The organism is Actinoplanes sp. NPDC051513 (genome assembly GCF_044454685.1).
GTDB lineage: Bacteria > Actinomycetota > Actinomycetes > Mycobacteriales > Micromonosporaceae > Actinoplanes.
On sequence record NZ_JBITDW010000007.1, the window covers coordinates 415,449 to 472,670 of the forward strand.

The 57,222-nt window shown below is 71.0% G+C and carries 50 protein-coding genes and 1 pseudogene (1 of these 51 cut by a window edge); 30 read left to right on the forward strand and 21 right to left on the reverse strand.

Annotation, left to right across the window (positions count from 1 at the left end; translation table 11 throughout):
- Nucleotides 1-333: 333 nt before the first annotated feature.
- A complete protein-coding gene (locus tag ACIA5D_RS24955) occupies nt 334-1,353 on the forward strand; it encodes a hypothetical protein (RefSeq protein WP_396032556.1) in 1,020 nt (339 codons plus the stop codon).
- 53 nt (nt 1,354-1,406) lie between these two features.
- Here the strand turns inward: ACIA5D_RS24955 and ACIA5D_RS24960 are convergent, their stop codons facing one another.
- The 3 genes from ACIA5D_RS24960 to ACIA5D_RS24970 are packed head-to-tail and all read right to left on the reverse strand — an operon-like array spanning nt 1,407 to nt 6,221.
- Nucleotides 1,407-2,615 (reverse strand): hypothetical protein, encoded by a 1,209-nt coding sequence (locus ACIA5D_RS24960; RefSeq protein ID WP_396032557.1) that lies wholly within the window; start codon nt 2,613-2,615, stop codon nt 1,407-1,409.
- A gap of 34 nt (nt 2,616-2,649) precedes the next feature.
- A complete protein-coding gene (locus ACIA5D_RS24965) occupies nt 2,650-4,332 on the reverse strand; it encodes a GTPase family protein (protein WP_396032558.1) in 1,683 nt (560 codons plus the stop codon).
- The gene (locus ACIA5D_RS24970) at nt 4,329-6,221 is read right to left on the reverse strand and encodes an ABC transporter (protein ID WP_396032559.1); all 1,893 of its coding nucleotides are present in this window, start codon (nt 6,219-6,221) and stop codon (nt 4,329-4,331) included. Before ACIA5D_RS24970 ends, ACIA5D_RS24965 begins: the two co-directional genes overlap by 4 nt.
- A 354-nt stretch (nt 6,222-6,575) precedes the next feature.
- Between ACIA5D_RS24970 and dnaK the strand changes: the two genes are divergently transcribed.
- The 5 genes from dnaK (at nt 6,576) to ACIA5D_RS24995 (ending at nt 12,075) form a co-directional block, all read left to right on the forward strand.
- Complete coding sequence (gene dnaK / locus ACIA5D_RS24975; RefSeq protein WP_396032560.1) at nt 6,576-8,465, forward strand: molecular chaperone DnaK; 1,890 nt, start codon at nt 6,576-6,578, stop codon at nt 8,463-8,465.
- Complete coding sequence (gene grpE / locus ACIA5D_RS24980; RefSeq protein WP_396032561.1) at nt 8,462-9,106, forward strand: nucleotide exchange factor GrpE; 645 nt, start codon at nt 8,462-8,464, stop codon at nt 9,104-9,106. The genes dnaK and grpE overlap by 4 nt, the downstream gene beginning before the upstream one ends.
- Nucleotides 9,107-9,173: 67 nt before the next feature.
- Nucleotides 9,174-10,370, forward strand: a complete 1,197-nt coding sequence (dnaJ, locus tag ACIA5D_RS24985; protein ID WP_396032562.1) for a molecular chaperone DnaJ — start codon at nt 9,174-9,176, stop codon at nt 10,368-10,370.
- Nucleotides 10,371-10,391: 21 nt separating this feature from the next.
- Nucleotides 10,392-10,826 carry a heat shock protein transcriptional repressor HspR gene (locus ACIA5D_RS24990; RefSeq protein WP_396032563.1) on the forward strand — a complete coding sequence of 145 codons (435 nt, stop codon included), beginning with the start codon at nt 10,392-10,394 and terminating at the stop codon, nt 10,824-10,826.
- A gap of 163 nt (nt 10,827-10,989) precedes the next feature.
- Nucleotides 10,990-12,075: an FAD-dependent oxidoreductase gene (locus ACIA5D_RS24995; RefSeq protein WP_396032564.1), complete on the forward strand. Its 1,086-nt coding sequence runs from the start codon at nt 10,990-10,992 to the stop codon at nt 12,073-12,075.
- Here the strand turns inward: ACIA5D_RS24995 and ACIA5D_RS25000 are convergent, their stop codons facing one another.
- The 4 genes from ACIA5D_RS25000 to ACIA5D_RS25015 all read right to left on the reverse strand — a co-directional run bounded on the left by ACIA5D_RS25000 (nt 12,076) and on the right by ACIA5D_RS25015 (nt 15,692).
- A complete protein-coding gene (locus tag ACIA5D_RS25000) occupies nt 12,076-12,546 on the reverse strand; it encodes a hypothetical protein (RefSeq protein ID WP_396032565.1) in 471 nt (156 codons plus the stop codon).
- Nucleotides 12,547-12,686: 140 nt separating this feature from the next.
- Entirely contained in the window at nt 12,687-13,895 is a 1,209-nt protein-coding gene (locus ACIA5D_RS25005; RefSeq protein ID WP_396032566.1) for a cation:proton antiporter, read from the reverse strand.
- A gap of 11 nt (nt 13,896-13,906) precedes the next feature.
- Complete coding sequence (locus ACIA5D_RS25010) at nt 13,907-14,404, reverse strand: cation:proton antiporter regulatory subunit (RefSeq protein WP_396032567.1); 498 nt, start codon at nt 14,402-14,404, stop codon at nt 13,907-13,909.
- Between the two features lie 70 nt (nt 14,405-14,474).
- Nucleotides 14,475-15,692 carry a sugar efflux transporter gene (locus ACIA5D_RS25015; RefSeq protein ID WP_396032568.1) on the reverse strand — a complete coding sequence of 406 codons (1,218 nt, stop codon included), beginning with the start codon at nt 15,690-15,692 and terminating at the stop codon, nt 14,475-14,477.
- 148 nt (nt 15,693-15,840) lie between these two features.
- On the opposite strand from ACIA5D_RS25015, the gene clpB reads away from it, so the two are divergent.
- Nucleotides 15,841-18,429, forward strand: coding sequence for an ATP-dependent chaperone ClpB (gene clpB / locus ACIA5D_RS25020; RefSeq protein WP_396032569.1), 2,589 nt, complete (start codon nt 15,841-15,843; stop codon nt 18,427-18,429).
- Between the two features lie 41 nt (nt 18,430-18,470).
- Here the strand turns inward: clpB and ACIA5D_RS25025 are convergent, their stop codons facing one another.
- Nucleotides 18,471-18,644, reverse strand: a complete 174-nt coding sequence (locus ACIA5D_RS25025; RefSeq protein WP_396032570.1) for a hypothetical protein — start codon at nt 18,642-18,644, stop codon at nt 18,471-18,473.
- 425 nt (nt 18,645-19,069) lie between these two features.
- Here ACIA5D_RS25025 and ACIA5D_RS25030 point away from each other — a divergent pair, with 425 nt between their 5' ends.
- The 5 genes from ACIA5D_RS25030 (at nt 19,070) to ACIA5D_RS25050 (ending at nt 24,178) form a co-directional block, all read left to right on the forward strand.
- Nucleotides 19,070-19,885 (forward strand): hypothetical protein, encoded by an 816-nt coding sequence (locus tag ACIA5D_RS25030; RefSeq protein WP_396032571.1) that lies wholly within the window; start codon nt 19,070-19,072, stop codon nt 19,883-19,885.
- 131 nt (nt 19,886-20,016) lie between these two features.
- Nucleotides 20,017-22,200, forward strand: a complete 2,184-nt coding sequence (locus ACIA5D_RS25035) for a hypothetical protein (protein WP_396032572.1) — start codon at nt 20,017-20,019, stop codon at nt 22,198-22,200.
- A 381-nt stretch (nt 22,201-22,581) separates the two neighbouring features.
- Entirely contained in the window at nt 22,582-22,899 is a 318-nt protein-coding gene (locus ACIA5D_RS25040; protein ID WP_396032573.1) for a hypothetical protein, read from the forward strand.
- 121 nt (nt 22,900-23,020) lie between these two features.
- Complete coding sequence (locus ACIA5D_RS25045) at nt 23,021-23,398, forward strand: helix-turn-helix transcriptional regulator (RefSeq protein ID WP_014440216.1); 378 nt, start codon at nt 23,021-23,023, stop codon at nt 23,396-23,398.
- A gap of 105 nt (nt 23,399-23,503) precedes the next feature.
- Nucleotides 23,504-24,178 carry a class II aldolase/adducin family protein gene (locus tag ACIA5D_RS25050; RefSeq protein WP_396032574.1) on the forward strand — a complete coding sequence of 225 codons (675 nt, stop codon included), beginning with the start codon at nt 23,504-23,506 and terminating at the stop codon, nt 24,176-24,178.
- Between the two features lie 56 nt (nt 24,179-24,234).
- On the opposite strand, the gene ACIA5D_RS25055 is transcribed toward ACIA5D_RS25050, so the two are convergent.
- From ACIA5D_RS25055 to ACIA5D_RS25070, 4 genes are all read right to left on the reverse strand, one after another.
- The gene (locus tag ACIA5D_RS25055) at nt 24,235-25,056 is read right to left on the reverse strand and encodes a DedA family protein (protein ID WP_396032575.1); all 822 of its coding nucleotides are present in this window, start codon (nt 25,054-25,056) and stop codon (nt 24,235-24,237) included.
- 61 nt (nt 25,057-25,117) lie between these two features.
- Complete coding sequence (locus ACIA5D_RS25060; RefSeq protein ID WP_396032576.1) at nt 25,118-27,649, reverse strand: polynucleotide kinase-phosphatase; 2,532 nt, start codon at nt 27,647-27,649, stop codon at nt 25,118-25,120.
- Nucleotides 27,646-29,001, reverse strand: coding sequence for a 3' terminal RNA ribose 2'-O-methyltransferase Hen1 (locus tag ACIA5D_RS25065; protein ID WP_396032577.1), 1,356 nt, complete (start codon nt 28,999-29,001; stop codon nt 27,646-27,648). The genes ACIA5D_RS25060 and ACIA5D_RS25065 overlap by 4 nt, the downstream gene beginning before the upstream one ends.
- 45 nt (nt 29,002-29,046) lie before the next feature.
- On the reverse strand, nt 29,047-29,226 hold the full coding sequence (locus ACIA5D_RS25070) for a hypothetical protein (RefSeq protein WP_396032578.1): 180 nt from the start codon (nt 29,224-29,226) through the stop codon (nt 29,047-29,049).
- A 171-nt stretch (nt 29,227-29,397) separates the two neighbouring features.
- Here ACIA5D_RS25070 and fbaA point away from each other — a divergent pair, with 171 nt between their 5' ends.
- Together fbaA and ACIA5D_RS25080 are read left to right on the forward strand one after the other, a co-directional pair.
- Nucleotides 29,398-30,423 (forward strand): class II fructose-bisphosphate aldolase, encoded by a 1,026-nt coding sequence (gene fbaA / locus ACIA5D_RS25075; RefSeq protein WP_396032579.1) that lies wholly within the window; start codon nt 29,398-29,400, stop codon nt 30,421-30,423.
- Nucleotides 30,424-30,536: 113 nt separating this feature from the next.
- Entirely contained in the window at nt 30,537-31,058 is a 522-nt protein-coding gene (locus tag ACIA5D_RS25080; protein WP_396032580.1) for a hypothetical protein, read from the forward strand.
- Here ACIA5D_RS25080 and ACIA5D_RS25085 read toward each other — a convergent pair.
- Complete coding sequence (locus ACIA5D_RS25085) at nt 31,055-32,254, reverse strand: LOG family protein (protein ID WP_396032581.1); 1,200 nt, start codon at nt 32,252-32,254, stop codon at nt 31,055-31,057. The genes ACIA5D_RS25080 and ACIA5D_RS25085 overlap by 4 nt on opposite strands.
- Nucleotides 32,255-32,328: 74 nt before the next feature.
- Here ACIA5D_RS25085 and ACIA5D_RS25090 point away from each other — a divergent pair, with 74 nt between their 5' ends.
- Complete coding sequence (locus tag ACIA5D_RS25090; protein WP_396032582.1) at nt 32,329-32,751, forward strand: DUF3151 domain-containing protein; 423 nt, start codon at nt 32,329-32,331, stop codon at nt 32,749-32,751.
- A gap of 29 nt (nt 32,752-32,780) precedes the next feature.
- Here the strand turns inward: ACIA5D_RS25090 and ACIA5D_RS25095 are convergent, their stop codons facing one another.
- On the reverse strand, nt 32,781-34,190 hold the full coding sequence (locus ACIA5D_RS25095; protein ID WP_396032583.1) for a MinD/ParA family protein: 1,410 nt from the start codon (nt 34,188-34,190) through the stop codon (nt 32,781-32,783).
- Nucleotides 34,191-34,410: 220 nt separating this feature from the next.
- Here ACIA5D_RS25095 and ACIA5D_RS25100 point away from each other — a divergent pair, with 220 nt between their 5' ends.
- Complete coding sequence (locus ACIA5D_RS25100) at nt 34,411-34,755, forward strand: hypothetical protein (RefSeq protein WP_396032584.1); 345 nt, start codon at nt 34,411-34,413, stop codon at nt 34,753-34,755.
- A gap of 261 nt (nt 34,756-35,016) precedes the next feature.
- Here the strand turns inward: ACIA5D_RS25100 and ACIA5D_RS25105 are convergent, their stop codons facing one another.
- Nucleotides 35,017-35,982: a hypothetical protein gene (locus tag ACIA5D_RS25105; RefSeq protein ID WP_396032585.1), complete on the reverse strand. Its 966-nt coding sequence runs from the start codon at nt 35,980-35,982 to the stop codon at nt 35,017-35,019.
- A complete protein-coding gene (locus tag ACIA5D_RS25110; protein ID WP_396032586.1) occupies nt 35,982-37,274 on the reverse strand; it encodes an adenylosuccinate synthase in 1,293 nt (430 codons plus the stop codon). The genes ACIA5D_RS25105 and ACIA5D_RS25110 overlap by 1 nt, the downstream gene beginning before the upstream one ends.
- Nucleotides 37,275-37,385: 111 nt before the next feature.
- On the opposite strand from ACIA5D_RS25110, the gene purD reads away from it, so the two are divergent.
- On the forward strand, nt 37,386-38,627 hold the full coding sequence (gene purD / locus ACIA5D_RS25115; RefSeq protein ID WP_396032587.1) for a phosphoribosylamine--glycine ligase: 1,242 nt from the start codon (nt 37,386-37,388) through the stop codon (nt 38,625-38,627).
- Here purD and ACIA5D_RS25120 read toward each other — a convergent pair.
- On the reverse strand, nt 38,617-38,760 hold the full coding sequence (locus ACIA5D_RS25120; RefSeq protein WP_396032588.1) for a hypothetical protein: 144 nt from the start codon (nt 38,758-38,760) through the stop codon (nt 38,617-38,619). The genes purD and ACIA5D_RS25120 overlap by 11 nt on opposite strands.
- A gap of 427 nt (nt 38,761-39,187) precedes the next feature.
- On the opposite strand from ACIA5D_RS25120, the pseudogene ACIA5D_RS25125 reads away from it, so the two are divergent.
- Nucleotides 39,188-39,892, forward strand: a pseudogene (locus ACIA5D_RS25125) (sensor histidine kinase); the annotation flags it as partial.
- A 152-nt stretch (nt 39,893-40,044) separates the two neighbouring features.
- On the opposite strand, the gene ACIA5D_RS25130 reads toward ACIA5D_RS25125, so the two are convergent.
- Complete coding sequence (locus ACIA5D_RS25130) at nt 40,045-40,497, reverse strand: SCP2 sterol-binding domain-containing protein (RefSeq protein WP_396032589.1); 453 nt, start codon at nt 40,495-40,497, stop codon at nt 40,045-40,047.
- Nucleotides 40,498-40,628: 131 nt separating this feature from the next.
- Between ACIA5D_RS25130 and ACIA5D_RS25135 the strand changes: the two genes are divergently transcribed.
- The 6 genes from ACIA5D_RS25135 (at nt 40,629) to purL (ending at nt 47,974) form a co-directional block, all read left to right on the forward strand.
- The gene (locus ACIA5D_RS25135) at nt 40,629-41,204 is read left to right on the forward strand and encodes an ArsR/SmtB family transcription factor (protein WP_396032590.1); all 576 of its coding nucleotides are present in this window, start codon (nt 40,629-40,631) and stop codon (nt 41,202-41,204) included.
- The gene (locus tag ACIA5D_RS25140; RefSeq protein WP_396032591.1) at nt 41,201-42,559 is read left to right on the forward strand and encodes an MFS transporter; all 1,359 of its coding nucleotides are present in this window, start codon (nt 41,201-41,203) and stop codon (nt 42,557-42,559) included. Before ACIA5D_RS25135 ends, ACIA5D_RS25140 begins: the two co-directional genes overlap by 4 nt.
- Nucleotides 42,556-43,977: an adenylosuccinate lyase gene (gene purB, locus ACIA5D_RS25145; RefSeq protein ID WP_396032592.1), complete on the forward strand. Its 1,422-nt coding sequence runs from the start codon at nt 42,556-42,558 to the stop codon at nt 43,975-43,977. The genes ACIA5D_RS25140 and purB overlap by 4 nt, the downstream gene beginning before the upstream one ends.
- Before the next feature lie 350 nt (nt 43,978-44,327).
- Nucleotides 44,328-44,582, forward strand: a complete 255-nt coding sequence (purS, locus tag ACIA5D_RS25150) for a phosphoribosylformylglycinamidine synthase subunit PurS (RefSeq protein ID WP_396032593.1) — start codon at nt 44,328-44,330, stop codon at nt 44,580-44,582.
- On the forward strand, nt 44,579-45,286 hold the full coding sequence (gene purQ, locus ACIA5D_RS25155) for a phosphoribosylformylglycinamidine synthase subunit PurQ (RefSeq protein ID WP_396032639.1): 708 nt from the start codon (nt 44,579-44,581) through the stop codon (nt 45,284-45,286). The genes purS and purQ overlap by 4 nt, the downstream gene beginning before the upstream one ends.
- A complete protein-coding gene (gene purL / locus ACIA5D_RS25160; protein ID WP_396032594.1) occupies nt 45,287-47,974 on the forward strand; it encodes a phosphoribosylformylglycinamidine synthase subunit PurL in 2,688 nt (895 codons plus the stop codon).
- Between the two features lie 108 nt (nt 47,975-48,082).
- On the opposite strand, the gene ACIA5D_RS25165 is transcribed toward purL, so the two are convergent.
- Nucleotides 48,083-50,029: a carboxypeptidase-like regulatory domain-containing protein gene (locus ACIA5D_RS25165; RefSeq protein WP_396032595.1), complete on the reverse strand. Its 1,947-nt coding sequence runs from the start codon at nt 50,027-50,029 to the stop codon at nt 48,083-48,085.
- A gap of 231 nt (nt 50,030-50,260) precedes the next feature.
- Here ACIA5D_RS25165 and ACIA5D_RS25170 point away from each other — a divergent pair, with 231 nt between their 5' ends.
- The 5 genes from ACIA5D_RS25170 (at nt 50,261) to amcA (ending at nt 54,950) form a co-directional block, all read left to right on the forward strand.
- Nucleotides 50,261-50,635, forward strand: a complete 375-nt coding sequence (locus ACIA5D_RS25170) for a sterol carrier family protein (RefSeq protein WP_396032596.1) — start codon at nt 50,261-50,263, stop codon at nt 50,633-50,635.
- A gap of 83 nt (nt 50,636-50,718) precedes the next feature.
- The gene (gene purF, locus ACIA5D_RS25175; RefSeq protein WP_396032597.1) at nt 50,719-52,320 is read left to right on the forward strand and encodes an amidophosphoribosyltransferase; all 1,602 of its coding nucleotides are present in this window, start codon (nt 50,719-50,721) and stop codon (nt 52,318-52,320) included.
- Between the two features lie 34 nt (nt 52,321-52,354).
- Nucleotides 52,355-53,503 (forward strand): phosphoribosylformylglycinamidine cyclo-ligase, encoded by a 1,149-nt coding sequence (gene purM / locus ACIA5D_RS25180; RefSeq protein WP_396032598.1) that lies wholly within the window; start codon nt 52,355-52,357, stop codon nt 53,501-53,503.
- Nucleotides 53,504-53,638: 135 nt separating this feature from the next.
- Nucleotides 53,639-54,742, forward strand: coding sequence for a cyclophane-forming radical SAM peptide maturase AmcB (gene amcB, locus ACIA5D_RS25185; protein ID WP_396032640.1), 1,104 nt, complete (start codon nt 53,639-53,641; stop codon nt 54,740-54,742).
- Nucleotides 54,711-54,950 carry a multiple cyclophane-containing RiPP AmcA gene (amcA, locus tag ACIA5D_RS25190; protein WP_396032599.1) on the forward strand — a complete coding sequence of 80 codons (240 nt, stop codon included), beginning with the start codon at nt 54,711-54,713 and terminating at the stop codon, nt 54,948-54,950. Before amcB ends, amcA begins: the two co-directional genes overlap by 32 nt.
- Nucleotides 54,951-55,246: 296 nt before the next feature.
- Here the strand turns inward: amcA and ACIA5D_RS25195 are convergent, their stop codons facing one another.
- Nucleotides 55,247-55,462: a DUF3073 domain-containing protein gene (locus ACIA5D_RS25195; RefSeq protein ID WP_203735286.1), complete on the reverse strand. Its 216-nt coding sequence runs from the start codon at nt 55,460-55,462 to the stop codon at nt 55,247-55,249.
- A 226-nt stretch (nt 55,463-55,688) separates the two neighbouring features.
- Nucleotides 55,689-56,768: a Glu/Leu/Phe/Val dehydrogenase gene (locus tag ACIA5D_RS25200; RefSeq protein WP_396032600.1), complete on the reverse strand. Its 1,080-nt coding sequence runs from the start codon at nt 56,766-56,768 to the stop codon at nt 55,689-55,691.
- A gap of 185 nt (nt 56,769-56,953) precedes the next feature.
- Here ACIA5D_RS25200 and ACIA5D_RS25205 point away from each other — a divergent pair, with 185 nt between their 5' ends.
- Nucleotides 56,954-57,222, forward strand: partial view of a hypothetical protein gene (locus tag ACIA5D_RS25205; RefSeq protein ID WP_396032601.1) — the 5' end (the start) only. The gene runs 571 nt beyond the window's last position; the window shows 269 of its 840 coding nt (coding positions 1-269); its start codon is at nt 56,954-56,956; the stop codon falls past the right edge of the window.

A 57,222-nucleotide genomic window follows, 5' to 3' on the forward strand; every position in this document is an offset into this window, starting at 1 on the left:
GCGCCTGACCTTGGTGAGGTTGCCGCGCGGCGGTACGGCGCGGCACGGGGCCCCGCCGGGGAGTGACGGCCCCCACCCGCCGGCGAGTAGATCGGCTGCGGTGCCATCGCCTTCATCCTGACAGAGAACGTGAGCGCCGTTACAGGTCGGGTCGATCACAGTCGGGAAATTCCCCCGTCACATCGGTGCCCATGTTTGTCCTAATAAGCGGTTTTCGTACGGTCACTACCGTACGAATGGACCATATGTGCCGCAGCCCCGGCTGGCATCTGTCGTTCGACCTTCTGACCGAGACCGATCCATGTTGATCATTTTCGTAGGAGGGGGCCGGCCGTGCCAGACGACGACCTCGTGCCGCCGCTCAAGGTCATGCGGAGGCGGCTGAACGGGGTGTACCGGGCCGACTCCGGCTTCTCCGGACCGACTCGACGATATGTGCTGATCGTGGCGCTGCTGGTCGGGTTGGCGTCGGTTCCCACCCTCGCGGCGATCACCGCGGGCTCCAACGAGCTCGCCGACGGCGGCACCGACACCATGGACGTCCCGTTCCTGCCGCCGGCGTTGCCCGGTCCCGTGCATCCCGACTCCCGGGTGGGCGCCTCGCCGCCGCTTCTGCCGCCGGGCGTCGCGGGGACGGCGCTGCGGGCGGGCCGGCTTCTCGGTGAGGCCGGCAAACGCCGGGTCCGGTCCGAGCCGTCTCGTGCCGCCCAGCAAACTTTCCCGTACGCCGGGAAGCACGCGACCCGCGGATCCAAGAAGTCCGGTTCTGACAAGTCGGCCAAGCCCGGCCGATCGGGCTCGTCGGAACACGCGCCGGCGATGGCGGCCTTCCCGGCGTTGCCCGGAATGCCCGCTCTTCCGCATTTGCCATCGGTGGCCGGGCGGTCGGCCCGGCCCGCTTCGTCCCCGCCTTCTCGCGCTCTCGACCCCGCTTCCCCGGCCCTCGATCCGGTGGACTTTGCGAGCGGCGGCGACGCCCTCCCCGATTTATCGGATATTCCGGATAGCGACGACTCGTCGTCGCGGCACCACCAGCGTCGATGCGCCCGTTCCACCGACAACGACCGGTCGCCCGACCGGTCCGAGCACAGCCGGAGGTCACCCGTGGCCGAACGTCCGCAGAACATCCGCCCGTCCCGCATCCTCGAGCGCAGCTACTCCCCGAGCGGCATCAACACCCGCCGCCTGATCCCCGAGGCGCGCACCGAGGACAACCAGATCGACCGCCCGTACCGCGGCAGCCACCGAGCCGGCAGCCAGCACCACGCCGACGACACCCCGGCCCAGCGCCGCAGCTCGCGGGTGGGCCGTCACCACGCCGAGCCCACCGACGACCTCAGCGGCCACTGGTGAGCCCGTACAGCTCGTGATCTTTGCGGCCCGTGATCTCTCAGGCCCGTGACGTCTTACGGCTCGTCGAGGCGGTGGCGGTTGGCGTCGAGCCAGGCGTCGATCGCCTCGTGGTCGTCGGGGTCGACGCCCTCGGAGATCAGCTGGGCCACGGCCGCCGTGGCCGGGCTGCGGCGCTCGCCGGTCGCGTAGAGGCGGGCGAACTCGGGGATCATCTCGTCGACCAGCTCGTCGGTCTGGATCGCGGCGGCCTCGGGCAGGCGTCGCCTCCGCGTCGTGTAGGCCGACCACGCCCGGGTCACCCTGGGCAGCATCGCCGCGTCGTCCATGTCGAGCACCGCGCGGCGGTGCACCCAGTCGAGAAGAAACAGGCCGGCCACCGCGGGGCTCCAGCGCAGCGGGTCGGCGCCGGGCAGCGTGGCCGCGTGGTCGAGCAGCAGGCTGACGCAGAAGTGCAGGGACGCCAGCTCGTCGTCGGCGCTCACCTTGTCGAGGCCGAACTGGGCGGCCTCGGGACTGGCCAGGAAGTCGCGGGACAGGTCGGTGTTGCTCGGGTAGGGCGGCTCGGAGAGCGGCGGGGTGCTGGCTCTCGGCAGCAGCGCGAGGCGGGCCGCGGCCAGCGCCCGGTCGGTGGCGAGCGAGCCGTCGGCCGGCAGCGAGCCGAGGCCGTCGGTGATCGCCAGGTGGCGGTCGACCTCGTCGCGTACGCGGCCCGGATCTTCCTCGCGGAACCAGGTCAGCTCGTCCTCGGCGCACATCTCGCGCACCTGCTGGAGGATGCGCTCGGCCGAGGCGCCGACGAACACGTCCTTGGTGATGCCGATGTTGTGGTCGACCAGGGCGACGACCGCGTGCTCGGGGCCGCCGTCCTCGCTCTCGTAGGCGAAGGTGACCAGATAGGACGTCTGGTCGCCGTAGACGTCGCCGTACGCGTAGCAGCCGGTGGGGCGTACCCGGCCCAGCTCGGACGTCCACGGCGGCGCCTGCGCTCCCCGCCTGACCTGCGCGGCGCCGGCGGCGTCGGGCACCAGCGACGCGAACACCTCGCGGATGGTGGTGGCGGAGGCCGTGCGCCGGCGGGTGGTAGCGGAGAGGAACTCGCCGACGAAGTCGCGCACCGCCGCGGCCCGATCGGCCTCGGCGATCGAGTAGACGCTGCCGAGCAAGGCGGTGCCCAGCATCTCGGCGTCCAGCGCGCAGTCGAGCTTCGCCACGTCGCGGGCCGCGTGCAGAACCGCCTCGAACGGGGTCGATGATGGCGACATATCGCGAGCGTACCGGTCCACGTACGCTCGGAGACTACTCCGAACGAACGGTCGTGAGCGCTTCGCGCGCCTGGGCGTACGCGTTCAGCACCTCGCGAACCGGGGCCACCACGTATTCCCGGGCGACCTCGGTGACCGAGGCGCGCATCCGCTGCTCGGCCTTGGCGCGGGCCCGGCGGGCGCCCCAGTCGACGACCGGCTTGAGCAGCAGCCACAGCAGCAGGCCGGCCAGGACGCCACCGAGCAGCAGCAGCGTCGGCACCGGCACCGCGCCGACCTTGGGGTAGCGCAGCTCGGGAAGGGCGAGCATGCGTACGGCGTAGCCGGCGAGCAGCCAGCCCAGCCCGCCCACCGCGGCCGCCACCAGCAGCCACTGCAGGATGCCGACGCCGCGCCACCACAGCGGGGTGCGGTCGACGCCGAGGTCGGTCCTGGCGATCGCGCGGTCGAGCGCGTCGGGCAGGTCGTCGACCCGGGAGCGGGCCGCGTTGGTCAGCGCGGGACCCCACATGGCCGGCAGCGGCGCGGCCGCGCGGGCGGCGACGGCGCGCACCGAGAGACCGACCGCGGACTTCTGGGCCGGGGACGCCTCGGGCACCGAGGTGCGCGGCACGACGTCGGTGGAGACCGCGTCGGTCGGTGCCTTCTCGGCCAGGTGCAGCCGGCGCAGCGGGTCGGGCCGCAGGCGGCGCAGCCCGCGGACGACGGGCCAGCCGGTGGCCGCGGCGGCCCGGTGCCGGTAGGAGCCCGCGGTGGCGTCGGCGACCGCGCTCACCCCGGCCGAGGAGGAGAGCGCTTCGGAGAGCTGACGGACGGTGGCTCGATCGACCTCGTCCTCGGCGGCGGGCGGCCCGATCATCGAGGTGAGCGGCTCGCTGACCGCCTGGAGGTCGCCCGCGAGGCGGCGCAGCGCGGCCTGCCGGTCGGCGACCGTCTTTTCCAGGGTCTCGCGCAGCTCGTGCAGCATGCCGGGCTGCTTGGCCGAGGTGGCCAGCACCGGCGCGCCGGGGAGGCCGTCCTCCTCGAGCAGGCGGCGCAGGTCGCCCAGCACCACCTCGGTGTCGTGGGTGGACAGCCGGTCGGCCTGGTTGAGCACCACGATCGTCACGCCGGCGTGCTCGCGGAACTGGGAGAGATAGGCCTGGTGCAGGATCCGGTCGCCGTACTTCTGCGGGTCGACCACCCAGACCACCTGGTCGACCAGGCCGAGCAGCCGGTCGACCTCGAGCCGGTGGCTGCGCTCGATCGAGTCGAAGTCGGGGAGATCGAGCAGCACCAGCCCGCGCAGGGCGGCCTCGTCGTCGCCGTCGAGGGCGCTCTCGCGGATGAAGCGTTGCCGTGGCAGCACCCCGACCCAGTCGAGCAGCTGGTTGGCCGGCTCGAGCGGGCCCCAGACGCAGGCGTGCGCGGCGCCGGTGGTCGGCCGGCGCACCCCGACCGGCGAGAGCTTGAGCCGGGCGAGCGCGTTGAACAGGCTCGACTTGCCGCTGCCGGTGCTGCCGGCGAGCGCCACGACGGTGTGGTCGCGGGAGAGCGAGAGCCGGTTGCCGGCCCGCTCGACGAGCGTGTGGGCAGCGACCAGGTCGGCGTCGGGAAGATAGGGATCCACCAAGCGGAGGAACTTGGCCAGCGACTCGAGCCGCTGCACGAGCTCCTCGGAGTCGACCCGGCCGTCCGCACCGGTCAGCGCGCCACGCACCTTCTCAATCAAGCTCATGTCGCGCTCCCCGTCAACGCGAGTTCCAGCCGGGCGGCCTCCACGTCGAGCGCGGCCCGGCGCAGGTCGGCGGCGGGCGCCGTGTCGAGCCCGGTCGCCGCGGTGCGGTCGGTGTACCGGGCGGCCTCGGCGTCGAGCAGCTCGCCGACCCGGAACAGCAGATCTTCCCGGGCGCGGTTGGCCAGCCCGCGGATGGCCTGGTCGCCGAAGACGGCCTCGAGCACCTTCTGGGCCGCGACCGTGGTGCCGGCGCCGACCGCCAGCTCGAGCCCGGTCGGTATGAACGCCGTCGAGGTGAAGACGGCGATCATGACGGCGAGCCCGGCGCCGTTGACCGCGTACGCCGCGCCCCGCGCCACCACCCGCTTCTCGGCGCTCTGCTCGCGGACCAGGCCGAGCACCCACTGCTGCCAGTCGCGGACCAGCCGGTCGGCGCGCTGCGGGAGATCGGCGGAGGCGCGCTGGAGCTCGGTGTCGAGCAGCGCGGCGCCGGCCGGGTGCGCCTGCCATGCCGCGTACGCCTGCTCGGCCGCGTCGGTCGCGACCCCGCGCAGCAGCGTGACCAGCTGGGACTCCAGCGCGGTCTGGAGGTTGCGCCCGGGCAGCGGGCGGCCGGTGATCGCCGAGACGAAGCGGTCGCGCAGCAGGCCCACGCGGTTTTCCAGGGTGCGCATGAACTCGCCGGTGCCGACGAATTCCTGCCAGCGGGCCAGCACCTCGCCGCGCAGCAACCGGCCGTCGCGCAGCCCCTCGACCACGGTCTGCCGGGCGGTGCGGTAGGCGACGGTGACCCGTTCGTCGAGCGCGCGGGTGGCCACGGTCTGCTCGTCGGCGGCGTCGGCGAGGCCCTCGACCGCGGGCCCGAGCGCGGCGAGCGCGCCGTCGAGGGTCTGCCGCACCACCGCCGCGCGGGCGCCGGCGTCGGCCGCGAGCTGGCCGAACCAGTCGTGCAGCGGGCCGATCACGTCCTCGGCGATCAGGCCCTGGCCGTCCAGCGTCGTCTCGGGCAGCACGAACAGCGGCGCGGCGCCGAGGTTGCGCGCGACCAGCATTTCCTGAAGGTGGGCGGTGACCTCGCCGGCGGCCTCGGTCGGGACCCGGTCGAGGACCAGGGCGATGACCGTGCCGCGTAGCCGGGCCGTGGTCAGCAGTTCCCACGGCACGTTGTCGGCGTAGCGGGCGGCCGTGGTCACGAACAGCCAGAGGTCGGCCGCGGCGAACAGCTGCGCGGCCAGCTTGCGGTTGCCCTCGACGACCGAGTCGACGTCGGGAGCGTCGAGGAACGCGAGGCCGGCGCCGAGCGCGGGGGCGGAGACGATCTGCAGCGTACGGGGGTCGGCGCTGGACTCGGGGGTGCGCACCAGGCCCGGCAGCAACTGACCCTGGCGGAACCAGGCCAGGTCGGAGGGGTTGCTGACCAGCACCGGCGAGCGGGTGGTCGGCCGCAGCACGCCGGCCGCGCTGACCGGGGTGCGGACCAGGCTGTTGACCAGGGTCGACTTGCCCGCGCCGGTGGAGCCGCCGACGACGACCAGCAACGGCGCGTCGAGCCGGGCCAGGCGGGGCAGCAGGTAGTCGTCGAGCTGGGCGACCAGCGCGGCGCCGACCCGGCGGGCCTCTTCGGCGGACGGCATGACCAGGGGGTACGAGGCGCCGCCGATCGCCGCGCGCAGCCGGCTCAGCGCGGTGGCGAGATGCCCGACCGCCGGGGGCGGCTCGACCAGCGGCGGCTCTGGTGAACTTTCCGTTACCGCTACCGCCTGGTGTTCGACCGGTTCGGGGGACGTTTCCGGTAACTCGATCTTGGTTTCCTGATCACTCTCCGCGATCGCGGCATCGTCCGGCGACGGCGCGTCCGGCTCGGGATCGGGATGTGGCTGACGGGGCACGACGGCTTCCGTAGGATCAGAGTTGTTCCCGGCATCGGTCGGAACCGCGCTCGTCAGACCCTTCTCCTCCGAGCCGGCGGGCTCTTGCGTTGTGGCGTCCACGGCGGCGATGGCCGATGGACCGACCGCGTCACCGTGCGTCGTCACGGGTAAAGAGTGCCCGATCTATGCATGCAGGACAACAGGTGCCGGTATGCCGTGACCGGACAGGTATCTACCGAAGTGCTGGCGGGGAACGCACTTGCGCCGAGTTGGCTCAACTTGGATTTGACGAGTGGCGGGCCCGTGGCATCATTGAGTCGGTTCCACTCAACCTTTGTACCGAACCGAGCTCAGTAAGAAGCGAGGAACACCATGGCACGTGCGGTCGGCATCGACCTCGGCACCACGAACTCCTGCGTCAGCGTTCTGGAAGGAGGCGAGCCCACCGTCATCGCCAATGCGGAGGGCTCCCGGACGACCCCGTCCATCGTCGCCTTCGCCCGCAACGGCGAGGTGCTCGTGGGCGAGGTCGCGAAGCGCCAGGCGGTGACCAACCCCGACCGGACCATTCGCTCGGTCAAGCGGGAGGTCGGCACGAACTGGTCGATCGACATCGACGGCAAGAAATACACGCCGCAGGAGATCTCGGCGCGGGTACTGATGAAGCTCAAGCGCGATTCCGAGGCGTACCTCGGTGAGACGATCACCGACGCGGTCATCACCGTCCCGGCGTACTTCAACGACGCGCAGCGCCAGGCCACCAAGGAGGCCGGCGAGATCGCGGGACTGAACGTTCTGCGCATCGTCAACGAGCCCACCGCCGCGGCCCTCGCCTACGGCCTGGACAAGGGCTCCAAGGAGCAGACCGTCCTGGTCTTCGACCTCGGCGGCGGCACCTTCGACGTCTCGCTGCTCGAGCTCGGCGACGGCGTTATCGAGGTCAAGTCGACCTCCGGCGACAACCACCTGGGCGGCGACGACTGGGACCAGCGGATCATCGACCACCTGGTCAAGACCTTCCGCGGCGAGCACGGCATCGACCTGGGCGCCGACAAGATGGCCCTGCAGCGTCTGCGTGAGGCCGCCGAGAAGGCGAAGATCGAGCTGTCCGCCGCGACGACGACCAGCATCAACCTGCCGTACATCACGGCCGGCCCCGACGGCCCGCTGCACCTGGACATGTCGCTGTCCCGGGCCGAGTTCCAGCGCATGACGCAGGACCTGCTCGACCGCTGCAAGGGCCCGTTCGAGTCCGCGATCAAGGACGCCGACGTCAAGCTCTCCGCCGTCGACCACGTCATCCTGGTCGGCGGCTCGACCCGTATGCCGGCGGTTGCCGACCTGGTCAAGAGCATGACCGGCAAGGAGCCCAACAAGGGCGTCAACCCGGACGAGGTCGTCGCCGTGGGCGCAGCGCTGCAGGCCGGCGTGCTCAAGGGCGAGGTCAAGGACGTTCTGCTCCTCGACGTCACCCCGCTGTCCCTGGGCATCGAGACCAAGGGCGGCATCATGCACAAGCTCGTCGAGCGCAACACGACGATCCCGGCGCACCGCTCCGAGGTCTACACCACCGCCGACGACAACCAGCCCTCCGTGCTCATCCAGGTCTTCCAGGGCGAGCGCGAGATGGCGGCGTACAACAAGAAGCTCGGCACCTTCGAGCTCAGCGGCATCGCGCCGGCCCCGCGCGGCGTCCCGCAGATCGAGGTCTCCTTCGACATCGACGCGAACGGCATCGTGCACGTGTCCGCCAAGGACCTGGGCACGGGCAAGGAGCAGAAGATGACGATCACCGGCGGCTCCGCGCTGCCGAAGGACGACATCGAGCGCATGATGCGCGACGCTCAGGACCACGCGGACGAGGACAAGAAGCGCCGCGAGGACGCGGAGACCCGCAACCTGGCCGAGCAGCTGCAGTGGCAGACCGAGAAGTTCTTGGCCGAAAGCGGCGACAAGCTGCCGGAAGAGAGCAAGAGCAAGATCAACGAGGCGCTCGGCGAGCTGCGCGGCGCGCTCGGCGGCTCCGATATCGAGAAGATCAAGTCGGCGCACGAGCGGCTCTCGCAGGTTTCCCAGGAGGCCGGTTCGCTGCTCTACTCGCAGGGTGACGGCACGCAGGCCGCCGCCGGCGGCGCGGACGGCACCCAGGCGCCCGATGGCGCGACCGGTGGTCCCGGCGCGGCGGGCGCGACCGGCGCCGGCCCGGCCGGGGGCGGCGACGACGTGGTCGACGCCGAGATCGTGGAGGACGACAAGAAGTGACTGCCGCGGACGACGAGAACGACGGTCAGGCGACCGAGCGGGTCGTCATCCGGGACCGCCGCAAGATAGACCCGAAGGCCGAGTCGAAGGCGAAGGGCACCGCCGAGGTCCAGGACAAGACCTCCGGCGGCGCCCACCGCGCCGCCGACCCGGAGGAGGGCGCTGCTGCCACCACCGTCGAGGAGGAGGCCAAGACGCCCGCCCTGGGTGTGGAGCTGGAGGCGCTGCGCGGCGAGCTCGACGAGCGGACCCACGACCTGCAGCGGATCACCGCCGAGTACGCCAACTACCGCAAGCGGGTCGACCGGGACCGGGCGGCCGCCGCCGAGCTCACCACGGGAGCGGTGCTCACCGCGCTGCTGCCGGTGCTCGACGACATCGACCGGGCCCGGGAGCACGGTGACCTGGTCGGACCGTTCGCCTCGGTGGCGGAATCGCTCACCGCGGTGACCGGCAAGCTCGGGCTCACCGCGTTCGGCGAGAAGGGCGACCCCTTCGACCCGAACCGGCACGAGGCGGTCGCGCACCAGACCTCCGCCGATGTCACGGAGCCGACCTGCATCGAGGTCATGCGCCGGGGCTACACCCTGGGCGAGCGGCTGCTGCGGCCCGCCCTGGTCGCGGTCGCCGACCCCGAGTGATCTCACAGGCTCGTCCCGCCCACCGCGACGCGGTGGGCGGGACTACCGCTAGGAGGAGGTGGACGAGATGAGCTCGAAGGACTGGCTCGAGAAGGACTTCTACGCCGTGCTCGGCGTGAACAAGTCCGCCTCAACCGACGAGATCAAGAAGGCATATCGCAAGCTCGCCCGCGACCTGCACCCCGACCGGAACCCGGACAACCGGGAGGCCGAGGAGAAGTTCAAGGCCGCGTCCGAGGCCTACGACGTCCTCTCCGACGACAAGAAGCGCAAAGAGTACGACGAAATGCGCTCGCTGTTCGGCTCCGGCGCTTTCCGCCGGGGCGCGCGCTCCGGCTCACCGGGCGGGCAGTTCGACCCGTCCGACCTGTTCGGCGGCTTCTCCAACGCCGGCGCCCAGGGCGGCGCGGGCGACCGCCGGTTCGGCGGCGCCGGCTTCTCCGACATCTTCAGCTCGATCTTCTCGGGCGGCGGTCCGGGCGGCGGGGCCGCCCGGCGTGGCCCGCGCCGCGGGCGCGATGTCGAGACCGAGGTGACCCTCGACTTCACCCAGGCGGTACGCGGCACGACGTTGCCGCTGACGCTGCGCTCGGCCGGCGAGTGCGACACCTGCCACGGCAACGGCGCCAAGCCCGGCACCACGCCGCGCGCCTGCCCGCAGTGCCACGGCAGCGGCCTGATCTCGCGGAACCAAGGGTCGTTCAGCTTCTCCGAGCCGTGCCGCGAGTGCCAGGGCGCGGGCACGATCGTCGACGAGAAGTGCCCCGAGTGCCGCGGCACCGGCGGGGTGACCAAGAGCCGCACGATCAACGTCCGCTTCCCGTCCGGCGTCGCCGACGGTCAGCGGATCCGGCTCAGCGGCCGGGGCGAGCCCGGCGATCGCGGCGGCCCGTCCGGCGACCTGTACGTGCAGGTGGCCGTCCGTCCCGACGACCTGTTCGGCCGCAGCGGCGACGACCTCACGCTGACCCTGCCGATCAGCATCGCCGAGGCGGTGCTCGGCGCCGACCTGCGGGTGCCCACACTGGACGGCCCGGTCACCATGCGGGTCCCGCCCGGCACGCCGAGCGGGCGCAAGCTGCGGGCCCGGGGCAAGGGCGTGGCCCGCAAGAACGGACCACCCGGCGACCTGATCGTCACGGTCGATGTGCAGGTGCCGGATGGCGTCACGGGGGAAGCACGGGACGCGCTGGAGCGTTTCGCGAAACTGACCCCGCCGGTCGGGCGGGAACGGCTCGAGGCGCGCGTGCGCCGGGGCAGTTAGGACGTTCTCGGGAGGTGGCACATGTATGAAGAGGTTGAGATCTCGGTCGAGCAGGCCTCCGACGCGAAGGTCCTGATCATCTCCGTGGCCGCGCGGCTGGCCGGCATGCACCCGCAGACCCTCCGCCAGTACGACCGGCTCGGGCTGGTGCAGCCCGGCCGGGCGGGCGGTGGCGGCCGCCGCTACAGCGAGCGGGACGTCGCGCTGCTGCGCGAGGTGCAGCGGCTGAGCCAGGACGACGGCGTCAACCTGGCCGGCATCAAGCGCATCATCGGCCTCGAGCAGCTGGTCGGCGACCTGCAGCAGCGCCTGCACGAGCTGGAGGCGCAGCTCGACGAGGCGTACGCCCGGATCGCCCAGATGGAGAGCCCGTACTCGGGCCGCGACCTGGTGCGCCAGGAGCGCCCGTCCACGGCGTTGGTCGTCTGGCGCCCGCGCCGAGTCTCCGACAAATAGTTTCTGGCGGCCCTCGCCTCCCGGAGAGGGCCGCTCTCTTTGTGGCGTGACGAACATGTTCGTAGCGAACGTGTTCGTGTAGCGTGAAGGCCGGGCAAAGCGCCTGCGGACGGGTCTCCGGCGGTGATGGGCTGGTCGGGGGCCGGAGGAGAGGAGCACGAGGATGATCACGATTGTCGGAGCCGGGCTGGGCGGGCTGACCCTGGCGCGGGTGCTGGGGGTGCACGGGATCGAGTCCGTCGTCTACGACCTGGATGCGTCGCCGCACGCGCGGCACCAGGGCGGGATGCTCGACATGCACGAGGAGTCGGGCCAGATGGCGCTGCGGGCGGCCGGCGTCTTCGACGAGTTCGCGCGGCACGTGCTGGAGGGCGGGGACGCCACCCGGGTGCTCGACAAGCACGCGGCGGTGCTGTTCGACGAGGAGGGGAACGGGGAGCGGCCCGAGATCGAGCGCGGGGCGCTACGGGATCTGCTGCTCTACTCGCTGCCCGAGGGGACCGTGCGGTGGAACTCGCGGGTCGTGGGGGTGCGGCCGGTCGACGGCGGGCACGAGCTGACCTTCGCGGACGGGCGCACGGAAGTGACCGAGCTGCTCGTGGGAGCGGACGGCGCCTGGTCGCGGATCCGGTCGCTGCTCTCGCCGGACCAGCCGGTGTACTCGGGGCTCTCGTTCGTGGAGCTCCGGATCCCGGCCGAGCCCCGGGTCGCGGCCGTGGTCGGGGCGGGGTCGTTGTTCGCGCTGGACGACGAGCGAGGGATCCTCGCCCACAAGGAGCCAGGCGACGAGATCTGCGCGTACGTGGCGGTGAAGAAGCCGTCCGACTGGGCGACCGGGGAGATCAGCCGGGAGGTGCTGGTCGCGCACTTCGCGGACTGGCACCCGGACCTGCGCGAGATCATCGCGGCGGGCGAGGGCACGCTGACGCCGCGGCCGATCTACGCCCTGCCGGTGGGGCATCGGTGGGGGCGGACGGCCGGCGTCACGCTGATCGGGGACGCGGCCCACCTGATGTCGCCCTTCGCCGGAGAGGGCGCGAATCTCGCCATGCAGGACGGCGCCGAGCTGGCGCACGCGATCATCGCGCACCCCACGGACGTGGAGGCGGCGCTGGGCGCCTACGAGGCGGCGATGTTCCCGCGGGCGCGGCAGGCCGCCGAGGAGTCGATGGCGAACCTGGTCAGCCTCTTCGAGCCGCATGGCGCCCGCCGCCTTGCCGACATGTTCCTGTCGTTTGCCGCGGGCTGATCAGCGCCCTAACGTGCCGCCGCCCGTTGTGCGGCCGAACATGCCGAGGCGTCGGGGGTGGCGGACCAGGCCGCCCTCGATCCATTCGGAGTAGTCGAAGGCCTCGGGCCGGCTCATCAGGACGCGGCAGTTGTGGGCCCAGATGGACATGGGCTCGTCGCCGACCTCCTCGGCACGCTCGACATACTTCTTGAGGCGGCGTTTGCGCTGGTTGGTGGCATTTTGCCGGACGCCGTCGGCGGCGTAGATGTACATGCAGTGCTGGGCGAAGCGGCGCGCGGGGCACTGGCGGTCCATCGCCAGCTCGAAGAGCGTGGGCGCCAAGACGTCACCGGCGATCAGAAGATCCCAGTCGGGGGGCATGGCGTCGAGCGGTACAGACTCAGGCTGATATGCCCAGGCCTGCAACTCTTCCGGTCGCGGATCGACCGGGTTCGCGAACCCGTAGAAAGCCGACTCACGCACTGTCACGCCGCCGCCCCGCCGTAAAGTCCGATTAACACAACTTGTCGAGCCCGAACGCTAGCGCGCCCAAAGTTCCTACGGAAGTGCTAGTGGGTCACAATCGGATACTGGTCAGTAGCATTATGCAGCCTTGACTGTAACCATCGTCACTCACCTGCGGGAAGAGGATTCGCGGGCCTCCGGCGTACGGCCATGCGGCGTCTCACAAAGTTCTTGAACCACTGGTAATCGGGCAGGCGCGCCAGCAGCGGGCCGGAGATCACCGTGATCAGTACGTAGGCGGTCGCCAGCGGGGCCAGGCGCGGCTCGACGCCGGAGGCCACGGCCAGACCGGCGATGACCACCGAGAACTCGCCCCGCGGCACGAGCGCGAGTCCGGCGCGCAACTGGCCGGGTAGGGCGATGCCGGCCCGCTTCGCGGCGAGATAGCCGGTCAGCACCTTGGTCGCCATGGTGAGCGCGGCGAGCCCGAGCGCCGGGAGCAGCACCGGCGGCATGTCGGCCGGGTCGGTGGAGAGGCCGAAGAACACGAAGAAGACCGCGGCGAACAGGTCGCGCAGCGGCGACAGCATCTCGGTGGCGTGGTGTGCGACCGGGCCGGAGAGGGCGATGCCCACCAGGAACGCTCCCACCGCGGCCGAGACCTTGAGCTCGGCGGCCACCCCGGCCACGAACAGCGTCAGGCCGAGCACGCTGAGCAGCAGCGCCTCGGGATCCGACACCGACATGAACTTGCTGATCGTGCTGCCGTAGCGGATCGCCACGACCAGGACGGCGATCACCGTGACCACCGCGACGGCGAGCGCCTTGGCGCCGCCGGCCAGGCCCACGCCGGCCAGCACGGCGGTGACCAGCGGCAGGTAGAAGGCCATCGCGAGGTCCTCGATGACCAGCACGCTCAGGATGACCGGGGTCTCGCGGTTACCGAGGCGGCCCAGGTCACCGAGGACCTTGGCGATCACGCCGGACGAGGAGACCCAGGTGATGCCGGCCAGCACGAGGGCGGCCTGCCAGCCCCAGCCGAGCAGGAACGCGAAGCCGGCGCCGGGCAGGGCGTTCAGCACGCCGTCGATCACCCCGGCCGGGGCGGCGGCGCGCAGGTTGCCGACGAGCTCGGTGGCGGAGTACTCCAGGCCCAGCATGACCAGCAGCAGGATGACGCCGATCTCGGCGCCGACCCGGATGAATTCCTCGCTGGCCGAGAGCGGGACGATCCCGCCGTGGCCGAAGGCGAGACCGGCCAGCAGGTAGAGCGGGATCGGGGAGAGGCCGACCCGGCGGCCCAGGCGGCCGAGCATGCCCAGCGCGAAGAGCAGCGCGCCGACCTCGATCAGGAGGATCGTCGTACTGTGCACGGTTCGGGGGCCTAGTCGTCGCGTTCGCCGGCGAGGATGGCGGTGACGCCGTCCAGGCCTTCGCGGGTGCCGACCGCGACCACGACGTCGTTCGCCTCGAAGACGAAGGACGGGCCGGGCGAGGCGATCACCTCGCGGTCGCGCAGCACGGCCACGATGGACGCGCTGGTGCGGGTGCGGGCCTTCGTGTCGCCCAGCTGACGGCCCACGAACGGCGAGCCGGCCGGCAGCGCGATCTGCTCGGTGAGCAGGCCGGCCGCCTGCTGGCGCAGACCGGCGAGCTGGCCGAGCATCAGGGACGCGCCGAGCACATCGGCGAGCGCCTCGGCCTCGCCGTCGGTCAGCGGGATCGACGCGAGGCAGGAGTCGGGGTCGTCCACGTCGTACAGGACCAGGTCGCGGCGGCCGTTGCGGTGCGAGACCACCCCGACCGTACGGCCGCTCGAGGTGACCAGGTCATGCCGGACGCCTATCCCCGGCAGCGGAGTCTGTTCCACCCGTACGCGCACGCGTGCAACGGTACTGGATGTTCCGCGAGGCACCTTTCCACTATGGGCTCTCTGGGCGACTTATGCGGCTTTATGCCGCGGAAATCGCGGGCTCCCTTTGGATGATCCGCTTCCGTGGCACGGTGCGTACCCGGCCGCTGGCGACCAGCAGGAGCAGGCCCACCACGCAGAGGCCCAGGTTGAAGGCGTACGCGAGGCGGAAGTCGAAGTGTTGCGCCAGGCCGAACAGCGGCGCCGCCACGATTTGGCCGATCGGGAACGTGTTGGTGACCATGGTGGTGGCGCGTCCGGGGTGCGCGGGCATCATGTCCTGGACGTACGAGATGCTCAGCGCGCCCACCGTCGAGATGACCATGGCCTGGAGGACCTGGGCAGCGGCCAGCGTCCAGACGTGCGTGGCCGTGGCGGCGACTGTTTGGTAGGCGACCGCGCAGACCACGCCCACGAAGATCAGCCGGCGGGCCGGGATGCGGATGGTCAGCGCCCCGAGGACCAGCATCATCGGGATCTCCAGCGCCGCGCAGATGCCCAGGATCAGGCCGGCCTGGCTGATCGTGCCGCCCAGGTCGTTCTGCACGAACAGGGGCATCGCCTGGACGTTGAGCGTGGACGCGGTGGTGACCACGGTGAAGCTCGCGATGATCAGGAAGAGCGCGAGGGGGTTGCCGTCCCGGCCGCTGCCGGTGACCTCGGCCGCGCCGGTGACCTGAGCCTGCGCCTTCGGGAGCATCGTGAAGATCAGCAGGGCGCCGAGCAGATAGAGGGCGGCGGCGAGGCCGTACGTCCAGCCGAAGCCGTGTGCGGCCAGGATGAGCGCGGCCAGCGGCGGGCCGCCCACCCAGGCCGCCGAGAAGAGGGTGCGGAGCGCGCTGATCCCGAAGGCGGCTCGGGCCGGATCCTTCTGCTGGAGCATCTGCCGGGCGTACGCGAAGCTCTGCGGAAACAGCGACCCGGCGATCGCCGTGAGCGTCACGGTGACCGCGAGCACCGCCCAGTAGTCCCGCAGGACGGCCGTGAGGCCGGTGCCCAGGGCGCCGGCGAGCGCCGCGATGATCAGCAACTGGCGCCGGATCGGCCGGCGGTCGGAGATGCGGCCGATCAGCCACGACACGGCCACGCCGGAGATCGGCGCGACGATCAGGAAGGCCGTGGTGCGGATCGGGCCGGCGTGGACGCCTTCGGCGAGGAAGAGCGCGAGATAGGGACCGACGAACGAGGTCGCGAGGCCGACCACGACGAAAACCAGGGAGAGCGGGAGAATACGGCGAGTCAGGGGTGGTGCGGCCATGATTCGTTACGTTACGGCGGGATGGGTGCTCTCCCGGAAGGGTTGGTGTCCACCGTCACGGCCGTTCGGGCAGTGACGTTGTCGAGGTGGTCCTAGGCTCTTAGAGTTGAGTGGCACCCGCTCAAGTTCTTCCGATCAGGTGGAGTCGATGAACGCCGAACGTTTGACCACCAAGAGCCGCGACGTCATCACCGGCGCCGTCGCCGACGCGGGCCGCCGCGGGCACGCGACGGTCGAGCCGTGGCACATGCTGCTCTCCCTTCTCGACACCGGCGGTTCCACCGCGCCCGCGCTGCTGCGCGCCGTCGGTGCCAACCCGGCCGACGTGCGCCGCGCCGCGGTGCGGTCCATCGAGCAGATTCCCTCGGCCCGCGGCGCCAGCACCGCCGAGCCTTCGCTGTCCCGTGAGTTCGTGAATGCGATCGGCGAGGCCGAGCTGATCGCCCAGCCCCTCGGCGACGAGTACGTGTCGACCGAGCACCTGCTGGCCGGCCTCGCCCGGGTCGGCGGCGCGGTCGGCCGGGCACTCAAGGGCGCCGGCGCCACCGAGGAATCGCTGGTCGCGGCGTTTCCGCAGGTGCGCGGCGGCGAGCGGAGGGTGACCACCCCCGACGGCGAGCAGACGTACCAGGCACTGGAGAAGTACAGCGTCGACCTGACGGCTCTCGCCCGCGACGGCAAGATCGACCCGGTGATCGGCCGGGACGCCGAGATCCGCCGCGTCGTGCAGGTCCTGTCGCGTCGTACCAAGAACAACCCGGTGCTGATCGGCGAGCCCGGCGTCGGCAAGACCGCGATCGTCGAGGGCCTGGCCCAGCGGATCGTGGCCGGCGACGTGCCCGAGACCCTGCGCGACAAGAAGCTGGTGTCCCTCGACCTCGGCGCGATGGTGGCCGGGGCGCAGTACCGCGGCCAGTTCGAGGAGCGGCTCAAGAGCGTCCTCGACGAGATCCGCGGCTCCAACGGGCAGGTCGTCACGTTCCTCGACGAGCTGCACACGGTCGTCGGCGCCGGCAAGGGCGAGGGCTCGATGGACGCCGGCAACATGCTCAAGCCGATGCTGGCCCGCGGCGAGCTGCGCATGGTCGGCGCCACCACCCTCGACGAGTATCGCGAGCACATCGAGAAGGACCCGGCCCTCGAGCGGCGCTTCCAGCCGGTCGTGGTCGGCGAGCCCACGGTGGAAGACACGATCGGCATCCTGCGCGGGCTCAAGGGCCGCTACGAGGCGCACCACCGGGTGCAGATCACCGACGCGGCGCTGGTCGCCGCGGCCTCGCTGTCCGACCGGTACATCAGCGACCGGTTCCTGCCCGACAAGGCGATCGACCTGATCGACGAGGCCGCCTCCCGGCTCCGTATGGAGATCGACTCCCGGCCGGTCGAGCTCGACCAGCTGCAGCGGCAGGTCGACCGGATGCGGGTCGAGAAGCTCGCGCTGGAGAAGGAGACCGACCCGGCCTCCCGCGACCGTCTGGCCCGGCTCGAGCGCGACCTCGCCGATCGGGAAGAGGAGCTGACCGCGCTCAACGCCCGGTGGGAACGCGAGCGCGGCGGCCTCAACCGGGTCGGTGAGCTCAAGAAGCGGCTCGACGGGGCCCGTGCCGAGCTCGAGCGTGCCCAGCGTGACGCGGAATGGGAAAAGGCGTCCCGTCTGCAGTACCAGGAGATTCCGGCGCTCGAGCACGAGATCGCCAGCGCCTCCGCCGACGACGAGGAAGAGAAGACCGAGCCACCGATGGTCAAGGAGGAGGTCGGCGCCGACGACATCGCCGAGGTGATCTCCTCGTGGACCGGCATCCCGGCCGGCCGGATGATGGAGGGCGAGACCGCCAAGCTGCTGCGGATGGAGGACGTCCTGCAGTCCAAGGTCATCGGGCAGCAGGAGGCGGTGGCCGCGGTGGCCGGCGCCGTCCGGCGGGCGCGGGCCGGAATCGCCGACCCCGACCGGCCCACCGGCAGCTTCCTCTTCCTCGGGCCCACCGGCGTCGGCAAGACCGAGCTGGCCAAGGCGCTCGCCGGGTTCCTCTTCGACGACGAGCGGGCCATGGTCCGCATCGACATGAGCGAGTACGGCGAGAAGCATTCCGTGGCCCGGCTCTTGGGCGCGCCTCCGGGGTACGTGGGGTACGAGGAGGGCGGGCAGCTCACCGAGGCGGTGCGCCGGCGGCCGTACAGCGTGGTGTTGCTCGACGAGGTGGAGAAGGCCCATCCCGACGTCTTCGATGTGCTGCTGCAGGTGCTCGACGACGGGCGGCTCACCGACGGGCAGGGCCGGACGGTCGACTTCCGCAACGCGATTCTCGTGCTGACGTCGAACCTGGGCTCGCAGGCGAGCGACTTCACGATGACCGACGAAGAGCGGCGGGACGAAGTGCTCGCGGTGGTGCGGGCGCACTTCAAGCCCGAGTTCCTCAACCGGCTCGACGACATCGTGGTGTTCCACGCGCTCACCAAAGAAGATCTGTCGGCGATCGTGGACATCCAGGTCGGGCGGTTGCGCGCCCGGCTGGCGGATCGCCGGCTGCGGCTCGAGGTCACGCCGGCGGCGATCGAGTGGCTGGGGGAGCACGGGTACGACCCGATCTACGGCGCCCGGCCGCTGCGGCGGCTCGTGCAGTCGGCCATCGGGGACTCGCTGGCAAAGGCGCTGCTCGCGGGGTCGATCCGGGACGGCGACACCGTGATCGTGGATCTGGGGGGCGTGAAGGAAGGGCTCACGGTTTCCCGAGGCTGAAACGAGACGGCCCCGGGGATTCCCCGGGGCCGCCTCACTGCCTACTGCTTCTGGTTGCCGCGATAGGCCTCGGTCATGAGTACGTCGGTGACGACGTGCTCGCCGTCGGCCGACCAGATCCGTATGCCGTCGCGGTGCAGCCGGTAGCGGACGTTCTTGAACCTGGTGCGGGTGTCGTCATGGTGCACGACGGTCAGCGTGTCTGCGTGTGGCATGGGACTCACCGGTCCTTGTCAGGTCTGGGGCGGCCGCGGCGTGGTCACACGGCTCGCGTAATGGGTCGGGTGCCCGAATGCGGTCTGCCTCGGCCCCGGCGTCTGGTTGGCGGGGCGGGCGACTCGCTGTCACTTGGGCAGGGGGCGCCGCCGGAGGTCTCCGCTGCTCGGCCGGCGCCACGAGGGGAAGTGTAGGGGTTCTCGATCGCGCGCGTCTGCCCTCTTGCGGGCGACCAATATTGGGATTTTTCGGTCTTCTTCGCCAGATGTTGCCATAGCGGGATGATGAGTGCGGGACGGTCGCGAATGTGGCCCCGCACCGATACCGTGAGTGGATCAAGTGAGGGGGAAATGTGACCGTCCCGAGTTATTCGTCTCCCGGATATCCGGCGCCTGCCCCACGTACGAGACCGACCGTCGTGACGGTGGCGTCCTACCTGCTGTTCCTCGTGGCCGTCCTCGAGGTGATCAACGCCATCCTCGTCTTCGCCACGCTCAACACGATCACCGACACCCTCAAGGACGTGTACGCCGACACGTCGCTCGGCGCCGATGGCGCCGGCAACTTCGTCGGGGTGGTCTACGGGATCGGCGCGGGATTCAATCTGCTGCTCGCCGCCGGCTTCGCTGTGCTCGGCATCTTCAACGGCCGCGGCAAGAACCCGTCCCGCATCATCACCTGGGTGGTCGGCGGCATCGCGCTCTGCTGCGTCGGCGCCGGCCTGGGCGGCAACGCCCTCACCGGCTCGCTGGAGGACAGCAGCACGTCCGGCGCCCCGACCCAGTCGGAGATCCAGGCCCGCCTCAACGACGCGCTGCCGTCCTGGTACCAGCCGGTGACCATGACCGTCACGGTGATCATCCTGATCGCGATCCTGGCGACGATCATCCTGCTGGCGCTGCCGGCCTCCAACGAGTTCTTCCGGAAGCGGCCGGTTGCTCAGGGGTGGGAGCAGGCGGTGCCGTATCCGACCTATCCGCCGCCCGGGCAGCCCGGGTATCCGGCGCAGCCGTACGGCCAGCCGGGGCAGCCCGCACCCGGCCTGCCTCCCTACGCCGGGCAGCAGCCGCCGCCTCCCTCGGGTCTGCCGTCGTACCCGGGGCAGCAGGCCCCGCCCCCGCCTGGGTCCACTCCGCCTGGGTCCGCTCCGCCTCCGTCCGCCACGCCGCCGGGCAGTGACCCGTACGCGCCGCCGCCGTCGGATCAGCAACCGCCCAGGCCGCCGACCGACCCGGCCTGACGTTTGCGGCCCGACGCCTCGCCCCTTTTCGCAGGGGCGGGGCGTCGCGGTGTCTTGGAGGACGGGTTCCCCCGCGATCACGGCGCGGCTTGGGTAGGTTCGGCGCAACGGATCACCTTTGGGGGTCGTCAATGTCGTACCCAACTCAGCCGCCGACGGGCATCGTGCCGGCCTCGCCCTCGGGGCGGCCGCCGGTGGTGTCGGCCGCTGCCGTCCTGCTCTGGTCGATGGCGGCGGTGGGGCTGTTCTACGCGGTCGCGACGATCGCCGTGGTGCCGGGAACGATCAGCCGCTTCCGGGACGCCATCGGCGGGACGGTGGAGGAGCTCCAGCAGTTCAACGGGGGCACCGACCCGGACACCTACGTCGGCGTCGTCTGGCTCGGCGCCGCGATCGGCCTGGTCCTCGCGGTGATCGTCTTCGCGCTCTACGTGGTGCTCGGCATCGCGCTGCGCCGAGGCAGCAACGCGGCCCGGATCGCCACCCTGGTCCTGTGCGGCATCGGGGCAGTCGCGGGCGCCGGCGCGCTGATCTCGGTGGCCGTCGAGCGCGCCGGGGACGCCGCGCCCTGGTCGCTGGGGGAGCAGCTCACCCGGGCCTATCCGAGCGGATGGCTGGGCGTCAACGTCACGGTCGCCGCGGCACAGATCATCGCGTACGTCCTGGTGGCCGTGCTCGTCCTGGCCGCGCCCAAGGTCTTCTTCCGGGGCGCGACTGAGGCGGCGCCCACGTCTGCGCCGGTGGCTTACCCGCAGTACGGGACGTCCTATCCCGGCGGCCCTGGCTATGGCGCCGTCCCCGGGTACGGCGCCGCGAATCCGGGCTACGGCGTGTTCGACCCGGCGTCCGCGCCGCCCGCTCAGGGCGTCTACGACCCGTCCGCGCCGTCTGGCTATGGGCCCGCCTCCGCGCCGTTCACCTACGGGCCGGCCTCCGCGCCGCCTGCTTACAGGCCGTCTGGCTATGGGTCGGCCTCCGCGCCGCCTGCTTACGGGCCGGCCTCCGCGCCGTCCGCCTACGGCCCGGCCTCCGCGCCGCCTGCCTATGGCCCGGCCTCGGCGCTTCCCGGCGCGGGCGCGCCGGGTACGGTCACTCCGGGACCGGGCGGGCCGGGTGCGGTCACTCCGGGACCGGGGGCTCCGGGTGCGGCAGTTCCGGGGCCGCAGCCCCCGCAGGGGCCGTGGGTCACGCCGCCGGGCGCTTACGGGCCTCCTGGCGGATTTGGCCCGCCCGCGCCGGGTGGATATGGCCCGCCTTCCGGCTACACGGTCCTGCCGCCGGGGGCTGCTTACCCGGCCGTGCCCGGCTCTGGCTATCCGCCTGTCCCCGGCTATCCGCCTGTCCCCGGCTATCCGTCCGGCCCTGGCTATCCGGCCGCTCCGGGTTACCCGGCTGCGCCGGCTGGTGGTCCCGGTTATCCGGCTGCGCCGGCTGGTGGCTCCGGTTATCCGGCTGCGCCGGCTGGTGGCCCCGGTTACCCGGCCGCGCCGGCTGGTGGCCCTGGCTATCCGGCTGCGCCGGCTGGTGGCCCCGGTTACCCGGCCGCGCCGGCTGGTGGCCCCGGTTACCCGGTTGTGCCTCCCGGCCACGACCCGGGTTCTGTGTGGGAGCGGCCGGCGGTGGAACCGCAGCCCGGCTCCGCCCCGAGCACCGAGTCGGCTCCCTCTTCGGCGGACACTGCGCCGGCGCCCACCCCTGCGGCCGTCGAGGCGAAAGCCGGCTCGCCAACCGGATCGACGGACGAGCAGCAATCCACGACGACCGGCGATGGCCCTGCTGTCCAGCAGCCGTCCGCGGCGACCAGAAACACCCTTCCGGCCGACGGCCGGACAGGCGCGGTTGAGGGTCACGCAGGCGTGGCTGAGGGCCAGGCAGGCGCGGTCGGGGGCCAGGCAGGCGTGGCTGAGGGCCAGGCCAGCCCCGCCGGGAGCCAGATGGCCGCCGTCGTCGCCGACCAGCAGCGCACCCGCGCCGGTGACCTTCCGCCCGGCGCGGTCGTGAGCGGGACCGGCGCGGTCGAGGGCGGGGCCGGCGCGGTCGAGGGCCGGACTGGCGCGGTCGAGGGCGGGGCCAGAGCGGTCGAGGGCCGCGCTGGAGCGGCCGACGGGGCTGAAACGGCGTCCGGCGCGGCGGGAAATGTGACGCAGGCCTCTTCCCGTGAGAGGGAGGATTCGCCGTTCGCGCGGCCCGCTGGAGTCGGGACCGATCAGTCGTTCGCCCGCGAGGGTGAGACCGAAGGTGGCGACAAGGCCTCGCCCGAGTCGGCGGCGAAGGCCGCGGAGGGGGACAAGTTCTGGGCTCGGCCCACGGACTAACTGGTCACGGGCTGTCTCGTATCGACCGCCGTGGGTCACCCGAACGGGTAGCTTTGTCCCCTGGCGACGTACCCCTATCGGCTGTCCGGGTAGACCTGGGCCATCCGGTCGGAGGGTGTTTTTCGCTGAATGGGTAAACGACCGATCGCACGATTCACAGCACCTTCTCAGCGCCACGACCGGGTGATCTGTGGGGTCGACCGCATGTGACGCGGGACATAGGAGCTTTGAGCTGCATCGATGGCTGGCGGAACGGGCGAAAGGGACCGACGTAATAGTTAAGTTTATTTTCAGATTCACCCAATGCTGTGCGTCAATAGTCGCCTTCCGCCCCGGCGGGGCGAAAGGTGCCTGTTTCGTTCCAGCCAGTACGCTCGATGGATGGAAGCACGCCACGACCTGCGTAAATTCATCACTGAATTAGCCGTCGCGGAGCGTGGTCCCGTGCTTTCATCGGGTCGTGAACATCTTGTGCCGGGCCGCCCCGGCCGAGTGATCGCGCAGTGTGGCGAGATGACGACGGCGAGGTTGGTGCGTGCCTCTCTGAATACGGATCAGCGACCCGAAACGGATCGACGAATTGACAATGTGGGGCTCCTCACCCTGGGGGCGGGGATCGAGAGCCCGACACGCACGGGCAGCGACCAGACGGCGGCTGAGGCGTTGCAGGAGGCAGAGACCGAAGTCGGTGCCACCTAAGGTCGATCGGGAGGCCCTCCCGCGATCGACCAACAAGGTGATCGATATCGGCCTTACGGCCTGAAAGTTAGCCGGTTCGTTCCTGCGCACATGCAGGAGAATCGATGCAGTTGGTGGAAGGATGGAGATCGTGGGAACTGCGTTGGCGGAAATGACAATGCCTCAGATCTCGCCGCTTGCCGGCGAGCCTATTGAACGTGCCGACGCTGAGCGGCTGGCGGGTGTGTTGAAGGCCCTTGCCGACCCTGCTCGGCTTCGGCTGCTGAGCCTCATCCAGTCCGCAACGGACGGCGAGGCGTGCGTCTGCGACCTGACGGCCCCCTTGGGCCTCTCGCAGCCGACCGTGAGCCACCACCTGCGGATCCTGACGGAGGCCGGCCTCCTCGAGCGCGAGAAGCGAGGCGTGTGGGCGTATTACCGGCTCGTGCCGACCGCCATCGCAACCATCGCCGACCTGTTGACCCCGCCTCGTAAGCGGGCCACCAAGAAGGCGCGCTGACCGCTCGCTCCAGCGGAAAAGCCTGGCGTCACCGGCTATGAGGGCGTGGCGCCAGGCATAAGTCCTCCGCCCCTCCAGTCCACCCCCGGACCCGAGGAGTTACGGATGAACTACGTTCCGGGTGATCTGCGCGACCAGCTCGCGCACGTGGGCTACGACGTGGTCCAGGCCGGCCTGGTCGTGGGTTCCGGCGGCAACCTGTCCGCCCGGATCCTGGACGAGGACGCGATCTGGGTGACCGCGGCCGGCTCGTGGCTCGATCGGCTCAGCCGGGGCACGTTCGCCTCGGTGCGCGTCGCCGACGGGGAGCCCGCCTCGGTGGGCGCCATGCCCCCGTCGCGACTCGAGCCGACGAGCGAGATCGCTCTGCACCTGGCGTTGTACCGGGCACGCCCCGACGTCAACGCTGTCATCCATCTGCACCCGCAAACGGCTCTGCTGCTCGACGCGCTCGGCGAGCACATCCGGATCGTCACCACCGACCACGCCTACTTCCTGCGGCGGGTCTCCACGGTGCCGTTCCGGCTGCCGGGTGGTCCCGAGATCGCGGCGCTCACCGCGGCCATGGCCGCCGACGGCACCGACTGTCTCGTGTTGAGCCACCACGGCTGCGTCGTCATGGGCGATTCGGTCGAGCTGGCGCACAAGCGCGCCCGCAACCTCGAAGAGGCCGCTCAGCTGACCTACCGCGCCCTCGCCGCGGGCCGCCTGGAAAACCTGCGTGACTGCCCCGACGAGTTTCTCGACCGCCTGTCCGGCTCGGCCGCGGTGACGGTTTAGAACGAAACACGCCGGCGGGACCAGCCCGCCGGCGTGTGGAGGAAACCCCGAGACGTCTAGTGCCTGCGGTGCGAGCGTGGCGGGGTACGCGGGTTGTCGTCATCGTCGTCGTCGTGGATCGACTCGACGATGCCGGCGATGCTCGCGGCCGCGACCACCCCGATCGCCGCCGACGGCTCGGGCCCATCGGTCGGCGGGGCGTTCTTCTTGTGCTTCCGCTCGCGGAGGATCTCGATGGCGATCGGCAGCAGCGAGATCGCCACGATCAGCACGACCACCGGCAGGATGTAGTGGTCGATCTTGTCGCCGACGGCGTCGTAGATCTGCTGGGCCAGCAGGTGGCCGATGATCAGGATGCCGTCCGTCCAGAGAACCGCGCCCACCACGTTCCACACGAAGAACTGGCGGGCCGGCATGCCGAGGGTGCCGGCCACCGGGTTGAGGAACGTGCGGACGATCGGGATGAAGCGCGCGAGCACCACGGCCTTGGCCGGGCCGAACTTCTCGAAGTAGTACTCCGCCTTCTCGACGTACTCCTTCTTGAAGAGCTTGGAGTCGGGCTTGTCGAACATCCGGCGGCCGTAGCGCGCGCCGAGCCAGTGGCCCAGCTGCGCGCCAGCGATGGCGGCGATCGGCGCGCCGATCAGCAGGCCGACGAACGAGATGCGCGTGTTCTCCCCGAAGATCGAGTCGGCGACCGGGGAGGACGCCACGCCGGCCAGGAACAGCAGCGAGTCGCCGGGGAAGAAGAAGCCGACCAGCAGGCCGGTCTCGGCGAACATGATCGCGATAACGCCAATGAGACCGAACGTGTGAATCAGTTCGGTCGGGTCCGTTGGGTTGAAGGCGAGCTGCTCGGTCAGCGCACGGATGTCCACGAGGAGCCAGGGTACCGGCCGTTGGGTAGCCGGTACCTGTACAGCTGCTGTGGAAAAAGTTTCAGAGACGCGGGTCGACCGGCTCCGATTCCGCGGCGAGGATCGCGAACACCAACTCGTGCACCCGCCACAGCGGCGCTCCCGCGGCCAGCCGGTCGAGCGCCGCGAGCCCCAGCCCGTGCTCGCGCAGCGCGAGGTTGCGCTTGCGGCCCAGGTTGCGCTGCCGCAGCCCGGCGAGCTGTTCGGGGCGGGTGTACTCCGGACCGTAGATGATCCGCAGGTACTCCCGGCCGCGGCATTTCACGCCCGGCTGCGCCAGCCGCCCCTTGTCGTCGGTGACGGCGAGCCCCGCGTACGGCTTGACCACCATTCCCTCGCCGCCCGCCGCGGTCAGCGCGAGCCACCAGTCGATCGCGTCCGCCTCGGCCGCGGGGTCGCGCAGGTCGACGACCATCCGCCGGGTGGGCGTGAAGAGCTCCGGGTCGGCCGCGACCAAGCGGTCCGCCTGCGCCAGGTGCCAGCCGTGGTCCTTCGACGCGTACGAGACACCGGCGCCGGCCAGCAGGGCGAACGGGGCCAGCGTGATGCCCGTGAGGCCGTCGGTCGGCTTCACGTAGGCCCGGTAGGCCGCGGAGTAGCCGTCGATCTCGGAGGAGCGCAGCTCGATCCGGTCCCGCAGCGCCGCTACGTCCAGGCCGCGGGCCGCGACCTGGTCGAGCACCGCGAGGGCGGCCGGCAGCGCGTGCCGACCGGCGGCGCCGACCCCGGCGTAGCGGTCCCGGATCAGCCCGCCCGCCTTCGCCGACCAGGGCAGCAGCTCGGCGTCGATGAGCAGCCAGTCGGTGCCGAGCTCGTCGAAGAGCGGCATGGCGGCCGCCCGCACCCGGTCGAGCAGCGGCCGGTCGAGCGAAGGGCCGAAGAACGGCCGTCCGGTGCGGGTCCAGATCGCGTCGGCTGAGCCGGCCCGCGGCAGAGAACCCTCGACAAAACCGTCGGAAGAACCCGTACGCGAAACGCGGACGACCGCCCGCGAGCCCATGTGCTTCTCCTCGCAGACGACCTTGTCGACGCCGGCCGCGCGCATGTCGGCCAGCGCGGTCGACGGGTGCTCGAGGTAGCCGTCCAGCGTCGACGTGGAGCAGGGCGCCATGGTCGGCGGCAGCCAGACCAGCGTGGCCGGGTCGAGGGCGAACCGGCTCATCACCTCCAGGGCCGCGGCCGCGTTCTCGGCGGCGACGGTCGTCCGGCCGTACGCGTAATCGATATGACGACGGCCCGTCACGTCCGCGATGTCCAAGCCCTCGTCCGGCCTTGCCGGAGCGGCCAGAGGCCGCACCGGCGCGTAGTACTCCCGGGCCGCCGGCACCGCGACCAGCTCTCGCGACGGCCAGCGCAGCGCGGTCAGCGAACCGCCGAAGACGCAGCCGGTGTCGAGGCAGATCGTGTTGTTGATCCACTCCGGCGAGACGGTCGGGGTGTGGCCGTAGACGACCGCGGCCGAGCCCCGGTAGTCGCGTGCCCAGGGGTAGCGGACCGGCAGGCCGTACTCGTCGGTCTCGCCCGTCGTCTCGCCGTAGAGCGCGAAGCTGCGCACCCGGCCGGACGCGCGGCCCTGGTAGGCCTCCTTGAGGCCGGCGTGCGCGACCACCAGCTTGCCGCCGTCGAGCACGTAGTGGCTGACCAGGCCCTCGATGAAGGTCTTGACCTCCCCGACGAACTCCTCGGTCTCGTGCGAAAGCTGCGCAAGCGTCTCGGGCAGGCCGTGGGTGAGCTGCACGTTGCGGCCGTTGAGCTTGCGAGCCAGCTTCTGCTCGTGGTTGCCGGGCACGCAGATCGCCGTGCCCGCGGCCACCATGCCCATGACCAGCCGGAGCACGCCCGGGGAGTCGGGCCCGCGGTCGACCAGGTCACCCACGAAGATCAAAGTCCGACCCTCCATGTGTACGGCGTTGACAGCGCGACCCTCGTCGTCGCGCACCACGTCGTACCCGAGCTTGGTGAGCAGCGCCAGCAGTTCGGGCAGGCAGCCGTGCACGTCGCCGACGATGTCGAACGGGCCGGTGAGCTCGCGCTTGTCGTTGAACAGCTTCTCGTAGCGGATCTCCGCGGACGCGATCTCGTCGGCGCCGCGCAGCACGTGCACCTTGCGGAAGCCTTCACGGGTGAGCGAGCCGAGCGAGCGCCGCAGGTCGCGATGCATGCGGGTGAGAACCTGCCTACCGAACGTTCGGTCAGGGCGGCCCTGGGTGCGCTCCCAGGCCAGCGCCTCGGGCACGTCGAGCACGATGGCGACCGGCAGCACGTCGTGCTCCCGGGCCACCTTGACCAGGCCGGCCCGGGCGTGCGGCTGCAGGTTGGTGGCGTCGACGACCGTGAGGCGGCCGGCGGCGAGGCGCTTGCCGGCCACGTAGTGCAGCACGTCGAAGGCGTCGGCCGAGGCGCTCTGCTCGTTCTCGTCGTCGGCGACCAGACCGCGGAAGTAGTCGGAGGACAGCACCTGGGTGGGCTTGAAATGGGCCTTCGCGAAGGTCGACTTGCCGGATCCGGAGATGCCGACCAGCGCGACGAGCGCGAGCTCGGGTACGTCGATCATGCTTCCCCCTCGAAGACTGCCAGCTGCGTCGGAGCGCCCGTGGTCTCGTGCTCCTCGCCGACCGGGCGGAAAGCGACGCGGTAGCCGTACGTGTCGGCGGTTTTGGAAGCCCAGGCCTGGAACTCGGCTCGCGTCCACTCGAAGCGGTGGTCGGAGTGGCGCATCCCGGTCAGGCCCTCGTAGTGGATGTTGTACTCGGCGTTCGGGGTGGTCACGACGACCGCGCGCGGCTTGGCGTGGCCGAAGACCGCCGCCTCCAGGGCCGGCAGCCGCGGCAGGTCGACGTGCTCGATGACCTCCATGAGCACGGCCGCGTCGTAGCCGCGCAGCCGATCGTCGCGGTAGGTGAGCGCCGACTGCCACAGCTTGATGCGGTCGCGCTGCCGCTCGGGCAGCTGGTCGAGCCGCAGCCGGCGGGCGGCCTGCTCGAGCGCCCGCGACGAGACGTCACAGCCGACGATCTCGGTGAAGCGACGGTCCTTGACCAGGGCCGTCAGCAGCGCGCCGCCGCCACAGCCCAGGTCGAGCACCCGGGCCGCCTCGACGTCGTGAAGAGCGGTGAGCACCGCGTCGCGACGCTGCTCGGCGAGCGGAGACCTGCGGGCGACCGGAAGCTGCGATTCCTCCTCGGTGGAAACCGGCTCGTCGATCTCCAGTCGCTTCAGGGCCGAGTCGGCCAGGGCGCGCTTGTGGGCCAGGTAACGGCGGGCGATCAGCACCTTGTCCGGGTGCGTCGCCAGCCAGCCCTCGCCCGAGCGCAGCAGCTTCTCGATCTCGTCGGGGGCTACCCAGTAGTGCTTGGCATCGTCGAGGACGGGCAGCAGCACGTACAGGTGATTGAGCGCGTCGGCGAGCCGCAGCGTGCCGGAAAGGCGCAGGTCGAGGTAGTGGCTGTCGCCGCCGATCTCCGGCTCCAGCGGGATCGGCTCGGCCGTCACCTCCCAGCCGAGCGGCGCGAACAGGCGGGTGGCCAGGTCGGCGGTGCCGCGCAGCACCGGCACGCGGATCTCCAGCGGAATCGGTTCCGCGGCCAGCTCGGGCCGGTCCTTCGAGGCGCCGCGCAGGGCGCTGCGGAAGACCTTGGCCAGTGCGGCGGCGAGCAGGCTGGAGGCCGCGTACGGGCGGTCGTTGACGTACTGGCCCAGGTCGAACGCATCCCGCTGAGCCCGCAACCGCTGCGGGTCGACGTCCAGCAGCAACGCCGCGGTGCACCTTTGATCGGTCGCCTCGGGATACATCACGTACGCCGTGCCGGTGGGCACGTCGAACGAATGCACCTTGCCGGGGTGTTTGACCAGCAGGTAGCCGAGGTCGGTGGCGGGCGCGCGGGTGGTCGTCACGGTGAGCAGCACGTCCCAATGATCAGACGCCTAAACCCGTTGCGGCCACCGATTTTGTCAGCGGTAATCGTCCTCCAGATCCACGACGCGGTGCTGCTCCTGCGCGTCCCACTCGGGTATCTCGTCGTCCAGGGTCGTGGTGGGCTCGCTGTCGTCCTCCTCGAGGCGCGCAGTGGTGGCCTGCTCGGCGGCGTCCGCCTCCGGCGTCTCCATGTCGATGTCGTCCGGGTACGTCATCTCGCGCTCCTCTCTGCGTTCCCCTCGCCGTTTCCCCTCCAGCATGCGCGCAAACCGGCCAAGTTTCGGGGCGGTTTCCCCTCGTCCGAGCGACTGCGGAATACTGCCCAGTGGAGGACAGCGCGGTCCTGCCCTCTGTCTCACACACGAAATTGAGCTAGGAGCGCACCGATGCCTATCGCTTCTCCCGAGGTCTATGCCGAGATGCTCGACCGCGCCAAGGCCGGCGCGTTCGCCTACCCGGCGATCAACGTGACGTCCTCGCAGACCCTCAACGCGGCCCTGCAGGGCTTCACCGAGGCCGGCAGCGACGGCATCATCCAGATCAGCACGGGCGGCGCCGAGTACGCCTCCGGCCCCACGGTGAAGAACATGGTCACCGGCGCGGTCGCGCTCGCCGAGTTCGCGTACGAGGTGGCCAAGCACTACCCGATCAACGTCGCGCTGCACACCGACCACTGCCCCAAGGACAAGCTGGACAAGTACGTCCGGCCGCTGCTCGCGATCTCCAAGGAGCGGGTCGCCAACGGCAAGGCGCCGCTGTTCCAGTCGCACATGTGGGACGGCTCGGCCGTGCCGGTCGACGAGAACCTGCAGATCGCCGCCGAGCTGCTCAAGGACGCCGCGGCCGCGCACATCATCCTCGAGATCGAGGTCGGCGTGGTCGGCGGCGAGGAAGATGGCGTCTCTGCCGCGATCGACGACAAGCTGTACTCGACCATCGAAGATGGCCTGGCCACCGCCGCCGCGCTCGGCCTGGGCGAGAAGGGCCGGTACATGACCGCCCTCACCTTCGGCAACGTGCACGGCGTCTACAAGCCGGGCAACGTCAAGCTGCGTCCCGAGATCCTCAAGGAGATCCAGGATGCGGTCGGCGCCAAGTACGGCAAGGAGAAGCCGTTCGACCTGGTCTTCCACGGCGGTTCCGGCTCGCTGCTGTCCGAGATCCACGGCGCCCTGGACTACGGCGTGGTCAAGATGAACATCGACACCGACACGCAGTACGCGTTCACCCGTCCGGTGGCCGACCACATGTTCAAGAACTACGACGGCGTTCTGAAGATCGACGGCGAGGTCGGCAACAAGAAGGCGTACGACCCGCGCGCGTGGGGCAAGCTCGCCGAGAACGGCCTGGCCAAGCGGGTCGTCGAGGCCTGCGAGAACCTCCGCTCGACCGGTACCACTCTCTCGAAGTAATCGCTTCCTTCGCTCAGCGAACGGCCGGTCCCCGTTAGAAGGGATCGGCCGCTTTCGTCTTGGCAGGTTACTCACAGGTATGTGTACGATCGTCCCCCCAACCCCGGAGGATCATGATCGTGCTCGGCATCGAGGGCTATGAGCCCGCGTGGCACCACGACGCGGAAGCCCTCGCGGCCGTTCACCGCACGAGGTTTGTGCGGCTCATCGGGCGGAAGCTGCGGTCGGGCTGGCTCATGTGGGACATGGCCGAGCGCGGCTGGTTCGCCGACGGGCCGGTGATCCTCGATTTCGGCATTACGCACGTTGAGGTGACGCACCGTAAGTTCGACGAGTGCGCGATCACCTGGGACCAGATCGATCTGAACCAGCCGGTCGACTGGTACGAGCATTTCGACTGGCGGCCCGACCCGCACGCGGCGCTGCGGCACGCGCGCGGGAAGATCCTCAAGGCCGTCAACGTGATCGAGCTGGTCACGATGGCGGAGTGGCGGCCGCGGATCCTGCACGCGATCGAGTTCCTCTTCGAGGGCGCGCGGCTCGCCATCTACAACGCGATGGACGAGAACGGCCTCACCGACGTCCCCGAGACCGACCTGCCCGCCACGAACTGGCGCCGCGTGCACATCGCCTAACGGGAGAGGGCGGCCATCGCGACGTCCAACGAATCCGTGACGACGACCAAATGGGACTGGTCGCCGTGCGGGGACTTGGCCAGCAGCGGGCGTAGCAGGGCCTCGACCGGAAGCTCCCGCCAATGGTCGACGCCGAGGAAGACGAACGCCCCCGACGGGCCGTCGGTCTGGTAGAAGGTCTTGGTCGCCGCCTGGAAGATCTCCTGGACGGTGCCGGCCCAGCCCGGAGCGAAGACGATGCCGCCCCGCGAGAGGCGCAGGATCGAGTCCTCGCGCACGGCGTTCGAGAAGTACTTGCCGATCTGGCCCGCGAACAGGTTGGCCGGCTCGTGCCCGTACAGCCAGGTGGGCAGCGCCAGGCCGCCGTGCCGCAGTTTGCCGACCACGTCGGACACCGCGGTCAGCGGGGCCGGATAGGCCGCCCGCACCGCGAGCGCCGCGGCCGTGTAGGGATCGTGGTCGGCGAAATGCGGCGCCGCCGACAGCTGGTCGATCGCGGCCGCGAGCTGGGTGGCGGGGCGGGTCGCGAAGTACGCGCCGAGGTTGGCCGCCTCCATCACCCCGGGGCCGCCGCCGGTGACGATCAGGCGGCCCACCGAGGCGAGCCGCCAGGCCAGCGTCGCCGCCATCCGGTACGCCGCCGAGCCGCGGGGCGCCGCGTGGCCGCCCATGATCCCGACCGCGGCCTTGGCCTGGTGGTTGGCCGACCAGGCGGCGAGGGCCTTGCCGAGCGCGTTGTCGATGCCGGCGTCGTGCAGCCGCTGGGCCAGCGCCTCCCGGATGTCGGGGCCGGCGCCGCCGTGCTCGATGAAGTGCTGGTAGACCATCGTGTCGTACATCCCGGCGAAGCCCTCCTGGGCGAAGCCGAACGACAGGTCCTCGGGCGTGTAGAGGGTGGCCGGGTGCGTCGGGTAGGGCCGCGCGTCGAACGGCGGCACCAGGTGCGCGCCCCGGCGGATCAGGTCGATCTCGACATCGGGGCCGGGCAGCCGGCAGCCGACGAACAGCGCGCCCTTCACGTCGACCCCGGCGAAGTCGGGCGGGTCCAGGTCGAGCCGCAGCCCGAGGATCACCAGCCCGGCCAGCGATCGCTTGGCCAGGTGCGATTCGAACTCGGGGCGGGACTCGACCTCGAGCGGGCTGGCGTCGAACGGGATGTCTCCGCCGAGAACGGGGTGCAGTGGATCTCCGGGCACACACGTAGGGTAGCCACCGTGCGAAACGTCGCCCCACTGGGAATTCATCCCCATGCGGCCGGTTGAATGAAGTCATGCAGAATCTGCTTCCCGAGCCGCCGGCCACGCTCCTGCCCGCCGACGCCGAGGCCGAAAACGCGCTGGCCAAGGCCGCCGAGACCGGCACCTCCGAGGCCTACAAGGCGGTTGCTGCCGCCCACCCGGCATTCAGCGGCGGCTGGGCCGCTCTTGCCGCCGACTCGCTCGCGGCCGGCGAGCCCGTCACCGCCTACGCCTACGCCCGCACCGGATACCACCGCGGCCTGGACGCCCTGCGCCGCAACGGGTGGAAGGGACACGGGCCGGTGCCCTGGTCGCACGCGCCCAACCAGGGCTTCCTGCGCTGCCTGCACAGCCTGTCGCAGGCCGCCGCCGAGATTGGCGAGGCCGACGAGGCGGCCCGCTGCGCCCAGTTCCTCCGCGACAGCGACCCGGCCGCGGCCGACGCGCTGACCTGAGCCCTTATTTCTCCGGGTCGCCGCCGCGGTCAGAGGCCTTCGGCCACCGCGGCGGCGATCTTCAACCAGGCGTCCTTGGTGTTGGCCGACAGCTGGCCGTAGCGGATCGGCTCGCCGGAGTCGATCAGCTTCTCGTACGGCGACATCAGCACCGCCCGGGTCCGCGCCGCGAAGTGCCGCTGGATCGCGGGAAGGTCGATGTCCTTGCGGGTCGGCGGTAGCGAGACGACCGTGACGGCCTGGCGCACCAGCCGCTGCCGGCCGCTCTGCTCGAGATGGTCGAGCATCCGGGCCGCGGTCTCGGCCGAGTCGTTCCGCGCCGACATGCTGATCACCAGCTGGTCGGTGGCATCGGTCGCCGCCTGCCAGTTCTGCGCCCGCACGTTGTTGCCGGTGTCCACGAAGATCAGCTTGTAGAACCGGCTGACGATCTCGCGGATCTCGCCGAACGCCTGCGCCGTCAGCATCTCGCCCGCCGTCGCCGACTCGTCCGAGGCGAGCACGTCGAACATGCCCTCGCCCTGGGCCCGGACGTACTGGGAGAGGTCGCCGACCCGCCCCTGCGAGCCGCGGAACACCGGCAGGTCGCGCATCATGTCGCGAACCGTGCGGGCGTGGAAGTCCTGCTGGGCGCGCATGCCCAGCGTGCCCTGGGTTTCGTTGTTGTCCCAGGCCAGCACGTAGCCGCCGCGCTTCTGGCCGAACGTCATCGCCAGCAGCAGGACGGCCACCGTCTTGCCGGCGCCGCCCTTGGGGTTGACCACCGTGACCTGGCGCAGGCCGCCGAAGTTGCGGCGGACCATCTCGACGTCCTGCTTGTATTCCTGCTCGCGCTTGCCCGGGGCGAGCCGGACCAGGCCCATCGCGGTCTTGTTGAGCATCGCGCGGGCGCCCATGGTGGCGGTCGGCTCGGCCGGCTTGGCCAGACGGCGGCGCGCGAACTCCTCGGCGGTGGGGGTGCCGTCGGAGACCCACGGGAGGTCGGCGAACGGGTCGGCCGAGGGCTGGCCGGGGATGGGCGGCTGCGGCGGGGCAGGCTGGGCGGGAGCGTGGGCGTGCGGCGGTGGAGGCTGGGCGGGGGCGTGGGCCTGCGGCGGGACCATCGCCGGCGGGTACGGGCCGGGCGGGCTCGCCGGGTTGGGCTGCGCCGGGTTGTGCTGCGCCGGGTTGTGCTGTGGCGGGTATTGCTGTGCTGGGTATTGCTGTGCTGGGTTTTGCTGCGCCCAGCCGGGCGGTGGGTATTGCTGCGCCGGGTTCTGTTGCGCTGGGTTTTGTTGCTGCGGGGCGGCCTGGGCCGGAGGCGCCTGGTCAGCACCCTGGGTGGGGGCGGCCGGGCGGTAGATCGCGCCATTGGACGGGTCGGACGACGGTGCCTGCGGGGCCGGAGCGTGCGGGCCCGGCGCGTGCGACACCGGGGGCATCTGCTCGGGGCGGACCACGCCGGGCACCGAGGCCGAGGCCGTGGCGCGGGCTGGTGAAGTCTCGCCCGTCGGTGCCTCGGCGGTGGGTCGCTGCGGCGGCTGTGACCAGGGCGAATCGGGGCTGCCGTGCAGGCCGGAGCCCGAGGTCGGCGCCGCGGAGCCTGAGGTCGGTGCCGCGGAGCCTGAGGCAGGCCTGGCTGAGCCTGAGGCTGGCGCGGCGGAGCCTGAGGTCGGGGCGGTGGGGCCCGAGGCTGGCCTGGCTGAGCCTGAGGTCGGCGTGGCGGAGCCCGAGGTCGGCGTGGCGGCGGGCCCGGCGGAGACCGGCGCGGTGGCACGGGGCGCCGACCGTGCGGGCGGCGCGGCGCCGGCCTGCTGCTCGAGGTTGGGCCATGGCCCGCCGGTCGTCTGCGGTGCGGGCGGCTGCTGCTGCGGCGGCGGGGTCGACATCGGCGGGGTTGACATCGGTGGGCGCGGCGCCGGGATCTGGGTGGCCGACGGGTGGGTGGCCGACGGGTGGGTGGCCGGCGGCGGGACCGGGATCGCGGGCGGGGGCGGCACGGGCACCGGGCGGTCGGGGCGGTAGACGCCCTGCGGGCCGGTCACTCCCTGGGGGCCGGTCACTCCCTGGGGGCCGGGCAGCGGAACGGGGGGCGGCGCCTGATGCGGCACCGGCCGGCCGTGCACAGGTGCCTCCACCTCCTCTTCCCAGAACGGCTCCACGTCCCGGTCGGGTGGCGTGGGGTTCGTCCCTGGGACGTAGACGCGGTCGGCGTGCTCGTCCGTCACGGAAGCGTCCTCCCCGAAATTGTCGTACTTCAGTACTACTTCAGACTCTCACGGCCGGTCAGCCCCCGTACACCGCCCAGGCCCCGGCCTCGGTCCACCAGGAGCGCTTGCGGGTCGTCGAGCCTCCGACGCCGTCGTCGAGAAACTGCAGCTCACCGTCGCGCGGAAGGACCGAGACCGCCCGTCCGCGGGCCCGGCGCACCTCGACCTGGACCTTGGCGCCGCGGAACCGCTGCTTGACGATCTTAGGGATCGCGACCGCCACCTCGACCCGACCGTCCGTGGGGTCGCCGTCGGCCAGCAGGCGGAAGCCGCCGAACTCCGCGTAGCCGGCGCCGTTACCGATCGCGCACGCCAGGATCGGGTCTTCGCCGTCGGAGAGGACCATGTCGTCGACCTCGACTCTGCCGCGCCACGGCACCGCACGACCGTCGTCGTCGGCGCCGCCCAGCAGCGCGCCGTCCACGGTCACCGAGCCGCCGTCGTTGCGCAGCAGGTCGAGGCGGCGCACCTTGCCGGAGAGGACCGCCTCGGCCACGCCGGCCGGGGTGCGCGGAAGGTCGAGCTGGCCGGCGAGGTCGGTGGTGTTTGTCACGTCCAACGGCAGGACGGCGACCGCGGGGAGATCCGGCACCGTGCGATCGGACCGGAGATCGGCTGGGCGTTTGCTGGGCGCCGGCGCGTACCGCCGGACAAGCCGTCGCAAGACGGCGCGCAGCTGGCCGTCGACCGCCGTCGCCACCACCAGCCGGGCCTTGCTGTCGCCATCGGGCCAGGTCAGGCCGTCGGGGCGGGGACCGCCGTCGAAGCGCGACAGAACCGCGTCGATCTCCTCGTCGGAGGTGGCGGTGACAGTCTCGACGCGGGCGCCCTTTTCCTTCAGCAGCTCGGCGAGCTGGAGGACCGGCACCCGCGGGGCGGCGCACGCCTCTTTCTCGGCCGTGCCGCAGCCGCCGCAGCCCCCGCCGCAGGCGTCCGCCGGGCCCGCGCCCTCGGCCAGGCTCAGGATGACGACGTCGTACATCAGGCGTCGCCCAGCACCGAGTGACGCTCGATGACCGCCTCGCGGCCGGGGCCGACGCCGACGATCGAGATGCGCGCGCCGAGCCGCTGCTCGACGAACTCGACGAAGCGCTGCGCGTCCTTGGGGAGATCGTCGAAGCTGCGGCAGCCGGAGATGTCCTGCTTCCAGCCGGGGAGCGTCTCGTAGATCGGGAGCGCGTGGTGGAAGTCGGTCTGGTTGACCGGCATCTCGTCGTGGCGCACGCCGTTCACGTCGTAGGCCACGCAGACCGGAATCTCGTCGAGATCGTCGTAATTGTCCAACTTGGTCAGCGCGAAGTCGGTGACGCCGTTGATCCGTTGCGCGTAGCGGCCGATCACCAGGTCGAGCCAGCCGATGCGGCGCGGGCGGCCGGTCGTCGTGCCGTACTCGTGGCCGACCTCGCGCAGGTAGTCGCCGAACTTGTCGTGCAGCTCGGTCGGGAACGGGCCCTCGCCGACGCGGCTCGTGAACGCCTTGAGTACCGCGACCACCCGGTCGATGCGGGTCGGCGGGATGCCCGAGCCGGTGCAGGCCCCGCCGGAGGTCGCGTTCGAACTGGTGACGAACGGGTACGTGCCGTGGTCCACATCGAGCAGCGTGGCCTGGCCCGCCTCGCAGAGCACGACCTTGCCGGCGTCAAGAGCCTCGGACAGCTCGAGCGCGGTGTCGCCGACATAGGGGCGCAGGCGATCGACGTACGAGAGAAGCTCGCGCACGACCTCTTCGGGCTTGACCGCCTGGCGGTTGTAGATCTTCGACAGCACCTGGTTCTTGAAGCTCAGGGCGGCCTCGACCTTTTGCCGCAGGATCGACTCGTCGAAGAGGTCCTGGATGCGCACGCCCATCCGGTTCATCTTGTCTGCGTACGTGGGGCCGATGCCGCGACCGGTGGTGCCGATGCGGCGCGCGCCCAGATAGCGCTCGCTGACCTTGTCGAGCGAGCGGTTGTACGACGGGATGACGTGCGCGTTCGCGCTGATCCGCAGGCGCGACGTGTCGATGCCGCGGGCCTCGAGACCGTCGATCTCCTGGAACAGCACCGCGAGGTCGACCACCACGCCGTTGCCGATCACCGGGGTCACGCCCGGGGTGAGGATGCCGCTGGGGAGGAGGTGCAGCGCATACTTCTCGCCGTTGATCACCACGGTGTGGCCGGCATTGTTGCCGCCGTTGAACTTGACGACGTAGTCGAGCCGGTCGCCCAGCAGATCGGTCGCCTTGCCCTTGCCCTCGTCGCCCCACTGGGCGCCGACCAACACGATTACCGGCACTTCTTCTCCTGTGCACGCCGCGTACTCGGCGGAGCCCGGGTACTGCCGAAGTTTACGCGACCGACCTGCGGTGCGACGTGCGGAAGGAGGCCGCCGGTAGGATCGGCGGTCGTGCGCGTACTTGTGATCGGGTCCGGCGGGCGGGAACACGCCCTCGCCGTGGGCCTCGCCGCCGACCCGTCCGTCGACTTTCTCGCCGCCGCCCCCGGCAATCCGGGCATCGCCCAGGTCGCCTCCCTGTTCGAGGTGACCCCGACCGATCCGGCCTCGGTGGCCGCGCTCGCGGTCGAGCTCGCGGCCGATCTCGTGGTGGTCGGTCCCGAGGCGCCGCTGGTGGCGGGCGTGGCCGACGCGGTGCGGGCCAAGGGGATCGCCTGCTTCGGGCCCAGCGCCGCGGCCGCGCAGCTGGAGGGGTCGAAGGCCTTCGCGAAGGACGTCATGGCGGCGGCGGGTGTGCCGACCGCTGCCTCGTACGCGTGCAGCTCGCCGGAATCCGTTGACCAGGCATTGGCCGCACTCGGCTCGCCTTATGTGGTGAAGAACGATGGACTCGCGGCCGGTAAGGGTGTGGTCGTCACCTCCTCGCTCGACGAGGCACGGCGGCACGCCGCAGACTGCGGAAAAGTCGTGATCGAACAGTATTTGTCGGGCCCGGAGGTGTCGCTCTTCGTGGTCACCGACGGCGTTGCGGCGGTGCCGCTCATGCCGGCGCAGGACTTCAAGCGGCTGGGCGACGGCGATGCGGGGCCGAACACCGGCGGCATGGGTGCGTACGCGCCGCTGTCGTGGACGCCCGCCGACCTGGTGCCGCGGGTGATGCGGGAGACGGTCGAGCCGACGCTGGCCGAGATGCGTTCTCGCGGTATTCCGTTCGCCGGGCTGCTCTACGTCGGACTCGCGCTCACCCCCGACGGCCCCAAGGTCATCGAGTTCAACGCGCGCTTCGGCGACCCCGAGACACAGGTGGTGCTGGCGCTGCTCGCGACGCCGCTGGCGGGCTTGTTGCAGGCGGCGGCGACCGGCAGGCTCGCCGATCATCCGCCGCTGCGCTGGCACGACGGCTCGGCCGTGACGGTCGTGGTGGCCAGCCAGAACTACCCCGGCACCCCGCGCACCGGCGACGTCATCACCGGCGCCGAGACCCCCGGCGTGATCCACGCCGGCACGGCCCGCCGCGACGACGGCGCCCTGATCTCGGCCGGCGGGCGCGTGCTGAGCGCGACGGCGGTCGGCGAGGACCTGGCCGCGGCCCGGGACGCGGCATACGCCCTGGTGGACGGCATCGGCCTGGACGGCGCGCAGTACCGCACGGACATCGCGCTGGGCGCCGTCGAGGGCCGGATCACGCTCTGACCAACTCGCTCTCCCTCGTTTGCAGGAGGGCGATGGAGAGCCAGAAGACCGCCGCCGAGCCGATCGCCAAGCCGGCGAGATACACCGGCTCGGGGACCGACGTGCGCAGGGCGGCGGCGGTCAGGCCGAGCATGTAGACCGCCAGGGGTGGGGCCTCCGTGTTCTACTCGGCCGTCCTGGTCACCGGCGTCTACTACGCGCTCGCCGGCCTGTCACCGGCGTGGTCGGCCGTCGCCCTGGCCGGCTTCGTGACCTCGCTCGTCGCGCTGCTCGCGGTCGAGCAAGTGGCGCGCCGGCACGCGGCCGATCGGCGGTGGGCGATCGGGTTGCTGATCGCGCGGATGGTGCTCCTCGAGATCGTCACCGCCACCGACGAGGCCGGCTTCGGCCGGGTGCTCTACGTGCTCGTCCCCTTCTTCGCGTATTTCTCGCTCGGCCGGCAGTGGAGCATCGGGCTGGCCGGGGCCTATCTGACGGCCGGGGTGGTGCGGGCATCGTTCACACCCTCCTGGTGGTCCGACCCGGAGATCGTGTCCGACTTGCTGATGTTCTTCATCGGGATGGTGCTGTCGGTGGTGACCGCGGCGATCGCCGATCAGCAGCAGCGCAGCCGGTTGCGGGCCGAGCGGCTGGTGGGCGAGCTGAGCGCGTCGCAGCAGCGGCTCGCCGACTATGCCGGGCGGGTGGCCGAGCTCAGCGTGGTCACCGAGCGCAACCGGCTGGCCCGCGACATCCACGACAGCGTCGGCCACCACCTCACGGTGATCAGCGTGCAGCTGGCGAAGGCCGAGGCCTTCCGGGAGCGCGATCCGGTGGTGGCCGACCGCGCCGTCGGCGACGCACGCCGGGCGGCGGGTCGCGCTCTTCAGGAGGTACGGGAGTCCGTCGGCGCCCTGCGATCGACTTCGTTCCTGTTGTCCGCCGCGCTCGCCGCGCTTGCGGAGGGGCTCGACGACGCCGGCTTCCGGATCTCGCTGGAGCTCAGCGGCAACGAGGCCGGGCATGGGCCGGACGGGCTGGAGGCGCTGTATCGCGTGGCGCAGGAGGCGCTGACCAACGCGCGCCGGCACGCCGACGCGGGCGTGGTACGGGTGACGCTGCGGTTCGGGGAGGCCGTGACCCTCGAGGTGGCGGACAACGGGCGAGGCTTCGCGGCCGGTGAGATGGGCACCGGCAGCGGGGTGCCGGGCATGCGGGAGAGAATGGCCGCGCTCGGCGGGACGCTGCTGATCGAATCGGCGCCCGGCCTCGGAACCCGGGTCACGGCGAGCGTCCCGGGCGCTGGGGGTCAGAGCGATGGGGGTCAGAGCGCTGGGGATCGGGGCGCTGGGGATCGGGGCGCTGGGGATCGGGGCGCTGGGGATCGGGGCGGGCCGGCCCTCGGGGGCCGGCCCGCGGAAGCCTCGGTCGAGCAGCGTCAGGCCTTGGGGATGTCGAAGAGCTTGGCCACGTTGGCGGCCAGGCCGAGGTCGCCCTTTGCCTTGATCTTGCCGGTCATGAACAGCATCATCGGGTTGCCGTCGCCCGAGACGACCTTGAGGAAGGTGACCGCGTCCATGGTCATCGCGAGCTTCGGGTCGCGGGCCGGCTCGTTCGTGACCGTGCAGGCGCCGTTCTCGATGACGGTCTCGTAGGTGTCGCTGCCGCCGTCGGGGGCGCCGGTGATGATCCAGTGGATGACGGCCGAGGTGTTGCCGGCCTTCTCGGCGCGGAAGAGCGTCGGCATGCGGTTGAAGACCTCGTCGAGGATCTTTCCGCGCGCGTCGCCGGACATGACCTCGGTGATCTTCGAATCCGGCGTCGCCTTGACGAGCTGAGCGAACTCCTTCGGGCCGATCGAGGAGAGCGACTCGGCGTTGAAATCAGTCATCGGTGGACCTTTCGGTATCTACGCTGTACCTACTCGTCAGTAACCTTAGCGACAATGCCGCTTCTTCGTGCAGTGTGCCACTCCCAAATAAGTGTTGGACAGTCGGCACGCGGGTGTTTAGACTCCCCAACATGTCTTTGGGAGATGACCGGGTGGATCGCGGCGCGGAAGAGAAGGCCGCGCTGCGTGCGATGGCCCATCCCGTACGGCTGCGGATGATGTCCCTGCTCACCGCGGCGCCGATGACCGCGGCCGAGGTCGCCCGCGAGCTCGGTCTCACCCACGCCAACGCCAGCTACCACCTGCGCAACCTGCTTGCCGGCGGGCTGATCGTGATCGACGGTGAGGAAAAGATTCGCGGTGGCGTTGCCAAGCGTTATCGCTACGACGTCGGCCACGACAAGCAGCAGCAGGCGCGGCGCGGGCCGCCGACCGATGAGCAGCTCCGGCTCGAGTTCTCGGCCTTCGCCCACGAGCTGATCAGGCGTACGCGGGAGGCGCACTTCCCGCCGGGGCCCAAGCTCCTCGCCGATGCCGAGCTGTGGGTCGACCCCGATAAATGGCAGGAAATCCGGGAGCGGGTCGGGAAGGCTCTCGTCGAGTTGCACGAGGCGGCCCGGCCGCCGCGAACGCCCGGAACCATCCACACCAGCACCACGGCAGCGATGTTCGAGATGGGCCAATTGGGAATGGGAGGGCGGGAATGAACGTCTCGGCGCCGCTGCGGCTGCGGCCGTTCCGCCTTCTGCTGGCCGGCCGCACGATCAACGCGCTCGGCAACGCGTTCGCCCCGATCGCGCTCGCCTTCGCGGTCCTCGACCTCACCGGCTCGGCCACCGACCTGGGCTTCGTGGTCGGCGCGCGCACCGTGGTCAACGTCGCGTTCCTGCTCTTCGGCGGGGTGCTCGCCGACCGTCTGCCCAAGAACCTGCTGATGGTCGGCTCGAGCGTGGCCGCCGGGCTCACCCAGGCCGTGGTCGCCGCCCTGGTGCTCACCCATTCGGCGACGATCCCGCTGCTCATCGTTCTCGCCGCGATCAACGGCATGGTGGCGGCGCTGGCCCTGCCGGCGAGCGCGTCGATCCTGCCGCAGGTGGTGCCGGAGGAGATCCGGCAGCAGGCGAACGCGATCAGCCGGGTCTCCCTGAACGCGGCCGCGATTCTCGGGGCGCCGATCGCCGGTGTCGTGGTGGCGGCGGTCGGGCCCGGGTGGGGAATCGTGGTCGACGCGGTCACGTTCGTCGTCTCGGCGTTCTGTTTCGCCGCGCTCGGCGTGCCGAAAGCGGCGACTGTTCCGACGCCGACGCCGACGCCGACGCCGACGCCGACGCCGACGCCGACACCGGCCCCGGACTCGGTCCTGGCCGCGGAGGAGGCTGCTCTCGGCGTACCGGAAAATGGGGTTGACGGTAAAAGGCCGAACATCGTCACCGATCTGCGCATCGGGTGGTCGGAATTCCGGGCGCGGCGGTGGCTCTGGACGGTGGTGGCCGGCTTCTGCGTGATGAACATGGCGTGGGGCGGCGGCCTGTTCGTGCTCGGGCCGGTCGTCGCGGACGACACCTTCGGCCGGCGGGCCTGGGGATTCGTGCTGGCCGCGCAGACCGCCGGCATGATCGTCGGAGGACTGATCGCGATGCGGTTGCGGCTGCGCCGATTGTTGTTCTTCGGCGTGGCGTGCTGCTTCCCGCTGGCGATTCCGGTCTTTCTGCTCGGCGCCTATCCGCACGTGTGGGCGCTGATGCTGACCGCGCTTTTCGCCGGGCTGACGCTGGAGCAGTTCGGCGTGGCCTGGGAGACGACGATGCAGGAGCACGTGCCGCCGGACAAGCTGGCCCGGGTCTACTCGTACGACATGGTCGGGTCGTTCGTGGCGATCCCCATCGGCGAGATGACAGTCGGTCCGATCTCGCAGGTGGCCGGCCGCGAGGCGACGCTGGTCGGCGCGGGCCTGCTCATGATCGCCTCAGTCGTGTTCATGCTGAGCAGCCGTGACGTGCGCACCTTGCCGCACAAGCTGCCCGAGCCGGTCGCCAGGCCCGTGGAAGAATCGGTCGCGTGACGATCCCGAACGTGCTGGCCGCCCGCTACGCCTCCGCCGAGCTCACCGCCCTCTGGTCCCCGGAGGAGAAGATCCGGATGGAGCGCCGGCTGTGGCTGGCCGTGCTGCGCGCCCAGCGCGATCTCGGCGTCTCGGTGCCGGACGGCGCGGTCGAGGCGTACGAAGCGGTGCTCGACAACGTCGACCTCGCGTCGATCGCGGCCCGCGAGCGGGTCACCCGCCACGACGTGAAGGCGCGGATCGAGGAGTTCAGCGCTCTCGCCGGCTTCGAGCAGATCCACAAGGGCATGACCTCGCGCGACCTGACCGAGAACGTCGAGCAGCTGCAGATCCGGGCGTCGCTCGAGCTGATCCGCGAGCGCGTGGTCAGCACACTGGCCCGGCTCACCGAGCGCGCGGTGGAGTATTCCGACCTCGTGATCACCGGCCGGTCGCACAACGTGGCGGCGCAGGCCACCACGCTCGGCAAGCGCTTCGCCTCGGCGGCGGAAGAGCTTCTGATCGCGTACGAGCGGCTGGACGACCTGATCGGGCGGTACCCGCTGCGCGGCATCAAGGGGCCGGTGGGCACCGCGGCCGACCAGCTCGACCTGCTCGACGGCGACTTCGACGCGCTCGGCACGCTCGAGCGGCGGGTTGCCGGGCACCTCGGGTTCAACCGGGTGCTCAGCAGCGTCGGCCAGGTCTACCCGCGCTCGCTCGACTTCGACGTGGTCGCGGCGCTCGTGCAGGTCACCGCCGGACCGTCCTCGCTGGCCACCACGATCCGGCTGATGGTCGGGCAGGAACTGGTCACCGAGGGGTTCAAGCCGGGCCAGGTGGGCTCGTCGGCGATGCCGCACAAGATGAACACGCGCTCGTCGGAGCGGGTCAACGGGCTCGCCGTAATCGTCCGGGGTTACCTGTCGATGGTCGGCGAGCTGGGCGGTGACCAGTGGAACGAGGGCGACGTCTCCTGCTCGGTGGTGCGCCGGGTGGCGCTGCCCGATGCGTTCTTCGCGACCGACGGGCTGTTCCAGACGTTCCTGACCGTGCTCGACGAGTTCGGCGCCTACCCCGCGGTGATCGCCCGGGAGCTCGACCGCTTCCTGCCGTTCCTGGCCACTACCAAGATCCTGGTGGCGGCGGTGCGCAAGGGCGTCGGCCGCGAGACGGCGCACGAGGTGATCAAGGAGCATGCGGTGGGCGTGGCGCTCGCGATGCGCGAGAAGGGCGCGGCGGTCAACGACCTCTTCGACCGGCTGGCGGGCGACGAGCGGCTGCGGCTCTCGCGGCCCGAGGTCGACACGCTCGTCGCCGATCGCGCCGCGTTCGTGGGCGCGGCGCCCTCGCAGGTGCGCGCGGTGGCCGACCGGGTGGCGGCGATCGTGGCGGGCCACCCCGACGCGGCCCATTACTCGCCGGCGCCCATTCTCTAGACATGCCGCCGGGGCGCGACGGAGCTCGACCCTCGCACCACACCCCGGCGGAACCAGCTCGATGCTTTGCCGGACCGGCGACGGTGGGGGCACCGTCGCCGGCTCTTTCCGGAGATCGATGTCACGACGGTATGCGTCCGGGATGATCTCGCCAAGACCTCAGTTCCCACATATCACCGTGTGATGGCCGAGGATTTGGTTGAAGCTTGTATCGAACAGGTGGTCGAGATCACCTTCGAGATTGCCTGCTCAGCGCGGCTTGCGTCGCCCTGCCGACACCGGCCGATGGGCTCGCCCAAAGGTTCACAAGGTAGGCTGCCGATGCTCACACCTATCAGTCAGGAGTGCCCGTGGCTCGCGTCGTGGTCGACGTCATGCTCAAGCCGGAGATCCTCGACCCGCAGGGCCAGGCGGTGGCGAACGCACTGCCCCGGCTCGGCGTCAACGATGTCTCCTCCGTCCGCATCGGGCGCCGGATCGAGATCGAGTTCGCCGGGGAGCCAGATCTCGAGCGCGCCCGCGAAATCGCGGACAAGCTGCTCGCCAACCCCGTGATCGAGGACTTCTCCATCCACCTGGATGGCGCTGCGGCGGAGGTCGCCTGACCATGCGCATCGGTGTGGTCACCTTCCCCGGCTCACTCGACGACGGGGACGCCGCCCGCGCCGCGCGCATCGCCGGCGCCGAGGCCATCCGCCTCTGGCACGGCGACCCCGATCTGTACGGCGTCGACGCCGTGATCCTCCCCGGCGGCTTCTCCTACGGCGACGCCCTGCGCTGCGGCGCGATCGCCCGCTTCGCCCCGGTGATGGAGACGATCATCAACGCGGCCCGTGGCGGCCTGCCCGTGCTGGGCATCTGCAACGGCTTCCAGATCCTCTGCGAGGCGCACCTTCTTCCCGGTGCGCTCACCCGCAACCAGCACCTGCACTTCCGCAACCGCGACCAGCTCCTGCGCATCGAGTCCACCGACACCGCCTGGACCAACTCGTACACGCCCGGCCAGGAGATCCTGATCCCGGTGAAGAACGGCGAGGGCTGCTACGTCGCCGACGAGCGGACGCTGGACGCGCTCGAGGCCGAGGGGCGGGTCGTCGCCCGGTACATCCAGGGCAACCCCAACGGCTCGCAGCGCGACATCGCCGCGATCACCAATGAGGCCGGCAACGTCGTCGGCATCATGCCGCACCCGGAACACGCGGTGGAGGCGCTGACCGGCCCGTCGCTGGACGGCCTCGGCTTCTTCACCTCCGTCCTGCGCGCCCTGGCCGGGGCTGCCGCGGGCGGACAGCACCCAGGGGGACAGTAGATGACGACGCAGCCGGAAAAATCCACCGGCTTCGCCGCGACCGATGTGCTCGTCAGCGAGTTCGACGGCGGGCCGGACACCGTTCAGCGTGCGATCAGCACGCCGGAAGAGATCCAGCCGCACACCGAGCTCGGCCTCAAGGACGACGAGTACGACCGGATCCGGCAGATCCTCGGACGGCGGCCCACCGCCTCCGAGCTGGCGATGTACTCGATCATGTGGAGCGAGCACTGCTCGTACAAGTCGAGCAAGGTGCACCTGCGCCAGTTCGGCGAGAAGGCCCCGCAGAACACCCGGATGCTCGCCGGCATCGGCGAGAACGCGGGCGTCGTGCAGATCTCCGAAGACCTCGCGGTCACGTTCAAGGTCGAGTCGCACAACCACCCGAGCTTCGTCGAGCCCTATCAGGGTGCGGCCACCGGCGTCGGCGGCATCGTGCGCGACATCCTCGCCATGGGCGCCCGGCCGATCGCGGTGATGGACCCGCTGCGCTTCGGCGCGGCCGACCACCCCGACACCGCGCGGGTGCTGCCCGGCGTGGTGGCCGGCATCGGCGGCTACGGCAACTGCCTGGGCCTGCCCAACATCGGCGGCGAGATCGTCTTCGACCCGACCTACCAGGGCAACCCGCTGGTCAACGCGCTGAGCATCGGCGTGCTTCCCGTCTCCCGCCTGCAGCACAAGGAGGCGGCCGGCGTCGGCAACGTCGTGGTGCTGCTGGGCGCGCGTACGGGCCGGGACGGCATCGGCGGCGTCTCCGTGCTGGCGTCCGCGACCTTCGACGAGGCGGCCGAGCAGCGTCGCCCGTCGGTGCAGGTCGGCGACCCGTTCATGGAGAAGCTGCTCATCGAGAGCTGCCTCGAGCTGTACGACGCCGGCCTCGTCGCCGGCATCCAGGACCTCGGCGGCGCCGGCCTGACCTGCGCGCTCACCGAGACCGCGGCCGCGGCCGGCACCGGCATGCGGGTGTGGCTCGAGCGGGTGCCGCTGCGCGAGGCCTCGATGTCGCCCACCGAGATCCTGGCCAGCGAGTCGCAGGAGCGGATGCTCCTGATCATCACGCCGGAAAACCTCGCCCAGGTGCTCGCCGTCGCCGAGAAGTGGGGTGTCTGGGCCACCGCGATCGGCGAGGTCACCCCGGCCCAGGCCGACGGGTCGCCCGGCCGCCTGGTGATCAGCTGGAACGACCACGTCGTCGTCGACGTGCCGCCCGGCTCGCTCGCCGACGACGGCCCGGTCTACGCCCGGCCGATCCGCGAGCCCGCCGACCTCATACTGCTTCAGGCCGACAAGGCCGAGACGCTGCCGCGGCCCACCACCGGCGACGAGCTGCGCGAGACCGTGCTGCGGATGATCGCCTCGCCGAACCTGTGCGACAAGACGTGGGTCACCGAGCAGTACGACCGGTACGTCCTCGGCAACACCGTGCTGGCCCAGCCCGAAGACTCCGGCGTCCTGCGCATCGACGAGAGCACCGGCCTCGGCGTGGCGCTGTCGGTGGACGGCAACGGGCGGTTCGCGCGGCTCGACCCGTACGAGGGGGCGAAGCTCGCGCTGGCCGAGGCGTTCCGCAACGTCGCGGTCACCGGCGCCGAGCCGGTCGCCGTCACCGACTGCCTCAACTTCGGCTCGCCCGAGGACCCGGCCGTGATGTGGCAGTTCGCCGAGGCCGTGCGCGGTCTCGCCGACGGCTGCCAGCAGCTGGGCACCCCGGTCACCGGCGGCAACGTCAGCTTCTACAACCAGACCGGCGCCGCGGCGATCCACCCGACCCCGGTGGTCGGCGTGCTCGGCGTCTTCGACGACGTTTCCCGCCGCATCCCGATGGGCTTCCCGCCGGGCGACGGCGACCAGCTGTTCCTGCTCGGCGAGACGGCCACCGAGCTGTCCGGCTCGGAGTGGGCGTGGGTCACCCACGGCCACCTCGGCGGCCGCCCGCCCAGGGTCGAGCTCGTGAACGAGCAGCGGCTCGGCGCGCTGATGTCGCGGGCCTCCCAGGCCGGCCACGTCACGGCCGCGCACGACCTCTCCGACGGCGGTCTCGCCCAGGCGCTGGTCGAGAGCTGCCTTCGGTACGACGTGGGCGCGCGGATCGCTCTGCCCGACGACGGGACCACGTCCTTCGTGTACCTGTTCAGCGAGTCGGCGAGCCGGGCCCTGGTGGCGGTGCCGCGCGGGCACGACAAGGCGTTCGTGGCGCTGGCCGCCGACTACGGCGTGCCGTGCGCCCCGATCGGCGTGACGTCGCGCGAGCCGGTGCTGGAGGTTCGGGACGAGTTCTCGATTCCGCTGCCCGAGCTGCGCGAGGCGTGGTCGTCGACGCTGCCCAAGCTGTTCGGCGGGGTGGCCGAGATCGCCGGCCGGCACGGCGACCCGGAGCACGCGGCCAACCCGGACGCTCCCGCGGGTGACCGCGGGGACGCCGTGCTGGCGGCGGCCGCGGCGGGGGCGGCCATGGAGACGGCGGCGCCAGTCGAGGCCGACGGAGCTTCGTCGTCCGCGGCGCGCTCGGTCGAGCTGGAGATCGCCGAGCCGTCCGTGGAAGCCGCCGAGCCGTCCGCAGAGGCGGCCGAGCCGTCCGCAGAGGCCGCCGAGTCTTCCGCAGAGGCGGCCGAGCTTTCCGCGGAGCTTGCCGAGTCTTCCTCGGAAGACGCAGTCCCGGGCGGGCCCATCGAGCCCACGGAGTGATCTACAACCGACGGTAGAAGCCGGTCAGCGTTCGCGCTGACCGGCTTTTTCGTGGGAACAAATTCGGCCCCGCTCTCTTTCGAGGGCGGGGCCGAGATCGTTTGCTGACTAGTTGTCCCACTCCGACGGGCGACGCTGACCCGGGTGGGTCGGCTGGGCCGGGCTGCGGTTGCCGCGCTGGTCGTGGCCGGCTTGGTCGTAGCCGCCCTGCTCGTAGCCGTTGCGGTTGTCGTCGTAGCCACCGCCGCCGTACTGGCCACCGCCGTACTGGCCACCGGCACCAGCACCGGCACCAGCACCAGCACCAGCGCCGCCGTATTGGCCGCCACGCTGGTCGTAGCTGCCCTGGTCGTACTCCTCATAGCCGCCACCACCACCGGCGCTGCCCCCGTAGGAGCCGCCGCCGTACTGGCCGCCGGCCGGGGCCGTCGAGCCGTAGGTGGCGCCGCCCTGGGCCCCGTAGCCGTTGGCCTGGTCGTAGCCGCCCTGGTCGTAGCCACCGCGGCTGTCGTCATAGCCGCCGGCGCCGCCGCCGTACTGGCCGCCGCCGTAGGCGCCGCCACCGGCTGCGCCGCCACCAACTGCGCCGCCAGCGGCCGCGCCGGCGCCGTACTGGCCGCCGCGCTGGTCGTACTCGTCGTAGTCGTCCTGGCCGGCCTCGGGACGGTACATGCCGGTGGGCTCGTCGTACCGCTGCGGGCCGCCGCCGTACTGGTTGCCGGCGCCGTACTCGCTACCGGCGCCCACGGCACCCGCGCCGTAGGTGCCGCCGCCGGCCGCGCCGGGCTGCGCCGCGCCGTAGACGCTCGTGGCCGAGCCGTACCCGTCGTCCTGAGGACGGCCGTACTGCGGGGCCGGCTCGGCGTACTGGTTGCCGCCGTAGGCGCCCGCGCCACCGCCGGCCTGGTCGTCCCAGCCGCCGCTGTACTGGCTGCCCTGGCGGGGGGCGGGAGCGCCGTACGGGTCGGGGAACTCGTCCTCGACCGGGCGCTGAAGCATGGTGGGCGCGTCGGCCATCGGGGCGCCGGACGCCCGCGGCGCCATCATCGTCGCGTCCCGGCCCGCGCCCATCGGCGAGGCCACCCGGGTCGCGTCGTTGAACCGGCCCTGGCTCGGCGGGACCATGCCGCCACCGCCGCCGCCCATCGCGGTCGGGTCGTCGTCGACGCCGTCGCCGCCGTTGCCCTTGCGGCGCATCAGCACCAGCACGATCGCACCGACGCCGGCCGCCACGAGCAGGCCGCCCAGCAGGATGAACAGCAGCGAGCCGCCGCCGCCCTGGTCGGCGGAAGTGTTCTTGGTGCCGGCGTCGGCTGCCACCGAGTCGTCGGTGGTCGGCTCCTCGGCCGCCGGGTCCTCGGTCGCCTCGGCGCTGGCGCTGGCCGACGCGGACGGGGTGGCCGATGCGGTGGCCTCGACGGCCTTCAGCGTCAGCGGCACGTCAAGGCTCTTGCCGGCCGTGGCCTGCCGCTGCACGGTGGCCGCCTCGAAGCCCTCCTTGAGCGCGCCGACGGTGATCGTGCCGGGCGCGATCGGCTTGGATCCGGTCGAGTTGAACGAGTAGCCGCCCGAGCCGTTTGTGGTCGCCGCGAAGGCCGTGCCGGCGCTGTCCTTCATGGCGACGGACGCGCCCGCGATGGCCTTGCCGTTCTGGTTCTTGACCTTGCCGGAGACCGCGGTGACGGTCTGCGGCTTGTCCGGGCCCTTGACGTTGACCTGCTGCGTCGTCTCTCCGGGGTCTTCGCCCGGTACCGTCACGGTGATCTTGATGTTCGCGGTCTTGGTGGCGCCGGCGCTGACCGTCGGCGCGGTGAACTGCGCGCTGAAGGACTTGCCGTTGCCGTCGACCTGAGCGATCTGGCCGCAGCCGCTGTTGCACCTGATCCCGTCGCCGGTCACCTGGATGGAGGCGGACGTGGGCGCGCCGCCGCCACCGCCGTTGTTGTCGGTGCGCACCGTGTATTGCATCGTCACCGAGCTGCCCGACAGCACGTCGGTCGGCAGACTGGTGATCTGCACTTGGGGCGGATCGGCCAGCGCCACTGCGGGCGCCATGGCGATTCCGCCGGCGACCACCGCCAGTAACGCACCGGCTTGGGCCGCTCGGGTCCGTAGGTGCGTTGTCACATCCACCGCCTTCCGGTCGCACGGTCATCCCGGACTGTCTCAGGGTGCCGGTTACGTCCCGCGACTAAAACACCGTCGGCCACTATGCCTTGTCGTACGTCCATTGCGCGACCCAGGGGCGCGTACCAATCTCAACTAAGCGAGTCGTATCGTCCCGACGTGTCCCCTGCGCACAATAAATCCGAGTCCGTTGAACAGGCGTTGGACGCGCTGGATCGTGGCGACGAACCCGAACGGTCCGTGCTTCGTGACGCTGTGCGAGCATTGCTGACCGAGTTGTCCCTTCGTGCTCCCGGCCGTTCGGTGGAGGTACGAGTTCCGCCTTTCGGTGCGATTCAGTGCGTCGCCGGCCCCCGGCACACGCGCGGCACACCCCCCAATGTGGTCGAAACGGATCCGGTCACCTGGGTGCTGGTCGCCACGCAGCGTGTGAGCTGGGCGGATGCGCTGCGTGACGGTCGACTCCGGGCGAGCGGCATCCGCACCGATCTCACCGAATACCTTCCGCTCGGGGTGGGGACAGTCGAAGACTGACGCTCAGCCGTGCACCGCCGCCTCGCGTACACTGGGCGGTCGGAGCGGACCAGCAAGTTCCACAGATCACAGGGAGCGATCAGGTGCCCCGAGGCGACGGCCGGTTGACCGACGATCTCGACCCCCAGGAGCGCGGCCCCCAGGATGCCTGCGGCGTCTTCGGCGTCTGGGCCCCCGAGGAAGAGGTCGCAAAACTCACGTATTTCGGGCTCTTCGCTCTCCAGCACCGCGGCCAGGAGGCTGCCGGCATAGCGGTGAGTGATGGCTCGGGCGTGGTGGTCTACAAGGATCTCGGCCTGGTCTCCCAGGTCTTCGACGAGCCGACGCTGGCGAGCCTGCGCGGCCACCTCGCGATCGGCCATACCCGCTACTCGACGACCGGCGGGTCGAACTGGGAAAACGCCCAGCCGACGATCCGCGCCACCACGGCCGGCACGACGATCGCCCTCGCGCACAACGGCAACTTGGTCAACACGGCCGAGCTGGCCCGCGAGGTCGCCGAGCGCGGTCTCGAGGCCACCGGGTCCTCCGACATGGGCGCCACCAGCGACACCGCCCTGGTGACCACCCTGCTGGCCAGCCGTCCCGACCTCTCGGTCGAGGCCGCGGCGCTCGAGGTGCTGCCGCGCCTGCGGGGCGCGTTCAGCTTCGTGTTCATGGACGAGAACACGCTCTACGCGGCGCGCGACGCCCAGGGCGTACGCCCGCTGGTGCTCGGCCGCATGGATCGTGGCTGGGTGATCGCCAGCGAGACGGCGGCGCTCGACATCGTCGGCGCCAGCTTCGTTCGCGAGGTCGAGCCGGGCGAGATGCTCGCGGTCGACGAGCACGGCCTGCGTTCCACCCGGTTCGCCGCGCCCGAGCCGAAGGGCTGCCTCTTCGAGTACGTCTACCTGGCGCGCCCCGACACCACGATCGCCGGCCGCAACGTGTACTCGGCCCGGGTCGAGATCGGCCGCCGGCTCGCCCGGGAGCACCCGGTCGAGGCCGACCTGGTCATCCCGGTGCCGGAATCCGGCACCCCGGCCGCCATCGGGTACGCCGAAGCCTCCGGCATCCCGTACAGCGCGGGGCTGACCAAGAACGCGTACGTCGGACGCACCTTCATCCAGCCGTCGCAGACGATCCGGCAGCTCGGCATCCGGCTCAAGCTCAACCCGCTGCGTGAGGTGGTGCGCGGCAAGCGGCTCGTGGTCGTCGACGACACGATCGTGCGCGGCAACACCCAGCGGGCGCTGGTGCGGATGCTGCGCGAGGCCGGCGCCCTCGAGGTGCACGTACGCATCTCGGCGCCGCCGGTGAAGTGGCCCTGCTTCTACGGCATCGACTTCGCCACCCGCGCCGAGCTGCTGGCGAACGGTCTGGAGATCGACGGTATCCGGCGGTCGATCGGCGCCGACTCCCTCGGCTACGTCTCGATGGAGAGCCTGGTGCAGGCGACCGAGCAGCCCAAGTCGCGACTCTGCATGGCCTGCTTCGACGGGAACTACCCCATCCCCCTTCCCGCGGACAATCTGATCGGCAAGCATGTCCTGGAGGGTGTCGGCAAACGCGCGTCGATGCCGGACGCCAGCGACGCCGCCGCCACCGCGGCGGTCGCCGAGCTCGAGACCGAGTACGACGACCGGGCCACGGTCCGGCTGGTCGCCAGCCCCGGCGGCGGCAACGCCCTGCAGCACCCGTGATCGTCAAGAACAGCGCAGCTCTAAGGGGAAAACCGTGACCCACGTGTCCGAGCGCAACAGTGCCGGATCCAACGGCGCCGAAGGCGATCGCCGGCCCTGGACGGCGGGCGCCGGCCGTGGCGTTCGCAAGCGGTCGGTCACATACGCGGAAGCCGGTGTCTCGATCGAGGCCGGCGACCGCGCCGTGGAGTTGCTGAAGTCGAAGGTGAAAAAGACCACTCGGCCCGAGGTGATGGGCGATCTGGGTGGTTTCTCCGGTCTGTTCCGGCTCAACACCCAGAAATACAAGAGCCCGATCCTGGCCTCGTCGACCGACGGCGTCGGCACCAAGCTGGTGATCGCGCAGCAGCTCGACATCCACGACACGATCGGCATCGACCTGGTTGCCATGGTCGTCGACGACCTGGTGGCCTGCGGCGCCGAGCCGCTGTTCCTGCTCGACTACATCGCCTGCGGCGAGGTCGTGCCCGACAAGGTCGCCGAGATCGGCGCCGGCATCGCCGACGGCTGCCGCTACGCGGGTTGCGCGCTGCTCGGCGGCGAGACGGCCGAGCACCCCGGCGTGCTGCGCCCCGACGAGTACGACGTGTCGGCGACCGGCGTCGGCGTGGTCGAGGAGAGCGAGATCCTCGGCCGGGAGCGGGTGGAGGTGGGCGACGCGGTGATCGCGATGCGCTCGTCCGGCCTGCACTCCAACGGCTATTCGCTGGTGCGGCACGTGCTGCTCGGCGCCGGCCGGATGCGGCTCGACTCGGTGGTCGACGACTTCGGCACCCAGCGCACGCTCGGCGAAGAGCTGCTCACCCCCACCAAGATCTACGCCAAGGACTGCCTGGGCCTGATCGAGGAGACCGACGTCCGGGCGTTCTCGCACGTCACCGGCGGCGGCATCCCCGGCAACCTGGTGCGCATCCTGCCCGAGCACGTGGACGCGGTGGTCGACCGCTCCACCTGGCGGCCGCAGCCGATCTTCGATCTCATCCAGGCGAAGGGCCGGATCGAGGACACCGAGATGGAGGCCACGTTCAACATGGGCGTGGGCATGTTCGCGGTCGTCTCCTCCGACGACGCCGACCGTGCGATGGCCTACCTGACCGGCCGCGGCGTCGAGGCCTGGCAGGTCGGCGAGGTCATCGACGGCACTGGCGAGGTGCAGATGATGGGGCAGTACACCCGCGGCTGACCGATTCGGTGTAAGAATCCGCGTGTGTCTATGTATGGCACACGCGGATCTTTCATGTAACGGCTGGATCGGGCGGCCTAGCCTGTGGGCACGTACGCGGCGGACGGGGTGCACATGACCAGACAGTGGAGCGGGATGAACGGCATAGCGGCCGTCCCTACCTACGTCGTTATGCAGCCCACCACGCTCTGCAATCTCGACTGCTCTTACTGTTACCTTCCGTTCCGCGCTGTCGACAAGCGGATGCCGGTCGAGGTGGCCGCGGCCGTGGCCTCGTCGGTCGACGCGTTCGCCCGCGCCGGGCGGTTCTCGGTGGTCTGGCACGGCGGCGAGCCGCTGGCGGCCGGTCGTGATCACCTGGCCGCTCTGCTGGCCCCGTTCGGCGGCGCGGTGGAACACCACGTCCAGACCAACGCCACCCTCATCGACGACGCCTGGTGCGAGTTCTTCGCCGAGCACGACGTACGGGTCAGCGTGAGCGTCGACGGCCCCGAGGCGCGCAACGGCGAGCGGGTCACCCGCGGAGGCAAGCCCGCCTACGACCGGATCACGCGCGGGATCGACACGCTGCGCCGGCACGGCATCCCGTTCTCGGCACTCTGCGTGGTCGGGGACCCGCGACCCGGTGTGGCCGAGGAGCTCTACGCGTACTTCCTCGACCTGGGCTGCGAGGTGCTCGGGATCAACGTCGAGGAGCGCGAGGGCGTCAATACCCGCGACAACCGGCACCCGGCCGCCGACGTGACCGCCTTCTGGGCCGAGCTGGTCGGCGCCTGGCGTCGCGATCCGCGGATCCACCTGCGCGAGGTCGAGTGGTCGCTGCGGTACGCGGCGGCGGTGCTGGAGGGCACGGCCGACGACCTGCTGCCGCGCCGGCTGGACCCGATACCCACGATCGCCCACGACGGCTCGGTGGTGCTGCTCTCGCCGGAGCTGGCGGGCTTTCACGACCCCCGCTACGGCGACTTCACGAGCGGCAACGTGCTGACCACGCCGCTGGGGGAGATCCTCGCCGGGGCGGCCGGGACGCCCTGGATCGCCGAGTTCCTGCGCGGGGTCGAGGCGTGCCGGGCGAGCTGCCCGTATTTCGGCTTCTGCGGTGGCGCCCATGCGGCGAACCGCTACTTCGAGCATGGCCGGTTCGACATGACCGAGACCGACCACTGCCGTAACAGCAAGATTCGCCTACTGGAGGGAGTGCTGGACCATGCCCGAGATCACCAACCCACGGCTTTCTGAGGCAGCGCAGCCAGAGACCGTGGATGTCGATCCGGTGACGGCGCGGGTGCACGACACCCGGGCCGGGCTGTCGGCGCTCATCGCAGAGGCGGAAGCAGCCCGCGGGAAGCGTGCGGAGAGCACGGCAGAGGACGGTTCGGCGGTGTGCGCCTGGAACCACTTCGAGAACATTCCCACGTTCTACAACTGGAACAACCGGCCGCGCTGAGCTGGCTGGCGTCGCCTCCGGCGCCGCGGGCGATCGCCCCTTCGGGGCTGATGAGGAGGCGGTCGATTTCCGGCACCGCAAACCCCGCGGCGACGAAAATCGGCTGACTTCTCATCAGCGGGGCGATCGCGGGCAGTTACCCGGGAACGGGTCCACCGAAGGAGCGGGCAGCAAGTCAGGTTCGAAGCCCCACGCAGGCAGGGACCGGCGTGGGGCTTCGGCGTTGTTTGAACCGTGGGATGTTGACCGCGACACACGGGAGCACGCGGTCAGCCGCGTGCTCTGTGCAATACGGGTCAGCGCCTTGTTGGCGACCAGGTGTCCTGGTCGTCGTCCGCGTCGTCCTCGTCGTCGTCGACGAACTCATCGTTGTCGTCGTCGAAATGACGGTCGGACTTACCACTGGCACCAGCCAGTTCGCGCTGCAAGGCGGTGAGGTCGGTGTTCGGGGAGTGATACTTCAGCTCCCGGGCCACCTTCGTCTGCTTGGCCTTAGCACGGCCGCGCCCCATGGCTCGACCCCCTCGCACAGAATTCGGGGCAGCCCGAAGGCGGGCCCCGATGACGTCAGGCATCTCTCGTGGGTCTTACGGTACATGGACGATGCCGCCTTCGGCACCTCGGGTTGCGTGTGACACTGCCGCGCGTCGCGGGTTTTACATCCCGGAACGCGCGGCAGCCACTCCAATCGCCCCACCCGCCACCCTAAACAGGACCAAAAGGCGGATCCGGCGGGTCTCAACCGAGGTAGATCGCGCGCAAACGGCCGACTTCCGCCATCCGCTGCTCGGCCAGCCGGTCGGCCGCCACGGCGGGCAGGACGCCCTCCTCGTCGGCGAGCGCGAGGATGCGCTTGGTGGTGTCGAAGATTCCGGTGGCCCGCAGCTTGGCCCGCTCGAAGTTGAAGCCCTCGATCTCGTCGGCCACCTGGATCACGCCGCCGGCGTTCACCAGATAGTCGGGCGTGTAGAGGATGCCGCGTTCGGCGAGGGTCTTCTCGATGCCGGGGTGGGCGAGCTGGTTGTTGGCGCCGCCGGCCACGACCTTGGCGCGCAGGGCCAGGACGGTGTCGTCGTCCAGGGCCCCGCCGAGGGCACAGGGCGCGTACACATCGATGGCGGAGGTGATCAGCGCCTGCGTGTCGGGGACCAGCTCGATCTGGGGATAGGTCGCGCGGGCCCAGGCGAGGGCCGCCTCGTTGACGTCGGTGGCGACCACCGCGGCGCCGTCCTCGATGAGATGGCCGGCCAGATACTTGCCGACCTTGCCGAGCCCGGCGATGCCGACCGTGCGGCCGGCCAGTGTCGGCGAGCCCCAGGTGTGCTCGGCGGAGGCGCGCATGCCCCGGAAGACGCCCCAGGCGGTCAGGATGGACGAGTCGCCGGCGCCGCCGTGCTCGAGGCTGCGGCCGGTCACGTAGCGGGTCTCGCGGGCGATGACGTCCATGTCCGGCACGTAGGTGCCGACGTCGCAGGCCGTGTAATAGCGGCCGTGCAGCGACTCGACGAAGCGGCCGTAGGCGCGCAGCAGGCCCTCGGACTTGGCCCGTGCCGGGTCGCCCCAGATCACCGCCTTGCCGCCGCCCAGGTCGAGACCGGCCAGCGCGTTCTTGTACGCCATCCCCCGGGACAGCTTGAGCACATCGGCGAGGGCGTCGGCCTCGCTCTCGTACGGGTAGAACCGGGTGCCGCCGAGCGCCGGCCCGAGGGCCGTCGAGTAGATGCCGATGATCGCCTTGAGGCCGGTCTGCCGGTCCTGGCAGAAGACGACCTGTTCGTGCCCGCTGGCGTCGGTGCCGTCGGAGTCGAACACACCCATCGCTGCTCTCCTGATCTGGTCTCGAGGCCCTTGTGAGGCCGCTGCGCCGGCCGGGGTAGTGCCGGACATAGCGAGCGTAGTCGGGCGTTCTTCAATCGGGGTTCTCCGCCGCGGGTTGGTACAGGCCCTGTGATTACGCCCGCGCGGGAAGTTCGCTACGACGGATTTCGTGAAAGGATCGCGCCGTGCCGTCACTGTTCGCGTCGTACCTTCGGGTTTACGAACCGCTGACCGCCTTCGACCGCGACCGCCAGGTTTTCTGGCGCAAGTACGCGCGGGAGGGGCGTGCTCTCGGCCCGGTCGAGGGTCCGGTCAAGCAGCGCTCCGCCGTGCTCGAGGCGCTCGGCGCGGGCTGGACGCGCCTTCCCGACCTGCCCGACGAGGCGTACGTGCTGGAGTGGGGCGACACGCTGCTGGTCTGCCCCTGGAACCTGCGCCTGCGCGTCGCCGAGGC

Bases quoted from the DNA above. Each gene is read 5' to 3' on its own strand.
- ACIA5D_RS25080 (WP_396032580.1), top strand. From the start codon at position 30,537: ATGATCGTGCTCGGCATCGAGGGCTATGAGCCCGCGTGGCACCACGAC.
- ACIA5D_RS25120 (WP_396032588.1), bottom strand. From the start codon at position 38,760: ATGCTCGGCCTGACCGCCGCCGCCCTGCGCACGTCGGTCCCCGAGCCG.
- dnaJ (WP_396032562.1), top strand. From the start codon at position 9,174: ATGAGCTCGAAGGACTGGCTCGAGAAGGACTTCTACGCCGTGCTCGGC.
- ACIA5D_RS25105 (WP_396032585.1), bottom strand. From the start codon at position 35,982: ATGTACGACGTCGTCATCCTGAGCCTGGCCGAGGGCGCGGGCCCGGCG.
- ACIA5D_RS25165 (WP_396032595.1), bottom strand. From the start codon at position 50,029: ATGGCGCCCGCAGTGGCGCTGGCCGATCCGCCCCAAGTGCAGATCACC.
- ACIA5D_RS25015 (WP_396032568.1), bottom strand. From the start codon at position 15,692: ATGGCCGCACCACCCCTGACTCGCCGTATTCTCCCGCTCTCCCTGGTT.
- ACIA5D_RS24990 (WP_396032563.1), top strand. From the start codon at position 10,392: ATGTATGAAGAGGTTGAGATCTCGGTCGAGCAGGCCTCCGACGCGAAG.
- ACIA5D_RS25130 (WP_396032589.1), bottom strand. From the start codon at position 40,497: ATGACTGATTTCAACGCCGAGTCGCTCTCCTCGATCGGCCCGAAGGAG.
- dnaK (WP_396032560.1), top strand. From the start codon at position 6,576: ATGGCACGTGCGGTCGGCATCGACCTCGGCACCACGAACTCCTGCGTC.
- ACIA5D_RS25090 (WP_396032582.1), top strand. From the start codon at position 32,329: ATGCAGAATCTGCTTCCCGAGCCGCCGGCCACGCTCCTGCCCGCCGAC.
- ACIA5D_RS25060 (WP_396032576.1), bottom strand. From the start codon at position 27,649: ATGATCGACGTACCCGAGCTCGCGCTCGTCGCGCTGGTCGGCATCTCC.
- ACIA5D_RS25025 (WP_396032570.1), bottom strand. From the start codon at position 18,644: ATGCCACACGCAGACACGCTGACCGTCGTGCACCATGACGACACCCGC.
- ACIA5D_RS24995 (WP_396032564.1), top strand. From the start codon at position 10,990: ATGATCACGATTGTCGGAGCCGGGCTGGGCGGGCTGACCCTGGCGCGG.
- ACIA5D_RS24960 (WP_396032557.1), bottom strand. From the start codon at position 2,615: ATGTCGCCATCATCGACCCCGTTCGAGGCGGTTCTGCACGCGGCCCGC.
- ACIA5D_RS25050 (WP_396032574.1), top strand. From the start codon at position 23,504: ATGAACTACGTTCCGGGTGATCTGCGCGACCAGCTCGCGCACGTGGGC.
- ACIA5D_RS25200 (WP_396032600.1), bottom strand. From the start codon at position 56,768: ATGGGTGTGTTCGACTCCGACGGCACCGACGCCAGCGGGCACGAACAG.
- ACIA5D_RS25045 (WP_014440216.1), top strand. From the start codon at position 23,021: ATGGAGATCGTGGGAACTGCGTTGGCGGAAATGACAATGCCTCAGATC.
- amcB (WP_396032640.1), top strand. From the start codon at position 53,639: ATGAACGGCATAGCGGCCGTCCCTACCTACGTCGTTATGCAGCCCACC.
- ACIA5D_RS25140 (WP_396032591.1), top strand. From the start codon at position 41,201: ATGAACGTCTCGGCGCCGCTGCGGCTGCGGCCGTTCCGCCTTCTGCTG.
- fbaA (WP_396032579.1), top strand. From the start codon at position 29,398: ATGCCTATCGCTTCTCCCGAGGTCTATGCCGAGATGCTCGACCGCGCC.
- ACIA5D_RS25035 (WP_396032572.1), top strand. From the start codon at position 20,017: ATGTCGTACCCAACTCAGCCGCCGACGGGCATCGTGCCGGCCTCGCCC.
- ACIA5D_RS25040 (WP_396032573.1), top strand. From the start codon at position 22,582: ATGGAAGCACGCCACGACCTGCGTAAATTCATCACTGAATTAGCCGTC.
- amcA (WP_396032599.1), top strand. From the start codon at position 54,711: ATGCCCGAGATCACCAACCCACGGCTTTCTGAGGCAGCGCAGCCAGAG.
- purL (WP_396032594.1), top strand. From the start codon at position 45,287: ATGACGACGCAGCCGGAAAAATCCACCGGCTTCGCCGCGACCGATGTG.
- clpB (WP_396032569.1), top strand. From the start codon at position 15,841: ATGAACGCCGAACGTTTGACCACCAAGAGCCGCGACGTCATCACCGGC.
- ACIA5D_RS24965 (WP_396032558.1), bottom strand. From the start codon at position 4,332: ATGAGCTTGATTGAGAAGGTGCGTGGCGCGCTGACCGGTGCGGACGGC.
- ACIA5D_RS25135 (WP_396032590.1), top strand. From the start codon at position 40,629: ATGTCTTTGGGAGATGACCGGGTGGATCGCGGCGCGGAAGAGAAGGCC.
- ACIA5D_RS25195 (WP_203735286.1), bottom strand. From the start codon at position 55,462: ATGGGGCGCGGCCGTGCTAAGGCCAAGCAGACGAAGGTGGCCCGGGAG.
- ACIA5D_RS25070 (WP_396032578.1), bottom strand. From the start codon at position 29,226: ATGACGTACCCGGACGACATCGACATGGAGACGCCGGAGGCGGACGCC.